Genomic DNA, 57,671 nt, shown 5'->3' on the forward strand with positions numbered 1-57,671 from the left:
AGCGGGCTGACCGCGCCGAAGGGCACCTTCGACACGCTGCCGCCGGACTCCGCCCGCTTCCTCGCCGTCCGCGACACGCTGACCGCGCCGCTGCGGCGGGCCGGCTACGGCTACGTCGAGACGCCGGTGTTCGAGGAGACCGCCGTCTTCTCCCGCGGCGTCGGTGAGTCCACCGACGTCGTGACGAAGGAGATGTACACCTTCACCGACCGCGGCGGTCGCTCGCTGACCCTGCGCCCCGAGCTCACCGCCGGGCTGATGCGCGCCTTCATCGAGCACCGCCTGCACGGCGGCGCGCTGCCGGTGAAGCTCTGGACGGTCGGCACGGCGTTCCGCTACGAGCGGCCGCAGGCCGGCCGGTACCGCCACTTCACCCAGGTGGACATGGAGGCGCTCGGCGTCGACGACCCGGCGCTGGACGCCGAGGTGGTGGCGCTGGGCGTGCAGGGGTTCCGCGATCTCGGCCTCACCGACTTCGAGCTGCTGCTCACCTCGCTGGGCGACGCCACCTGCCGCCCGCAGTACCGCGACCTGCTGGTGGCCTTCTTGGACAAGCTGGACCTCGACGAGGAGACCCGGCGCCGGGCCGCGATCAACCCGCTGCGGGTGCTCGACGACAAGCGGCCCGAGGTGCAGGCGCAGCTCGACGACGCCCCGCTGATGGTCGACCACCTCTCGGATTCCACGAAGGCCCACTACGACGCCGTCCGCCAGCACCTCACCGACCTCGGCGTTCCGTGGACCGAGGCGCCGAAGCTGGTCCGCGGGCTGGACTACTACACGAAGACGACGTTCGAGTTCGTGCACCACGGCCTGGGCGCGCAGTCGGCCATCGGCGGCGGCGGGCGCTACGACGGGCTGTCGGCGGCCCTGGGCGGGCCCGACGTCTCCGGGATCGGCTACGCCGTCGGGGTCGACCGCACGCTGCTGGCCGTCCAGGCCGAGGGGCTCGACGTCGGCGTGGCCGCCGGGGTGCAGGCGTTCGTCGTCCCGCTGGGAGCCGAGGCCAAGCGGCTGGCCGTCCGGCTGGTCGGGCAGCTCCGGGAGGCCGGGATCCCCGCCGACACCGTCTACGGCGACCGCGGGCTCAAGGGCGCGATGAAGGCCGCGGACCGCTCCGGCGCCACGCACGTCGTCGTCGTGGGGGAGCGGGACCTGGCCGAGGGCGTCGGCCAGCTCAAGGACATGCGCACCGGCGAGCAGCGGCCCGTGCCCGTGGGCGAGCTGTTCGAGACCGTGCGTGCGAGTGTGGAGGAGTGAGTACTTCGATGGAGCAGCGACCGCTCGGGAGGACCGGGGCCGAGGTCGGCGTGATCGGGCTGGGCACGTGGCAGCTCGGCGGTGACTGGGGCGACGTCGACGAGGACACCGCCGCCGAGGTGCTCGACGCCGCGCTCGACGCCGGGGTGACCCTGCTGGACACCGCCGACGTCTACGGCGGCGGCCGCTCCGAGGAGCGGATCCGCAAGGCGCTCGCGCCCCGGGCCGACCGGCCGTTCGTGGCCACCAAGGCCGGCCGGCGCGCCGACCCGTTCGAGGCCGCGCAGTACACGCAGGAGAACCTGCGCGCCTGGGTGGACCGGTCGCGCCGCAACCTCGGCGTCGACACCCTCGACCTGGTGCAGCTGCACTGCCCGCCGACCGCCGTCTACTCCGACCAGCGCGTGTACGACACCCTCGACGGGTTCGTCGCCGACGGCTCGATCGCCGCCTACGGCGTCTCGGTGGAGACCGTCGAGGAGGGCCTGACGGCGCTGCAGCACCCGGGCGTGGCCACCATCCAGGTCATCCTCAACATCTTCCGGCGCAAGCCGCTGGAGGAGCTGCTCCCCGCCGCTGCCGCCGCCGGCGTGGGCGTGCTCGCCCGCGTCCCGCTGGCCAGCGGGCTGCTCACCGGCAAGTACGACGAGTCGACGACCTTCCCGGCCGACGACCACCGGAACTTCAACCGCAACGGCGAGGCCTTCGACGTCGGCGAGACCTTCGCCGGTGTGCCGTTCGACGTCGGCGTCGCCGCGGCCCGCGAGGTGGCCGAGATCGCCGGCGACGCGGTGCCCACCGCTGCGTTCGCGCTGCGCTGGGTCATCGACCAGCCCGGCGTCACCACCGTCATCCCGGGGGCGCGCAACGTCACCCAGGTGCGCGGCAACGTCGCGGCCGCCACCATGGCGCCGCTCTCGGACAGCCAGCTCGCCGACCTCGAGCGCGTGTACGACGAGCGCATCCGCGCCCACGTGCACGACCGCTGGTAACCCCCTCCCTGTCTCTCTCGAAAGGCACCTCCGTGCTCCGCACCCACGACGCCGGAACGCTGCGCGCGTCCGACGCCGGCACCACCGTCACCCTCGCCGGCTGGGTGGCCCGCCGCCGCGACCACGGCGGGGTGGTCTTCCTCGACCTGCGCGACGCCTCCGGGTACGTGCAGGTCGTCGTCCGCGAGGAGGAGGCCCACCACCTGCGCAACGAGTACTGCGTGCTCGTCACCGGTGAGGTGCGGCGCCGGCCGGAAGGCAACGAGAACCCCGAGCTGCCCACCGGCGACATCGAGGTGGCCACCTCGGAGCTGCGCGTGCTGTCGGCCTCGGCGCCGCTGCCGTTCCCGATCGAGACCGACCAGGCGGCCTCCGACGACGTCCGCTACAAGTACCGCTACCTCGACCTGCGCCGGCAGGGCCCGGCGAGGGCCATGCGGCTGCGCTCGGAGATCAGCCGCATCGCCCGCGGGGTGATGGCCGGTCACGGGTTCACCGAGGTGGAGACGCCGAACCTGACGCGCTCCACCCCCGAGGGCGCGCGGGACTTCCTCGTGCCGGTGCGCCTGCAGCAGGGCAAGTGGTACGCGCTGCCGCAGTCTCCGCAGCTGTTCAAGCAGCTGCTGATGATCGGCGGCCTGGAGCGCTACTACCAGATCGCCCGCTGCTTCCGGGACGAGGACTTCCGCGCCGACCGGCAGCCGGAGTTCACCCAGCTGGACTTCGAGATGAGCTTCGTCGAGCGCGACGACGTGCTGGCGATCGCCGAGGACGTCGTCGGCGCGTTGTGGCGGGAGCTGGCGTCCTACGAGATCCCCGAGATCCCGCGGATGACCTACCGCGAGGCCATGGACCGGTTCGGCTCGGACAAGCCCGACCTGCGCTTCGGCATCGAGCTCACCGAGCTGACCTCGTACTTCGCCGACACCCCGTTCCGGGTCTTCCAGGCGCCCTACGTCGGCGCCGTCGTCATGCCCGGCGGCGGCTCGCAGCCGCGGCGGGCGTTCGACGCCTGGCAGGACTGGGCCAGGTCCCGGGGCGCGCGCGGACTGGCCTACGTCACGATCGCCGAGGACGGCACGCTCGGCGGGCCGGTCGCCAAGAACATCTCCGACGCCGAGCGCGACGGGCTGGTGGAGGCCGTGGGTGCTGCGCCGGGCGACTGCGTCTTCTTCGCCGCCGGCGCCCGCCGCACCTCGCAGGAACTGCTCGGCGCGGCCCGCAACGAGATCGCCAAGCGTCTCGACCTCATCGAGCCCGGGTCCTGGTCGTTCCTGTTCGTCGTCGACTTCCCGATGTTCGAGGAGACCGAGGACGGCGACTGGACCTTCATGCACCACCCGTTCACCTCGCCCACCCCCGAGTGGCGCGACCGGTTCGCCGAGGACAAGGGCGCGGCGCTGTCCGACGCCTACGACATGGTGATCAACGGCAACGAGGTGATGAGCGGCTCGGTGCGCATCCACGACGCCGAGCTGCAGGAGCGGGTGTTCGAGACCCTCGGCATGTCCCGGGAGGAGGCCCGCGAGCGGTTCGGTTTCTTCCTCGAGGCGTTCGCCTACGGCCCGCCGCCGCACGCGGGGGCCGCGCTGGGCTGGGACCGGCTCTCGGCCCTGCTGTCGGGGGTGGAGTCGATCCGTGAGGTCATCGCGTTCCCGAAGACCGGTGCCGGGTTCGACCCGCTGACCGGTGCGCCGACGCCGATCACCGAGGCGCAGCGCAAGGAGGCCGGCATCGACGCGAGGCCCGAGGAGCCGGCCCTGCCGGGTCAGCCCGGCGCGCCGGGCCCGAGCGACCCCAGCCGGTCGTAGACCGGGTGGACCTGCCGCGGGGGGCCGGAGGCCCTCCCGGCGGGGACACGGGCAGCGGCTCAGCGAAGGCCGGGACGGCACCTGGCCGCGGTGTCGGCCGGAGGCCGACGATGTCCTAGCCGGCGACCTCGGGGGGCCACACGACGCGGAAGCGCTCGAAGACCACCTCGACATCGTCGGCCCAGGTCCGGCCACGCGGGGGCAGGGTGCGCCGGAAGTAGCGCTCGTGCTCGCGCAGCCAGCTGTCCCGCGTCCGGTCGTCCTCTCCCTCGTCCCAGGCGAAGGCGTCGTCGACGCTGTGCAGCGGGCCGAGCCGCAGCTCCGTCGTCCGGAGGACGCAGCGGGGCGCGCCGCTGCCGTCGCAGGCGATCCAGTGCCCGCCGATGCGCGGCAGCGGCTGGTTGTCGTCGAGGAAGTCGACGACCAGTGCGGCCGTCGCACGTTTGGTCCCGGCCAGCACCAGGCCGATGAGCTCGTCGGCCAGCGGCGCGCTGTCGCCGAACCTCTCGACCGCGGGCTCCTCGAGCGGCGGAGCGGGCAGCGTGGCGGCGTACTCCCGGTACATCGCGATCGCGGCCGTGCGATCGAGGTCGTCCGGCTGGTCGGTGGCCACGCCGGTAGTTTGCTGGACATGCCGCTGCGCGCCCGCACCCTGCTCGGTCCCGGTCCGTCCAACCCCTACCCGGAGGCGACCGCCGCGCTCGGCCTGCCGCTGCTGGGGCACCTCGACCCGCTGTTCCTGCAGGTGCTGGACGAGACCTCCGACCGGCTGCGCCAGGTGTTCGGGACGGAGAACCGGCGCACGCTCCCGCTGTCGGCCACCGGGTCGGCGGGCATGGAGGCGGCGTTCGTCAACACGGTGGGGCCGGGCGACGTCGTCGTCGTCGCGGTGAACGGCCTGTTCGGGCAGCGGATGACCGACGTCGCCGCCCGGTGCGGCGCCGAGGTCGTCGCCGTCGAGCACGAGTGGGGGCAGCCGGTCGACGCCGAGCGGGTGCTGGCCGCGCACCCGTCGCCGAAGCTGATCGCCGCCGTGCACGCCGAGACCTCCACCGGCGTGCGCTCGGACCTCGAGCCGCTCGCCGCCGGCAAGGGCGACGCCCTGCTGCTCGCCGACTGCGTCACCTCGCTCGGCGGGATCCCGGTGCGGCTGGACGAGTGGGGCGTGGACCTGGCGTACTCCGGCTCGCAGAAGTGCCTGGGCGTACCGCCGGGGCTCGCGCCGTTCACCATCTCCGACCGCGCCTGGGAGCGGCGGATCGAGAAGCCGCAGAGCTGGTACCTCGACCTCGGCATGCTCGGCGGGTACGCGGGCGAGGCCGCCGGCTCGGGAGGCCGCACCTACCACCACACCGCCCCGACCGGGATGGTCGTGTCGCTGCACGCCGGGCTGGGGCGGATCCTCGACGAGGGGCTGGATGCCGTGCACGCCCGGCACGCCGAGGCGGGCCGGCTGCTGCACGAGGGGCTGGCCGAGCTGGGGCTGGAGCTCTTCGCCGCGGAGGGCCACCGGCTGCCGGAGCTGACGACGGTGAAGGTGCCCGACGGCGTGGACTCCGCCGCGGTGCGGAAGGAGCTGTTGGAGCGGTACGACCTGGAGATCGGCGCGGGGGCCGGCGCCTACGCCTCGACCGTCTGGCGGATCGGGCTGATGGGTCCGAACGCGTCGCCCGCCAGGGTCGGCCTCGTGCTGGCCGCGCTGGAGGACGTCCTGGGCCACTAGTGCCGGGATGGCGCACCGGCCGGCGCGGAGTGGCCGGACCGGACATCCCGCGGGATCGCGGGACTCGGGCAGGCTCCGTCCGGAACCTGAGGAGGAGCCATGACGACGACCCCGTACTGGATCGCGGGCCGGCCGGCGACCGGAACCGATGTGCTGGAGGTGCGGTCGCCGTTCGACGGCGCGCTCGCCGGCCGCACGACGAACGCGACCGCGGAGGACGTCGAGGCCGCGGTCTCCGCCGCCCACGACGCCCGGGCCGCCTGCGCGGCGACCCCGGCGCACGTGCGGGCGGCTGCGCTGGACCACGTGTCCCACCGGCTCGCCGAGCGGGCCGAGGAGATCGCCGCGCTGATCACCGCGGAGTCGGGCAAGCCCCTGAAGTGGGCCCGCTCGGAGGCCGCCCGTGCGGTCTCCACCTTCCGGTGGGGAGCCGAGGAGGCCCGCCGGTGGTCGGGCACGCTGCAGCGGCTGGACACCGACCCGGCCGCCAGCGGCCGGATGGCGCTGGTGCGCCGCGCCCCGCGTGGCCCGGTGCTGGGGATCGCGCCGTTCAACTTCCCCCTGAACCTGGTGGCCCACAAGGTGGCCCCGGCGATCGCGGTCGGCGCCCCGATCGTGCTGAAGCCTGCCCCGGCGACGCCGCTGAGCGCCCTGCTGCTCGGCGAGATCCTGGCCGAGACCGACCTGCCGGCCGGTTCGTGGTCGGTGCTCCCGGTGCCGAACGAGGTGGCCGCGCAGCTGGTGCGCGACCCGCGCCTGCCGGTCGTCTCGTTCACGGGGTCGGTGCCCGTGGGGTGGTCGATCCGCGAGTCCGCGCCGCGCAAGCACGTCACCCTGGAGCTCGGCGGCAACGCGGCGGCGGTGGTCGCCCCCGACCAGGACGACGCTGCGCTGGACTGGGCGGCCACCCGCATCGCCACCTTCGCGATGTACCAGGCCGGGCAGTCCTGCGTGTCGGTGCAGCGGGTGTTCGCCCACCGCGACATCGCCGCCGGGCTCACCGACCGGGTGGTCGAGGCGGTGGGGAAGCTGGTCACCGGAGACCCGACCGACAGCGCGACCGACGTCGGCCCGCTGATCGACGAGCAGGCCGCCCGCCGGGTGGAGAGCTGGGTCGACGAGGCCGTGGCCGCAGGCGGCCGCCTCCTCGCCGGTGGGACCCGGGACGGGGCGTCGTACGCCCCGACCGTGCTCGCCGACGTCCCGGCGGACGTGAAGGTGTCCTGCGAGGAGGTCTTCGGCCCGGTCGTCGTCCTCGACACCGTCGACTCCCTGGACGAGGCCTTCACGCGGGTGAACGACAGCCGCTTCGGCCTGCAGGCCGGCGTCTTCACCCGGGACCTGCAGGTGGCCTTCCGCGCGGCCCAGGTGCTCGATGTCGGGGGAGTGGTGATCGGCGACGTGCCCAGCTTCCGCGCCGACCAGATGCCCTACGGCGGCGTGAAGGACTCCGGTACCGGCCGCGAGGGTGTGCACGCCGCGATGGAGGACCTCACGGAGGAGCGCGTCCTCGTGCTCACCGGCATCGCTGTGTGATCTGTCGGCCTACCGGCCCGCGACACGGCGAGGCCCCGGTCCGATCGGACCGGGGCCTCGTCGTGTGCTGCCTCAGCTGTCGATGTTGGCCATGACGTGCTTGACCCGGGTGTAGTCCTCGAGCCCGTAGAGGGAGAGGTCCTTGCCGTAGCCGGAGTGCTTGAACCCGCCGTGCGGCATCTCGGCGACCAGCGGGATGTGCGCGTTGATCCACACGCAGCCGAAGTCCAGCCGCTTGCTCATCCGCATGGCGCGGCCGAAGTCCCTGGTCCACACGCTGGAGGCCAGGCCGAGTTCCACACCGTTCGCCCAGCGCACCGCCTCGTCCTCGTCGGTGAACCGCTGCACGGTGATGACCGGCCCGAAGATCTCCCGCTGCACCATCTCGTCGTCCTGCCGCAGCCCGGCGACGACGGTCGGCTCGACGAAGAACCCGCGGTCGCCCTGCCGGCGCCCGCCCGCGGTGACCTGCGCGTGGTCGGGCGCCCGGTCCAGGAACCCGGTGACGTGCGCCAGCTGGTTGGCGTTGTTCACCGGCGGCACCATGGCGTCCTCGTCCCCGGCACCGTTCGCGTAGGTGGTGGCGGTGCTCCGGGCCTGCTCGGTCAGCGCCGCCACGAAGTCGTCGTGGATGCCGGGGCCGGCCAGCACCCGGGACGCGGCGGTGCAGTCCTGCCCGGCGTTGAAGTAGCCGGCCACGGCGATCGCCTCGGCGGCCGCCTCGAGGTCGGCGTCGTCGAACACCACGACCGGCGCCTTGCCGCCGAGCTCCAGGTGGACCCGCTTGACGTCCCGCGCCGCGGCTCCGGCCACCTCCATGCCCGCGCGGACCGAGCCGGTGATCGCCACCAGCTGGGGCGTCGGGTGCTCGACCAGCGCCCGGCCGGTGTCCCGGTCCCCGCAGACGACGTTGAGGACACCCGGCGGGAGGATGTCGGCGGCGAGCTCGGCCAGCCGGAGCGTGGTCACCGGCGTGGTGTCCGACGGCTTGAGGACGACGGTGTTGCCCGCCGCGAGCGCCGGGGCGATCTTCCAGACCGCCATCATCATCGGGTAGTTCCACGGCGTCACCTGACCGACGACGCCGATCGGCTCGCGGCGGATCCAGCTGGTGTGCCCGGCCATGTACTCGGCTGCGGCCTTCCCCTCCAGGGTCCGGGCGGCACCGGCGAAGAACCGGATCTGGTCGACCATCGGGGGGATCTCCTCCGACGTGGTCAGCCCGATCGGCTTGCCGGTGTTGCGGCTCTCCAGCGCGATGAGCTCCTCGGCGTGCTCCTCCACCGCGTCGGCCAGCCGCAGCAACGCCCGCTGCCGCTCCGAGGGCGTGGTGTCGCGCCAGGTCTCGAACGCATCGGCGGCGGTGCGGTAGGCCCGGTCGACGTCCTCGGGCCCGGAGACCGGGGCGGACGCGAAGACCTCGCCGGTGCTCGGGTCGACCAGGTCCATCCGTCGGCCGTCGGTGGTGTCGGTCTGCTGCCCGCCGACGAAGTTCTTCAGTTCCAGCTTCTCGGTCACGACTGATTCCTATCGGTCGAGGGCGTCCCACCGCTAGTCCTCGCGGCGTGCGGCCCGGATGAAAACGAGATCCGTAGCCGACCGCCCGGCCGGGAGTGCGCTGCGGGTCCCGGCCGGGGGTCGGCGCCGTCCTACAGGGGTGGCGGCGTCGGTGCGCTCTCGCGCTCGACCTCGGCCAGGAGCTCCGAGCCGGTCACCACCTTCTCGGCGAAGTGGTGGTGCATCCACTCGAGGTGGTCGTGCCGGCTGCGCATGATGCGCAACGTGTCCCAGTTGGGGAACACCTGCTGGAGGACGTGCACCTCCATCAGCCGGGGGTCGACCTCGTAGACGTGCTCGAACGTCGTCTGGGCGACCTCGCTGACCCGCTGCGCCACGGGCGGCGTGTGCTGGTCGGCGAAGCGGTACGGCGCGGTCGCGGCCGGGCCCGGGTCCTGCTCCTGGTCAACGTCCCTCATCGGTCGTGTCCCTCCCGTACGCGCGGTCCAGCAGGTACTTGCCGGGGTTCATGACGTTGTTCGGGTCGAGCGCGCGCTTGACGTCGAGCATCACGTCGAACCCCTTGCCGAGCTCCTCCGGCAGCAGGTCGACCTCGCCCTCCCGGCAGGACCCGTGGCAGGCGCTCATCGAGCCGCCGTGCGCGAGCGCCACCGCCGCGATGTCCCGCTTGGCCTGCACCCAGGCTGCCCAGGCCGCGTCGTCGAGGCGCTGCTCCCAGATGCCGACGTCGATCTCGGTGAGGTAGTCCACCCCGGTGGCCGCCGAGGTGTAGGCGAACATGCCCCAGTCGTCGAAGACGTCGGTCCTGCGCCGCAGGTCGGCCAGGATCCCGTGCCAGGCACGGCTGACCGCGGGCACGTTCGAGAAGTTGACCGCGGCGTCCTCGCAGTGCCAGGACATGGGGATGACCTGGCCGTCCTTGGTGCGGCCGTGCAGGGGGGTGGCGTACCGGTCGTGCCGGGCCGCCCAGTCGCCCTCGGAGATCTCGTCGCCGAGGTAGCGGGCCCCGTGCTCCTTCGCGATGCGGAACAGCCGCTTCCCCCCGGCGCGGACCTCGTCCTCGTAGCCGTACATCACCGAGCAGACCAGCGCCCGGACGTCCGCCGGCTGCGGGATGTACGCCTCGTCGTCGCGCCGCAGGTAGGCGACCTTGTGCTCGTCGAACAGGACGGCGCCGGCGAAGGTCGCCACCCCGGCGCGGGCCAGGGCACCCGTGCAGGCGTGCGCGTCCTCGTAGTTGTCGAACGCCCAGAACGGGGAGAGCTCGGCCTCCGGCTTGGGGAACAGCTTGAGCGTGGCCTTGGTCGCGATGCCCAGCGTGCCCTGGTGGCCCATGAACAGGTGCTTGAGCTGGTAGCCGCTCGAGCTCTTGCTGATCTTCCCCCCGATGCCGTCACCGACGTGCAGGACCTCGCCGGTGGGGAGCACGTGGTCGAAGCTGAGCACCAGGTCCCGGGTGTGGCCGTAGCGCGAGCCGATCAGCGACCAGCCGCTGGTGCCGATCCGCCCGCCGACCAGCGAGCACGGGTAGGACGCCGGGTCGTCGGGGTAGAACAGCCCGTGCTGCGCGAGCCGCTCGTTCAGCTTGAGCATGCTGATCCCGGTGCCCACCGTCACCGTGCGGTTGACCAGGTCCAGCTCGTGGATCTGGTTCATCTTCTTGACGTCGACGACGATGCCGCGCCGCATGGGCACCGCGCCGTCGGTCAGCCCGGTGCCGCCGTCCCGGGGGACGACCGGGATGCGGAGGTCGTTGGCGATCCGCACGACGGCGGCGACCTGCTCCGTGGTCCGCGGCATCACCACGACGTCGGGCACCCGCTCCGACCAGCGGTGCACCGGGAACGGCGCGGGGACGCGGGCGCGGTTGTAGCGGTCGGTCTTCGCCAGCAGGATCTGGTCGTCGTCCAGGGCCGGCCGCAGGGCGGAGACCAGCTGGTGCAGCCGGTCGTCGCTGAGCGGCTCGGTGGTGAACGGCGCCGGTTCGGTGATCGTCATGGTCAGTGCCCTCCGCACCCGCAGCCGCCGGAACCGTTCCCGCAGCCGCCGCCGCAGCCACCCCCACCGCAGCCACCGGAGCTGCCGCGGGTCCGCCGCGCCCGCCCGGGCACGCCGGTGCGCTCCTGCGCCAGCCGCCGGTCACCGACGTCCCCGCGGGAGCCACCGACCGTGATCCCGAGCGACTGGGCGAACAACTCGTGCAGGTCGACGACGTCGATGTCCTCGGCGTCGCCGGCCTCCGACAGCGGCCGCTCCGACCACGGGCAGGCGCTGACCAGGGTGTCGACGTCGAGCTCCGCGGCCCGCTCCAGGCGCAGCGCGCTGATCTTCCGCGTGAGCTCCGGCTTCTCGATCGGCAGGCCGCCGCCGCCGCCGGAGCAGTAGGACCACTGCGTCACCCGGTCGACGTCCTCGAACCGCAGCCCGGGGATCGCCCGCAGCAGCTCCCGCGGCTCGGCCCAGATGCCCTTGCGCTTGTTGAGTCGGCACGGGTCGTGGTAGGTGATCGCCCGGTCGACCGGGACCGACGGGGTCAGCTTCCCTTCGCGCAGGAGCTGGGCCAGCACCTCGATGACGAGCACGACCTCGATGTCGAACTCCTCGCCGAAGTACTTCGGGTAGTCCTCGGTGAAGCTGATGTAGTCGTGCGGGTCGAGCACGAGCACGCGCTTGGTGCCGGTGGCCCGCCAGTTGTCCAGGTTGTGCCGCGCGAAGCGCTGCGCCTGCTCGGCGTAGCCCATCTCGGCGGCCGGCCCGCCGCAGCACCACTGCTCGCCCATGAGGCCGAACTCGTAGCCCGCCAGCTGCAGCATCTGTGCCACCGCGCGCGGCACCGAGGTGCGGTAGAAGGCCGCCTCGCAGTCGACGAACAGGACGGTCTCGCCGCCGATCGGGATGTCGAGCCCCTCGGCCCAGTCCCGGACCTTCTCCTGGCTGACCGGCGTCTCGCCCAGCACCGGCTCGTGGGTGCGCAGATCGGTGCGCTCGTTCCAGCTCTGCCAGCCCGGCTGGTGCACACCGCTCTCGACGGCGAGCGAGCGCACCGCCTTCACCACGTCCACCGTCCGCGTGCGGAAGCGGTAGAAGTCGCCGGTGAACAGCGTGTTGGGGCACCGCAGCTCGCAGGCGCCGCACTGGGTGCAGTTGACGTAGTCGGCGGCGATGTCCTCGATGGAGAGCTCGCCGCGCTCCATCGCCACGACGTTGGCGTGGAAGGCCGTGGGGGTCCACGACTCGTTGCGCTCGATCTGGGTGACCGGGCAGACCTCGCGGCAGAACTTGTGGCCCGAGGAGAAGCAGTTGTACGAGGTGTTGCGCCACTGCTCGACGAACGCGGCCGTCCTCGGGTCCTGCACCGGCGGTGGGACCGGTCCGGCGAGCGTCTCGGGGAACTCCGCCAGTTCGGGCGAATTGGAGGGGGCCCCGGGGGTGAACGGTTCGGAGAGGGCGTCGACCCGGGGGGCCTGCCCGGGTGCCCGTTCGGGCTGGACCTGTGTCACTGCGGTGCTCCTCGTCACAGGAAGGCTGGGGCGTGCGTCACGGTAGCCACCAAAACCTATGGAATCAACGGTTAAGCCCGCGGGCGGTGGGTGGGAGACTTCCGGTCATCCCGGACCGAGGAGGCGGACGTGCAGTTGCTCAGCGGTGACGCGCGGCGCGCGGTCTTCGCCCCGCTCGACGACGGCGCCCTGCGCAGCGAGGCCGTGGTGCGGCGCGTCGGGAGTGCGATCGCGCTCGGGCTCCTGGGTGACGGCGAGCAGCTCCCGACCGAGACCGACCTGGCGACGATGCTCAACGTCTCCACGGTGACCCTGCGGGAGGCGCTGGCCGAGCTGCGGAAGCTCGGGCTGGTCGAGACCCGCCGCGGCCGCGGCGGTGGCAGCTTCGTGCGGGCGCGCGAGGACGTGCTGGCGGGGCTGGCCGAGGCCCGGCTGGCCGAGCTCGGCACCGCGGACCTGCGGGAGCTCGGTGACGTCCACGGGGCCGTCGCGGCGACCGCCGCCCGGCTGGCCGCCGCGCGCGCTTCCCGCACCGAGATCGCCCGCCTCCGGGACATCGTCGACCGGCTGGCCGAGGCCGACTCCGTCACCGGGCAGCGGCGGGCGGAGGGGCGCTTCTACGTCGAGCTGGCCGCCTGCGCCCAGTCGGTGCGGCTGACGATGCAGGAGATGGACCTGCACCTCGAGCTCGGCCAGCTGCCGTGGCCCCCGGCGCACGTCCCGGAGCTGCTGGGGGTCATCGTCGCCGGGCACCGGGCCGTCGTGGACGCCGTCGAGGCGCGCGACCCGGCCGGCGCACGGGCGCGGGCGGAGCAGCACATCGAGACGCGGACGCTCTGGTCGATCGAGCTGCGCCTGCGGCTGCCCGGTGCGGAAGCAGCGGCCGACCGCCCGCGGGAGGTCTCGTGACCCCCGCGCCCGGGACGGAGGCCGCGCGGGTGGCCGCGGCCGTCGCGGAGGTGGTGGAGCGGGTCTTCGGCACCGTCGGCACCGTGCGCGCCGAGGCGCTGCGGCCCGGCGCGCGGGAGGGCTTCCTGACCCGGGGGCCGGTGCTCGCCGACGACGTCCGCGAGCTCCTCCGGGAGCCGGACCAGCTCGCCGTCGGTCTCGGCCTGGTCGTCGCACCCCGCCCCGAGCGCGGGCTCCCGCTGCGTCTGGAGTGGTGGCAGGTCGACCCCGAAGGCGGTCGGTTGCGCTCGCTCGAGCCGGACCTGAAACCGACCAGCCTGGGGTACTACGACTACACCGCGGCCGAGTGGTTCGACGTGCCGCGCCGGACCGGGCGCCGGCACGTGGTCGGCCCCTACGTCGACGTGCACGGCACCGGCCGCTACCTCCTGACCCTGACCGAGCCGGTGGTGGTCGACGGCGAGTTCGCCGGCGTGGCCGGCGCCGACGTCCCCGTGCGCAGCTTCGAGGCGCACCTGCTGCGCGTCCTCGGCCGGCTCCCGGCACCGTTCGTCCTGGTCGACGAGGAGGGTCGCATCGTCCTCTCGACGGCCGCCCGCTGGCTGGTGGGCGGGCTGCTGCCGGCCGGTGCCGCAGCGGCCGGCCCGGTGGTCGAGGTCCCCGGCACGCCGTGGCGCGTGGTCCCGGCGGACGGCGGCAGCGTCCTCACCGCCTGAGCGGCGTGGCGGGACGAGCTCGCGCTCGCGTGCTCTTGTCCTCTGAACTCTGGCTCTATAGGTTTCCTCGGCATCGTGACCTCGGACACAGCCGTGTCCGTGGACGGCCCGTCGCCCGCACCCGAGGAGAACCCCGTGACCCGACCCGGTGCACCCACCGGTACCAGCGACGACGACGCGCAGCTCGCCGCGCTCGGCTACACCGGCGAGTTCCATCGCAGCATGGGCCTGTGGGCCAACATGGCGCTCGGGTTCACGTACCTGTCGCCGCTGGTCGGCGTGTACTCGCTGTTCGCCTACAGCCTCTCCATCGGCGGGCCGCCCGCCATCTGGTGGATCGTCATCGTCGGCGCCGGCCAGCTGATGGTGTCCCTGGTGTTCGGCGAGGTCGTGAGCCAGTACCCGCTCGCCGGCGGCATCTACCCGTGGACCCGGCGGCTGTGGGGCCGGCGCTACGCGTGGATCGTCTCGTGGATCTACATCTGGGCGATCATCGTGACCGTCACGGCGGTGGCCGAGTTCGGCGGCGGCTTCGTCGCCGCGCTGTTGGACCTGGAGGCGACCGCGGGCGTCGTGCTGCTCACCGCGGTCGCCCTGCTCGTGGTGGCCTTCGCCGTCAACTACAGCGGCACCCGCACGCTGGCGCGGATCGCGCAGATCGGCCTGGCCGCGGAGCTCATCGGCGTCATCGCCCTCGGCCTGTTCCTGCTGCTGTTCCGCCGCGAGCAGCCGTTCTCGGTCTTCTTCGACACGCTCGGTGCCGGCGGGGGCGACGGGTACCTCGGGGTGTTCCTCGCCGCGTCGCTGTCCGGGCTCTTCCTGTTCTACGGCTTCGAGGCCTGCGGCGACGTCGCCGAGGAGGTCGCCGACCCGACCCGGCAGATCCCGCGCGCGATGATCCTGACCATCCTGGTCGGCGGGGTCTCCGGCCTGCTGTCCTACGCCGGCTACGTGCTCGCCGCGCCGGATCTGCAGGCGATCGTGAACGGCGAGGACGCCGACCCGATCCCGTCGATCCTCGAGAGCTCCCTGGGGACGGCCGGGTCGAAGGTCTTCCTGGTCGTCATCGTGATCGCGTTCCTGTCCTGCGTGCTGTCCCTGCAGGCCGCCGGCAGCCGGCTGCTCTACGCCTTCGCCCGCGACCGCATGCTGCCGGCGAGCGGGTGGCTGGCCCGCGTCTCACCGACGCACGCCGTCCCCATCAACGCGCTGCTGGTCGTCTGCGTCGTGCCGGTGCTGATCGCGGTGTTCGTCTACTTCCAGGAGGACATCCTGGCCCGTGTCACCGCCTTCGCCGTCCTCGGCATCTACGTCTCCTTCCAGGCCGTGGTGCTGGCCGCGCTGCGGCAGCGGCTCAAGGGCTGGCGGCCGGCCGGTCTCTGGAACCTGGGCACTGCCGGACTCGTGGTCAACGTCCTCGCGCTGGCCTACGGGATCTTCGCCATCGTCCTGCTGATCAAGCCCGCACCCGGCACGGAGACCTTCCTCGACCGCTGGATCGTCGCCATCGGGCTGGCCGTCGTCGCGGGCAGCGGGCTGCTCTACCTGTTCCTGGCCCGGCCGGACCGGCATTCTTCGCACGTCCCGGAGGGCGATGCCCGAGAGGTGGCTGCGCAGCTCCAGCAGATCCGGCGCGAGAGCCGCGCCCAGGTGACCGAGGAGATCCGATGAAGTTCAGTTACGCGATGCTGCCCGACTACCCCCTCGAGGAGTCGCTCCGGGCGATCAGGCTGGCCGACGAACTCGGCTTCCACGCCGTCTACGCGGCAGACGAGACCTGGCACAAGGACCTCTGGCTGCTCTTCGCCGCCGCGGCTGCCCAGACCTCGCGGGTGCGGATGGGGCCCAGCGTCTCGGCGGTGACCCTGCGCGAGCCGACGCTGATCGCCCAGGCCGCCGCCACCCTCGACGAGCTGACCGGCGGCCGCGCCGAGGTGGTGCTGTCCAGCGGGAACTTCGGGCTGCTCGCCCAGTACAAGACCGACTGGACGAAGACCAAGCCGCTGTCGCGGGTCATCGAGGGCGTCAAGGTGATGCGCACGTTCCTCGACGACGGCGCGATCACCTTCGACGGGGAGTTCTTCTCCTACGAGGGCCTGTTCACCTTCGCCCGGCCCGTCCAGGACCGGCTGCCGGTGAAGATGGGGGCGATGCGGGGTCCGAAGTCCTTCGAGGCCGCGGCCGAGCACTCCGACGGCTGCCACCACGCGCTGAGCTACACCCGGGAGGCCTACGAGTACGCCGCCGAGCACCTGCGCATCGGTGCCGAGCGGGCCGGCAAGGACTGGACGACGCTGGACTTCGGCGCCTGGGTGGTGGTCGCCGTCGGGCGGGACTCGGCGGCGGCCAAGGACGCGGCCCGCAGCATGGTCGGCATCTACGCCTCCTCGATGCCGGCCGAGCAGCTCCGGCGCAACGGCGTGGACCCGGACAGCCTCACGCCGATCATCGACGCGATCGCCGGCGGCGACCTGGCCCGGGGCATCGAGCTGACCAGCCCGGAGCTCGCCGACAAGCTGTCCTTCGCCGGCACGCCGGAGGAGGTGACGGCGAAGATCAAGGAGATCGAGCCCGCCGGCGTCAACCACGTCGTCGCCGCTCTCACCGACGCATCCCTGGTCAAGGCGTTCACCGGCCGCGAGCTGCCCGGGGTCGCCACCGTGGAGGAGCAGTTGCAGCTGCTGCACGACGAGGTCATGCCCGCGTTCGCGTAGCCTCTGCCGCGGCGTCCGGGGCCCGGCCCACCCAGCACGGGGTGGGCCGGGCCCCTGCACGTCCGCGCTGCGCCCAGCACCCCGTCCCGGCCGGAGGACCCCCGTCATGACGTCCGCGATCCCCGTCAACGCCTACGAGCCGGGCCAGGAGCGGCCGGCGCGGTCGCTGACCATGTTCGGGCCGGACTTCCCGTTCGCCTACGACGACTGGCTGGCGCATCCGGCGGGCCTGGGCCGGCTGCCGGAGGCCGCACTGGGCACCGAGGTGGCGGTCATCGGCGGCGGGCTCTCGGGGATCGTGACCGCGTACGAGCTGATGCGACTGGGCCTGCGCCCGGTCGTCTACGAGGCGCACGAGATCGGTGGCCGGCTGCGCTCGGTGGGCTTCGACGGCCACCCAGGCGTCGTCGCCGAGATGGGCGCCATGCGTTTCCCGCCGACGTCGACCGCCCTGTTCCACTACGTGCGCGCCCTGGGCCTGGTGACCGAGCGGTTTCCCAACCCGCTCGACGTCGCGACGCCGAGCACGGTCGTCGACCTGAAGGGGGAGACCCACTACGCCCGCACCCTGGACGACCTGCCGCCGGTCTACCGCGAGGTCGCCGACGCCTGGCACCAGACCCTCGTCGAGGGGGCGCGGCTGGCGGAGATGCAGGACGCGATCCGCACGCGGGACGTCGTCACGATCAAGAAGCTGTGGGACGACCTGGTCGAGCGGCTCGACGACACCACCTTCTACGGGTTCCTGGCCGCCTCACCGGCGTTCCGCTCGTTCCGGCACCGCGAGATCTTCGGCCAGGTCGGCTTCGGCACCGGCGGCTGGGACACCGACTACCCCAACTCGATCCTCGAGATCCTGCGCGTGGTCTACACCGCCGCCGACGACGACCACCTGAGCATCGTGGGCGGCAGCCAGCAGCTGCCCGTGGGCCTGTGGCAGGTGGCCCCCGCCGATCCCGCGCACTGGCCGGCCGGCACGACCCTGGCCTCCCTCCACCCCGGCGGGCGACCGCTGCCGCGGGTGACCCGGCTGCACCGCACCGCGCCGCACCACCTCACGGTCACCGCCGGCGACGGCTCGATCCGGACCTACCCGGCCGCGGTCTTCACGGCGCAGAGCTGGATGCTGCTCTCCCGGATCTCCTGCGACGAGGACCTGTTCCCGATCGACCACTGGACGGCGATCGAACGGACCCACTACATGGGGTCCACCAAGCTGTTCTGCCTCGTGGACCGCCCGTTCTGGCAGGATGTCGACCCGGCCACCGGCCGCGACCGCATGAGCATGACGCTCACCGATCGCATGACCCGCGGCACCTACCTGCTCGACCAGGGGGAGGGCCGCCCCGGGCTGATCTGCCTGTCGTACACGTGGGCCGACGACTCGCTCAAGTGGCTGCCCCTGTCCGCGCAGGACCGGATGGAGGTCATGCTGGCCTCGCTGCGCCAGATCTACCCCGACGTGGACCTGCGCCGGCACGTCATCGCCTCACCGGTCACCGTCTCGTGGGAGTCCGAGCCCGATTTCATGGGCGCGTTCAAGGCCAACCTGCCCGGCCACTACCGCTACCAGCGGCGGCTGTTCACGCACTTCATGCAGGACGAGCTGCCGGAGCGCTTCCGGGGGCTGTTCCTCGCCGGCGACGACATCTCCTGGACGGCGGGCTGGGCGGAGGGAGCGGTGCAGACGGCGCTCAACGCGGTGTGGGGCGTGCTCCACCACCTCGGCGGCCGGACGCACCCGGGCAACCCGGGGCCCGGGGACCTGTTCCAGGACCTGGCACCGGTGCGCCTGCCCGAGGACTGACCGGGCCGGCCCGCGCCCGGCCGTCCCGTGCGGTCAGCGTCCGGGCGGGTGCAGGGCCAGCCAGAGCTCGGCGCGGACGGCGGGGTCGTCCAGGTCGCGGCCGAGCAGCTCCGCCGCCCGCCGGATGCGCTTGCGCATGGTGTGGCGGTGCACGCCGAGCCGGGCGGCCGCGGGCTCCCACTGGCCGTGGCAGGACAGCCAGATCCGCAGCGAGTCGACCAGGTCCCCGGGGCCGGCCCGGTCCGCGGCCAGGAGCGGCGCCAGCGTCGCCTCGGCGAACGCCGACGTGGCAGCCGGGTCCAGCAGGGCACCCAGCCCGTGACCGGCCAGGTCGGCGAAGGCGGTGACCGCGTGCCCGCCCGCCCGGCCGTGCTCGGCGGCCTGGCGCGCCTGCCGCACGCCGTCGGCCAGCCGCGGCCACGGCACCGGCTCGGCGGTGCCCAGGACGGCGCCGGTGACGCCGCCGGGCAGGCCCGTCGACCGATCTGCGAGCTTCCCGCCGCCGGCCACCAGGATCACCAGGGCGCCGTCGAGGTCCGCGGCGAAGAGCGTCTCCCCGGCATGGGCGGCGGCGTCCCCGGCGACGTCCACGGCGGCGGCGCGCTGGTCCGCACCGCCCAGCACCACCAGCGGTCGGACCGGCGCGTCGGGCAGCCGTTCGCCCAGCTCACCGAGGACCGAGCCGACCAGGGCCTCCTGACCCTCGAGCAGCAGCCGCAGCAGCGCGGCGCGCAGGAGCGCCGTGGCGCCGTCGAGCGCGCGGGACTGCTCCAGCCGCAGGGTCAGCAGCAGGGCGGCGGCGTTGACCACCGAGCGGTCCGCCGCGGGGAAGGGGCCCCGCCGGCCGACGGCCAGGAAGCCGCGGGCGCGTGCGCCGGTGCCCAGCGACTGGAGGAGGACCACGTCCTCGGGCCGGGTGAGCGCGGCGCCGGCGGGCGGCCGCGCGGCGCGCAGCCGGTCGATCGCCGGGACCAGGTCGCCCGCCCGCTGCAGGGCGGACCGGGGCGCGGCCTGCAGCGGCGTCCCGGCGGCGTCCACGAGCAGCGCCCAGCCCCCCAGGTGGCGCGCCAGCCGCTCCACCACCGCCGCCGGCGCCCCCGAGCCCAGCGTCGCGCGGGTCAGCTCCTGCTGGACCGCCGATGCCTTCGCCACCGCGGCGTACTCGTCGGCGGCCAGGGCTGCCGAGACGGTTCGGGACAGTGCGATGAACGGCGTCCGGCGGGGGACCTCGAGCACGGCGAGGCCGCGCTCGTCGGCGGCGCGGACCAGTTCCCCGGGCACGTGCGGGTGGCTGAGCCCGGTGCCCAGACCGAGGGCGGCCACCCCGGCTCCGGCCAGCCGGTCGACGTACTCGAGGCAGCGGTCGCCATCGGGGGTCAGCGGGAGGCCGGTGGTCAGCAGGAGCTCACCGCCCTCGAGGAACGGGGCCGGGTCGGCGAGCTCGCTGACGTGCACCCAGGAGAGCCGCCGGTCCACCGGGGCCGAGCGGGTGTGCAGGGTGAGACCGAGGGCTGCGTGGCCCAGCAGGGTGGCGACGGTGACCGGCACGGGCAGACCTTCGACGAAGCGGACACTCCGACGCCACCCGGGCGCCGGAGTGGACAGTACCGCCACGAGCCCGGGCGGCGGACCCTGGACACCGCTCGTCCCCCTCCCGGGGAGCGCGCGACCCACTCCCGAGGAGGACCGATGACCGACGTGCTGGCCGGACCCCGGAGCGTTCCGCAGGAGCGACGGCTGGTCACCGAGCTACCCGGCCCCCGCTCGCGGGAACTGGCCGCTCGCCGCGCGGCCGCGGTGTCCGCCGCCGTGGGCGGCACCGTGCCCTGCTACGTCGAGCGCGCCGAGGGGGCCGTGGTCGTCGACGTCGACGGCAACGCGCTGATCGACCTCGGCGCGGGCATCGCCGTGGTCAACGTCGGCCACGCCGCGCCCGAGGTCGTGGCCGCGGTGTCCGACCAGGTCGCCGCCTTCTCCCACACCTGCTTCATGGTGAACCCCTACGAGGGCTACGTCGCCGTGTGCGAGGAGCTGGCGCGGATCACCCCGGGCGACCACGCCAAGAAGTCGGCGCTGTTCAACTCCGGCGCCGAGGCGGTCGAGAACGCGGTCAAGATCGCCCGGCACGCCACCGGGCGCTCGGCGGTCGTCGTGTTCGACCACGCCTACCACGGCCGCACCAACCTCACGATGGCGCTGACGGCCAAGAACATGCCGTACAAGCACGGCTTCGGGCCGTTCGCCTCCGACATCTACCGGGTGCCGATGTCCTACCCGTACCGGGACGAGCCGGGGATCAGCGGCGCGCAGGCCGCGGCCCGCGCGATCGCGGTCATCGAGGCCCAGGTCGGCGCGGACGAGGTCGCGGCCGTGCTGATCGAGCCGATCCAGGGCGAGGGTGGCTTCGTCGTGCCCGCCGACGGGTTCCTGCCCGCGATCGCCGACTGGTGCCGGCAGTCGGGCGCGCTGTTCGTGGCCGACGAGATCCAGACCGGCTTCTGCCGGACCGGCAGCTGGTTCGCCTGCGAGGCCGAGGGCGTCGTCCCGGATCTGATCACCACGGCGAAGGGCATCGCCGCCGGCCTGCCGCTGTCGGCGGTGACCGGGCGCGCGGAGATCATGGACGCCGTCCACACGGGCGGTCTCGGCGGCACCTACGGCGGCAACCCGGTCGCCTGCGCCGCCGCGCTGGCGACCATCCGCACCATGCGCGAGCAGGACCTCGCCGGCGCCGCGCGCGCCATCGAGGCGACCATGGTGCCGCGGCTGCGGGCGCTGGCCGACCGCACCGGGGTCATCGGCGACGTCCGCGGCCGAGGGGCCATGCTCGCCGTCGAGCTGGTCCGTCCCGGTACCACCGAGCCGGACGCCGAGCTGGCCGGCCGGATCGCGAAGGCCTGCCACGCCCAGGGCGTGATCGTCCTGACCGCCGGCACGTTCGGCAACGTGCTGCGCTTCCTGCCCCCGCTGGTCATCGGGCAGGAGCTGCTCGCCGACGCGCTCGACGTCCTCGACGCCGCCTTCGCCGAGCAGGTCGCGGCCCGGTGATGCCATCCCGTGCGGCGCCCCTCCGGACGCCGCACGGGAGGCGACCCTCAGGCCGGGCGGCCCCGCCGGTTGAGCGCCAGCACCGACAGCAGCTCGTAGCCCACGTGCGCGGCCGCGATGCCGGTGAGCTCGGCGTGGTCGTAGGGCGGGGAGACCTCGACGATGTCGGCGCCGACGACGTCGAGCCCGACCAGGCCGCGCAGGGTCTGCAGCAGCTCCCGGCTGGTGAGCCCGCCGGCCTCCGGGGTTCCCGTGCCCGGCGCGTGGGCCGGGTCGAGCACGTCGATGTCCACCGAGACGTACACCGGGCCGTCGCCCAGCCGGCGGCGCATCCGGTCCACCGCGCCGCGCACCCCGTCGACCTCGTAGTCGTCGGACCGGACCACCTGGAAGCCCAGGACGGCGTCGTCCTCGAGGTCCTGCTTGCTGTAGAGCGGGCCGCGGATGCCCATGTGCATCGACCGCTCGAGGTCGATCAGGCCCTCTTCGCTGGCCCGCCGGAAGGGGGTCCCGTGGGTGTAGGGCGCGCCGAAGTAGGTGTCCCAGGTGTCCAGGTGGGCGTCGAAGTGCAGCACCGCCACGGGGCCGTGGTCGCGCGCCAGGGACCGCAGGATCGGCAGCGCGATGGTGTGGTCGCCGCCGAGGGTGAGCAGCTGGGCGCCATCGGCCCGCAGGTCGGTGACCGAGCGCTCGATCGTGGCGATCGCCTCGTCGAGGTCGAAGGGGTTGACGCCGATGTCGCCGGCGTCGGCCACCTGCTGGCTGCCGAAGGGCGCCGCGTCCAGGGCCGGGTTGTAGGGGCGCAGCAGCTTGGAGGCGGCCCGCACGTGGCCTGGGCCGAACCGGGCGCCCGGTCGGTAGCTGACGCCCGAGTCGAACGGGACGCCGAGGATCGCGACGTCCGCGCGGGAGACCTCGTCGAGGCGGGGCAGGCGGGCGAAGGTGGCCGGACCGGCGTAGCGGGGGATCCGGGTGGCATCCACCGGGCCGATGGGGGTCTGCTCGGACACGAAGAGGACTCCAGTCGTGGGGGAGGGGCACGGTACCTGCCCTGCCATGCTGGGTGACGCACGTCCGGGATCGAGGAGGAGACCCATGCGCGTCGCGCTGTTCCAGGGGCCGGTGGAGACGCCGGATGCCGAGGCGGGGCTGGCCGCGATCGCCGACGCCGCCCGGCGCGCGGCCGAGGCCGGCGCCCGGCTGCTGGTTGCGCCGGAGATGTCGGTGACCGGCTACGCGATCGGTGCCGAGCGGGTGACCGCGCTGGCCGAGCCCGTGCCCGGCGCCTACACCGAGCGGATGGCCGCCGTCGCCGTGGAGACGGGCGTGGCGATCGCGTTCGGACAGCCCGAGCGGACGGCCTCCGGCATCGCCAACTCGGTGCAGGTCGTCGACCGGGACGGCACGCTGCTCGCCGGCTACCGGAAGGCGCACCTCTTCGGCGACCTCGATCGCGAATGCTTCGTCGCCGGCGACGTGGGGGTCGTCCAGTTCTCCCTCGACGGCGTCGTCGTCGGCCTGCTCATCTGCTACGACGTGGAGTTCCCCGAGGCGGTCCGGGCGCACGCGGTGGCGGGTACCGAGCTGCTGGTGGTCCCGACCGGCCTGATGGATCCCTACGGCGCCGTGAGCTCGCTGCTCGTGCCGGCGCGGGCGCTGGAGAGCCAGCTCTTCGTCGCCTACGTCAACCGGATCGGCCGCGAGGGCGGCTACACCTACTGCGGCTCCAGCTGCGTGATCGGCCCGGACGGCACCGAGCTGGCCCGGGCCGGGCTGGGGGAGGAGCTGCTGGTCGCCGACGTCGACCCGGCTGCCCTTGCGCCGTCCCGCGCGCTGAACCCCTACCTCCGCGACCGCCGTCCCGAGCTCTACGCCGCGCCGCCGGCCTGAGCGCCGGGGACGGGAGGGCGTTCAGCCGCCCTCGCGCATCCCCCAGGGGGAGCCGTAGGCGGTGAGCAGGTCGAGGAAGGGGACGGCGTCGAAGGCCTCCGGTCCCAGGACGCCGGCGCCCTGCCACCGGCCGGTGGCGAGGAGCTCGAGGGCCACCACCGGATTGACCGCGGTCTGCCAGACGACGGCCTGGGTCCCGTACTCCGTCATGGACCAGGCGTTGTCCACGACGTGGTACAGGTAGACCTCGCGCGGGTTGCCGTCACGGCCGGTGCCGCGCACCCACAGGCCCGCGCACGTCTTGCCGGTCATCAGCTCGCCGAGTCCGGCGGGGTCCGGCAGGGCGGCGGCGACGACGTCACGTGGCGCGACCTCCACATCACCGACCCGCACCGGGTTGGTCGAGTCCAGGCCCGTCTTGTGCAGCGCCTTGAGGACGTCGATGAACTCCGTCCCGAGCCCGTACTTGAACGTCACCCGCCGCGCGTCGACCCACCGCGGCATGAGGACGACCTCCTCGTGCTCCACGTTGACGCACTCGACCGGGCCGATCCGCTCGGGGAAGTCGAAGACCTCCGGCTCGCTGAACGGTTCGGTGGTGAACCAGCCGCGATCCCGCTCCCAGATCACCGGCGGGTTGAGGCACTCCTCGATCGTGGTCCAGATGGAGAAGGACGGCGCGAAGTCGTGGCCGCGCACCGCCAGGTTCGCTCCGTCGCGGACGCCGAGCTCGTCGATCTCCGCGAAGAGGTGGTCGGCGGCGTAGCGGGCGAACACGTCCGACAGCCCCGGCTCCACGCCCATCCCGACCAGGGCGAGCCGCCCGGCCGCCTCCCAGTGCCCGGCGAGCGCGAACTGCTCGTCGCCGAGCTTGACCCCGGTCCGGCGGTGGGGCTCCTCCGGGTGCGGGCGGGACAGCGACATCGCCATGTCGAGGTAGTCGACGCCCGCGGACAGGGCGGCCCGGAACAGCGGCATGACGAAGCGCGGATCCGTCGCGTTGAGCAGCACGGTGCACCCGTGCTCGCCCAGCAGCGCCCCGACGGCCGCCTCGTCGGACGCGTCCACCCGGGCGGCGACGAACCGGGGGTCGCCGGTCGCGGCCACGGCCTTCTCGGCCCGGGCGAGCTGGACGTCCGCGACGACGAGACGCTCGACGAACCGCCGGCGTGCGGCGATCGCGGTCACCGCCGCGCCCACACCTCCGGCGCCGATCAGCAGGATGCGCATGCCCACCTCCGGGGGACAGGGCCCGGGGGCGGCCGGCGCGGAGCGCACCGCCGCCCCGGGCTCAGAGCTGCTGCCAGGCCTCGGTGAGGACCGAGCGGAGGATCTGCTCGATCTCGTCGAAGTGGCCCTGGTCGCAGATCAGCGGCGGCGCCAGCTGCACCACCGGGTCGCCCCGGTCGTCGGCGCGGCAGTAGAGGCCGTTGTCGAACAGGGCCTTGGACAGGAACCCGCGGAGGAGCCGCTCGGCCTCGTCGTCGTCGAAGGTCGCCTTTGTGGCCTTGTCCTTGACCAGCTCGATCCCGTAGAAGTACCCGTCCCCGCGGACGTCGCCGACGATCGGCAGGTCCAGCAGCCCCTCCAGGGTCCGGCGGAAGGCGCCCTCGTTGCGGCGCACGTTGCCGTTGAGGTCCTCCCGCTCGAAGAGGTCGAGGTTGGCCATGGCCACGGCGGCCGAGACGGGGTGCCCGCCGAAGGTGTAGCCGTGGGCGAAGGAGTTGTCGCCCCGGCGGAACGGCTCGAACAGCCGGTCGCTGGCGATCATGGCGCCGATGGGGGAGTAGCCCGAGGTGAGCCCCTTGGCGCAGGTGATCATGTCGGGCACGTAGCCGTACCGGTCGCAGGCGAAGGTCTCCCCGAGCCGGCCGAAGGCGCAGATCACCTCGTCGGAGACGAGCAGGACGTCGTGCCGGTCGCAGATCTCGCGGACCCGGGCGAAGTACCCGGGAGGCGGCGGGAAGCAGCCGCCGGAGTTCTGCACCGGCTCCAGGAAGACGGCCGCGACGGAGTCGGCCCCTTCCATCTCGATGGCGATCTCGATCTGGTCGGCCGCCCACCGGCCGAAGGCCTCGGGGTCGTCCCCGTGCTCGGGAGCCCGGTAGAAGTTGGTGTTGGGAGCCTTGTGCGCCCCGGGGACCAGTGGCTCGAAGGGCATCTTCGCCGCCGGGATGCCGGTGATGGACAGGGCGCCCTGGGGAGTCCCGTGGTAGGCGACGGCCCGGCTGATGACCTTGTGCTTCATGGGTTTGCCCACGAGCTTGAAGTACTGCTTGGCCAGCTTCCACGCCGTCTCGACCGCCTCGCCGCCGCCGGTGGTGAAGAAGACCCGGTCGAGGTCCCCGGGCGCCGCGGCGGCCAGCCGCTCGGCCAGGGTGACCGCGGTCGGGTGCGCGTAGCTCCACAGCGGGAAGAAGGCGAGCTCGGTGGCCTGCCGGGCGGCGGCCTCGGCGAGCTCGGCGCGCCCGTGGCCGGCCTGGACGACGAACAGCCCGGAGAGCCCGTCGAGGTAGCGGCGGCCCTGGGCGTCCCAGATGTAGGGGCCCTCGCCGCGCACGATCACCGGCACCTCGCCGCCGTCGTCGTAGGTCGAGTGCCGGGTGAAGTGCATCCACAGGTGGTCGCGGGCCGCGGCGGAGAGCCGGTCCGCCGCCGCCGTGGTGCCGGGCGTCGTCACGAACTGCGAGGTGGCGGTCATCGGGTTCCCCAGGTGTAGGTCTGCTTGGCGAGCTTGAGGTAGACGAAGGTCTCGGTGGTGCGGACTCCGGGCAGCGCGCGGATGCCGTTGGTGACGACGGACAGGAGGTGGGCCTCGTCCTCGCAGACGATCTCGACGAGGATGTCGAACGAGCCGGCCGTGATGATCACGTAGTCGACCTCGGGGAGCTTCCCGATCTTGTCGGCGATCTCGGTGAGGTCCCCGTCGGCGCGGATGCCGATCATGGCCTGCAGTGCGAAGCCCAGCTGGACCGGATCGGTCACGGCCACGATCTGCATGACCCCCGCGTCGAGGAGGCGCTGGACCCGCTGCCGCACGGCGGCCTCGGACAGCCCGACCTCGCGGCCGATGGTCGCGTAGGCGCGCCGGCCGTTCTGCTGGAGCTGCTCGATGATCGCCTTCGAGGTGTCGTCGAGCTGGTGGCCCCGGTCCTGCCGGGGGCGTGTGGTCACCCCGGCATGGTGTCGTCCGGCGGCGCCCCGTGGCAAGAGATTCCGTCGTCCGTTCTCGTCCATCCCACTCATTCCTGTGTTCCACCGCACGGATACGGCGATATCCGCTGTCCGACCGGCTGTTCAACCGCCGGTCAGCCGGGCCAGGAGCTGCCCGGTGCGGCGCGCCGGCCGTCCGGTCCGGGCGGCGATCGCGTCGGTCAGCCCGGCCAGCTGCAGCCCGCCGTTGATGCCGAGCCACCGCAGCGGCTCCGGCTCCCAGTGCGGGGAGCGGTGCCCGACCCACGGCAGGTGCACGAGGTCGCTGTCGCGCTGCAGCACCAGGTCGGCCAAGGTCCGGCCGGCGAGGTTCGACGTCGCCACGCCGTCACCGACGTAGCCACCCGCCCAGGCCAGACCGGTCCGCCGGTCCAGCCCCACCGAGCTCATCCAGTCGCGGGGCACCCCCAGCGGCCCGCCCCAGCGGTGGGTGGTCCGGGCGTCGGCGGCAGCGGGGAACAGGTCGACCAGCGTCCGCCGCAGCGCGGCGAAGACGCGTTCGGAGCCGTCGTGGCCGGGGAGGACCGACGACGCGTAGTGGTAGGGCGCGCCGCGGCCGCCGAGCGCGATGCGGTCGTCGGCGGTGCGCTGCGCGTAGATGATCAGGTTGCGGCCGTCGGTCACCGTCTCGCGGCCGGCCCAGCCGACCTCGTCCCAGAAGCCGGGCGGGAGCGGTTCGGTGGCGATCATCAGCGAGTAGACGGGTGCGAGGGCCCGGCGGTGGCCGGCGAGCGTGGCCGTGTACCCCTCCGTCGCCCGGATGACGACGTCGGCGCGGACGCGGCCGTGCGCGGTCTCCGCCACGCGGGGGCCGATGCGGGTGACCCGGGTCCGCTCGTGCACGGTGACGCCGGCGCGTTCGACGACGTCGGCGAGCCCGCGCACGAGGCGGGCGGGGTGGACCCGGGCGCAGTGCGGGGTGAAGACCCCGCCCAGGCAGGTCGAGGTCCGGACCCGCCCGGCCGTCTCGGCCGCGTCCAGCCAGGCGACGTCCTCGGCGCCGGCCCCCCATGCGTGCTCGTGCTCGACCTCCGCCTGCAGCGCGGCGACGTGCTCGGGCCGCGTGGCGATCGCCAGGGTGCCGCCCTTCACGTACTGGGCGTCGATGCCCTCCACCGCGGCGACCCGGCCGACCTCGTCGACGGTCCGCCGGAGCTCCCGGTGCAGGTCGACGGCGGCCTGCCGCCCGGCGGTCCGGGCGATGCGTTCGCGGCTGGCCGCGAACAGCGCCGAGCACCACCCCCCGTTGCGGCCGCTGGCCCCGAACCCGGCGACCTCGGCCTCGAGCACGACGATCCGCAGCGTCGGGTCGGCCCGGGCGAGGTAGTACGCCGTCCACAGGCCGGTGAACCCGGCGCCGACGACGGCGACGTCGGCATCGATGTCGCGGCTCAGGGACGGGCGGGGGACGACCGCCCCCGGGAGCGTGTCGAACCAGAGCCCGGGTGGACCGGGCACGGTCGGATCGGTGGTCATGGCGGCTCCCGTCGGCGAAGGAATCCGTAGCGGTATCGATCCGTGACGACCGAACCCTTGTCCGGCGGGGATGTTGTCTGCCAATCTGCGCACTGCGCAAGCACTGATGTGAAATTTCTCGCACCTCGTCACTCGCTGACCCCACCCGGCGGCCCGGCAGGGTCGCCGTCGCGGAAGGACACGCCGTTGAGCGATCTACGACCGGAGCTGATGCGGATCACGTCTGCAGCGCTCGACCGCCGTGGTTTCCTGCGGGTCATCGGCCTGGGCGGAGCCGCCCTGGCCGCCGGCCCCCTGCTGTCCGCGTGCGGCACGGAGGGCACCGACAACGCTGCCGGCGCCCCCGGTGCGGGGAGCGCCCAGGACGCCACCACGGTCAACTGGTCGAACTGGCCGCTGTACCTCGACACCGCCGAGGACGACGCGAGCGTGCACCCGACGCTGCAGGCGTTCGAGCAGCAGACGGGCCTGTCGGTGGCCTACACCGAGGACATCAACTCCAACGACGAGTTCTTCGGCAAGATCGCCCCGCAGCTCGAGGCGGGGCGCAGCACCGGCCGGGACCTGATCGTGCTGACCGACTGGATGGCCGGCCGGATGATCCAGCTGGGGTACGTCCAGGAGCTCGACAAGTCCAACATCCCGAACGCGAGCAACCTGCAGCCCGCCTACCAGGACGTCCCCTTCGACCCCGGCCGCCGGTACAGCCTGCCCTGGCAGAGCGGCATGACCGGGATCGCGTACAACCCCGAGGAGCTGGGACGGGAGATCACGCGGGTCGACGACCTGTTCCAGCCCGACCTCCGTGGCCGCATCACGATGCTGAGCGAGATGCGCGACACCATGGGGCTGATCCTGCTGTCGATGGGCAAGACGCCCGAGGACCACAGCCAGTCCGACTACGAGGCGGCGATCGCCAAGCTGCAGGAGATCGTCGACGAGGGCTACGTGCGGCAGTTCACCGGCAACGAGTACGCGGCCGACCTGGCCGCGGGCAACATCGGGGCGGCGTTCGCCTGGTCCGGCGACGTGGTGCAGCTCCAGGCCGACGACCCCGCGCTCCAGCTCGTGCTGCCCGCCGAGGGGGCGATCCTCTGGTCGGACAACCTGATGGTGCCGGCCGGGGCCGCCAACAAGGAGGGCGCCGAGCAGCTGATCAACCACTACTACGACCCCGAGGTGGCGGCCCAGGTCGCGGCCTGGGTCAACTACGTCACCCCGGTCGCCGGCGCCCGGGAGGCCGCGCTGGAGACCGCACCCGACGTCGCGACCAACCCGTTGATCTTCCCGACGCCGGAGATCCTGGCGAACCTGCACGGCTTCAAGGCCCTCACCGAGGAGGAGGAGCGGGAGTACCAGGACCTCTTCCAGGCGGTGATCGGTGCCTGACCGGCGCAGCCCGGCGGAGGGGGACCGCACCAGCAGCGACGTGCGCATCGAGGGGGTCACCAAGCGCTTCGGCGGGTTCACCGCCGTGGACGACCTCACGCTGACCATCCCGGCCGGATCCTTCTTCGCGTTGCTGGGGCCCTCGGGGTGCGGCAAGACCACCACCCTGCGGATGGTGGCCGGCCTCGAGCAGCCGACCGGGGGCCGGATCCTGCTGGGCGAGGACGACGTCACCGACCTCCGGCCCTACAAGCGCCCCGTCAACACCGTGTTCCAGAGCTACGCACTCTTCCCGCACCTCTCGATCGCCGAGAACGTCGCGTTCGGGCTGCGCCGTCGCGGGGTCAAGGACGTGGGCCGGCAGGTGGACGAGATGCTGGAGCTGGTCGAGCTCGGCGGCTTCGGCCGGCGCAGGCCGGGGCAGCTGTCCGGCGGCCAGCAGCAGCGCGTCGCCCTGGCCCGCGCGCTGATCAACCGGCCGCGGGTCCTGCTGCTCGACGAGCCCCTGGGTGCCCTCGACCTCAAGCTGCGCCGGCAGATGCAGCTGGAGCTCAAGCGGATCCAGACCGAGGTCGGCATCACCTTCGTGCACGTCACGCACGACCAGGAAGAAGCCATGACCATGGCCGACACGATCGCCGTCATGAACGCCGGCCGGGTGGAGCAGCTCGGCGGCCCCGAGCAGCTCTACGAGCGTCCGGCCAGCCGCTACGTGGCCAACTTCCTCGGCCAGTCCAACTGCCTCGACGGCGTCGTCGACGAGGTCGGCGGGGACGGCACACTGGTCACCGTCCAGGGCTGCCGGCTGCGCATCCCCGGCCGCTACGGCTCCCCGGGGGCCCGGCTGTCGCTCGGCGTGCGGCCGGAGAAGACGGTCGCGGTGCCGGCCGGGGAGGCCCCCGGGGCGGCGCTGGGCAACCAGGTCCCGGGCACGGTCACCGACGTGTCGTTCACGGGCCTGTCCACCCAGTACCTCGTGCGGACCCCGTGGGGGCAGGAGATCAGCGTGTTCGCCCAGAACGCGGGCGGCGAACGACGGGTCGCCGCGGGGGAGCAGATCACCGTGGTCTGGCGGCCGGAGCACACCTTCCCGCTCGATGCCGCGCCGACCGAGGTGGCCGAGCAGTCCGGGGCGTCGGTGCTCGCGGAGGCCCGGTCGTGACCGGGCCTGTCCCTGCCCGCGTCTCCGGGCGACGAGCGGCGGGCGCCGGGGAGCGCCGGTGACGGCGGCCCTCACCGGCCACGCCGGGCCGGCCACCGACGCGACCGACGAGGAGCCGCCGCGTCCGCGGCGGTGGTACACCCCCTACCTGCTGCTCCTGCCGGGCCTGGCCTGGCTGGCGGTGTTCTTCCTCGTCCCGATGGTCGCCCTGGCTTCCATGTCCCTGCAGACCGGATCCCTGGGCCAGGGGTACCGGCTGACCTGGGAGTGGTCGAACTACAGCGAGGCCTTGTCGACCTTCGGCGCGCAGTTCGGGCGCTCTTTCCTGTACGCCGGGGCGGCGACGCTGCTGTGCCTCCTGATCGGCTACCCGCTGGCCTATGCGATCGCCTTCAAGGCCGGCCGCTGGCGCAACCTGCTGCTGATCCTCGTGATCGCCCCGTTCTTCACCAGCTTCCTGATCCGCACCCTGGCCTGGAAGATCATCCTCAGCGACGACGGCTGGGTCGTGGACACCCTCCGGGCGGTGGCCCTGCTGGACGACGGCGGCCGCCTCCTGGCCACGCCGGCCGCGGTGGTCCTCGGTCTCACCTACAACTTCCTGCCGTTCATGGTCCTGCCGCTCTACGCCAGCCTGGAGAAGATGGACGAGCGGCTGCTCGAGGCGGCCGCCGACCTCTACGCCAACGCCTTCACGGCCTTCCGCAAGGTGACCTGGCGGTTGTCGCTGCCCGGCGTGGTGGCCGGCACCCTGCTGACGTTCATCCCGGCAGCGGGCGACTACGTCAACGTGCAGTTCCTCGGCACGCCGAACTCCGCGATGGTCGGCACGGTGATCCAGAGCCGGTTCCTCACCGTGCTCGACTACCCGACCGCCGCCGCGCTGTCCTTCGCGCTGATGGTCTCGGTGCTGGTCATCGTCCTCGTCTACGTGCGCCGCGTCGGTGCGCGGGACCTGTTGTGAGCCGGAGGACGACGTGACCACCACCCTCGACCGCCCCACCCGCTCCGGCGCCGCCCCGGCCCCGGGTGGGCCCCGGCGCACCTCGGCCCTCGCCCGCCTGTCCGGGTGGGTCCGCAGGCACCTGGTGATGGCCTTCGCCGTCCTGGTGCTGGTCTACCTGTTCGTGCCGATCGCCGTCGTGCTGCTCTTCTCCTTCAACGACCCGGCGGGACGGTTCAACTTCACCTGGCAGGGATTCTCCACCGAGGCCTGGCTGAACCCGTGCGCCCCGGCGGGCATGTGCGACGCGGTCGTGCGCAGCCTGGAGATCGGTGCCCTGGCCACGCTGGTCTCGACCGTGCTCGGCACCCTGCTGGCGTTCGGCCTGGTGCGGCACCGGTTCCGCGGCCGGACGGGCACCAGCCTGCTGGTGTTCCTGCCGATGGCCACCCCCGAGGTCGTCATGGGGGCCTCGCTGCTGACCCTGTTCGTCAACCTGGGGGTCGGGACCGGCTTCGCGACGATCGTGCTGGCGCACATCATGTTCAACGTCAGCTTCGTCGTCGTCACGGTGAAGGCCCGGCTCGCGGGCCTGGACAGCCGCCTGGAGGAGGCGGCGATGGACCTCTACGCCAACGAGTGGCAGACCTTCCGCCGGATCACCCTCCCGCTGGCCGCGCCCGGCATCCTGGCGGCCGCGCTGCTGGCCTTCGCCCTCTCCTTCGACGACTTCATCATCACGAACTTCAACTCCGGGAACACGATCACCTTCCCCATGTACGTCTGGGGCGCCGCGCAGCGTGGCGTGCCGCCGCAGGTGAACGTCATCGGGACCGCGATGCTGCTCGCCGCGCTGCTCGCGGTCGGCATCGGGGAGCTCGTCAAGCGCGCCCGCCGTGGCTGACCCGGCGCTGTCGGCCCTGGCGGACGCGGAGCCGGCGGTGTTCTGGCTCGACGACCCCGCCGCACCGCCGCCGGCGCCGGCGCTGGTGGCGGACGTCGACTGCGAGCTCGCGGTCGTCGGCGGGGGGTACACGGGGCTCTGGACGGCGCTGCGCGCCCGCGAGCGGGCCGCGGTCGGGGACGGAGGAGCCGACGACGTCGTCGTGCTCGAGGCCGGCCGCACCGGCACCCAGGCCAGCGGGCGCAACGGCGGGTTCTGCGCGGCGAGCCTCACCCACGGTGCGGCGAACGGGTACGCCCGGTGGCCGGGGGAGATGGCCGTCCTCGACCGGTTGGGGGAGGCCAACCTCGACGGGATCGAGGAGACGGTGCACCGCTACGGCATCGACTGCGACTTCCGCCGCACCGGCGCGCTGGACGTGGCCACCGAGCCGTGGCAGGCCGAGGAGCTGGCCGAGCGGGCGCGGCTGCCGGTGACCACGGACGCACCGCCCCCGCTGCTGCTCGACGCCGACGCCGTCCGCGCCGAGCTGGACAGCCCCACCTACCTCGCCGGGCTCTGGGAGCGGCACACGACCGCGCTGGTGGAGCCCGCCCGGCTGGCGTGGGGCCTGCGCGCCGCCGCGGAGTCGCACGGCGTCCGGCTGCACGAGCACACGCCGGTGACCGCGCTGGGCACCGAGGGGGGCCGGGTGGTGCTGCGGACGCCGTTCGCCACGGTGCGGGCCGCTCGCGTGGTGCTGGCCACCAACGCCTTTCCGTCGTTGCTGCGGCGGCTGCGCCCGTACACCGTGCCGGTGTACGACTACGTGCTCGTGACCGAGCCCCTGTCGGCCGCCCAGCTGGCGTCGGTGGGGTGGGGGAACCGGCAGGGGGTCGGCGACTCCGCGAACCGGTTCCACTACTACCGGCTGACCCGCGACGACCGGGTCCTCTGGGGCGGGTACGACGCCGTCTACCACTACGGCAGCCGCATCGAGGCGCGGCTCGACCAGCGTCCGGAGACGTTCGCCCGGCTGGCCCGGCACTTCGCCGAGACCTTCCCCCAGCTGGCCGACGTGCGCTTCACCCACCGGTGGGGCGGGGTGATCGACACGAGCACCCGCTTCTGCGCGTTCTACGGGCGCGCCCGCGGCGGCCGGGTGGGCTACGCGCTGGGCTTCACCGGGCTGGGGGTGGGGGCGACCCGCTTCGCGGCCGACGTCGTCCTGGACCTGCTGTCCGGCGCCGACACCGAGCGCACCCGGCTGTCCATGGTGCGACGCCGGCCGGCGCCGTTCCCGCCCGAACCCCTGCGGTCGGCCGGCATCGCGCTGACCCAGTGGTCGCTGGCCCGGGCCGACCGGTACGAGGGACGCCGCAACCTGTGGCTGCGCGGGCTGGACCGGGCCGGGCTCGGCTTCGACTCCTGAGGCCTCCGGCCCACCGGCCCGGCGGACCCGTCAGACCGGCTGCTGGGCACTGCGGGCCAGCAGCGCCACGTGCAGCGACAGCCGCGACTCCGGCGCGTCCAGGTCCAGCCCCAGCAGCCGCTCGGCCCGGGCCAGCCGCGCGTAGAACGCCGGCCGCGACAGGTGCGCCGCCGCCGCGGCGGCGGTCTTGTTGCCCCCGCGGGCCAGCAGCGCCTGCAGCGCCGCCAGCAGGGCATCGGCGTCGTGGGCGGTCAGCAGCGGGGCGAGCTCGCGTTCGACGAACGCCTGCAGCCGGGGGTCCTCGCGCAGCAGGTGCAGCAGACCCCGCAGCCGGACGTCGACCAGCCGGTAGAAGGGCAGGCCCCGCGGGTCGCCGACCGCCGCCTGCGCGGCCTGCGACGCCTCCTGGAACGACCGCCGCGCCTCCGCCAGGCCGGGGACGACGCTGCCCACGCCGATCAGGGGGCGGGCGCCGGCCAGCGGCTGGGCGCGGAGCGCGTCGGCCAGGCGGTGCAGCGTCTGCTCCAGGTTCGCCCCCGTGACGCCGTCGAGCGCCGCCAGGATCCCGACCTCCCCGTGCCCGACGCTGCCGACCAGCGCGGGGAGGCGGCACAGCCGGGCGGCCAGCCCGACGCCTTCGGCCCGGTCGCGCTCCAGCGCCCGCGCCGCCGGGCTCTCGCCGGCGACGGTGCCGCGGGCGGGGGCGTCCGGCCAGTGGACGACGGCGGCCACCAGGGACCGGCCGGCGACGGGCAGCCCGGCGGCGGTCACGCGCGAGGCGATCTCGGCGGGGAAGGCCCAGCGCTGCTCGACGATGTCGGAGAGCAGCGAGCGGTGGGCGTGCCGCTCCAGCGTCTCCCGGTCGCGTTCGAGGAGGCGGCCGACCGCCAGGGCGGTGGCGCCGCGTTCGAGGACCACCGTCCGGTACGCCATGTCGGTGCCGTCGGTGACCGCGACCAGTCGGCCCCAGGTCTCGCCCCGGGCCATGACCGGGGTGACGAGCCAGCCCTCGGGCCCGGTGCCGGTCGTCCCGGTCCAGGCGGCCCGGCGGGACCGGGTCTCCCAGCCGTCGAGCAGGACGGTCCGGGGCACCCCGGCGGGCTCGTCCAGGATCACCTGGTGGGCCCGGTTCTCCAGCACGACCGGGCACCCGGCCAGCTCGGCCACGCGGGCGAGCACGTCCGCCGGGGAGGCGCCGGCCACGGTGAGCGCGGTGAACGCGGCGTGCACGGTGTCCGATCGCTGCAGCTGCGCGAACTGCGCCTCGACGATGTGGGAGTGCACGGCCTGGGTGACGTCGACGAAGCGGACCGGCCGCTGCAGCGCGACCAGGGGGAGGTCCCGGCGGCGCGCGGCCCGGAGCAGCGCGGCCGGCAGCGCGGTGTAGCGACGGCCGAGCTCGACGACGAGCGCGGAGGCGCCGACGTCGGCGAGCTCGTCGACGTACCGGGCGAGCACCGCCGGGTCGTCGGGCAGCGCGATGCCGGTCGTGAGCAGCAGCTCCCCGCCGCTGAGCAGGCTGCCGATGTCCGGGACCTCGCTGACGTGGACCCAGCGCACCGGCCGGGCGAGAGCCGCGGGGGATGCGGTGGTCAGGGGACGCCCGGCCGCCACGGACGGCAGGTCGAGCACCTCGGCGACGGTCGGCAGCATCGGGTTTCCGGATCGTCAGGTCGGGCCGGGATGCCCTGACGATCCGTATCTTGCCGTCGCGCCACCGCGCTGACCAGGCTGAAGGTGACTGGCGTCTCATCCGGGGGACACCGCGCGGGCTGGAGGAGATCGGTGGAGACGAGCATCGGCCTGGTGGCCGAGACCAAGGACGGCGAGCGGCGGGTGGCCCTGGACCCCAGCGCCGTGGCCCAGCTGACCCGCGGGGGCGCCCGCGTCCTGGTGCAGGCCGGCGCCGGCCTGGGGGCCGGGTTCGACGACGCGGACTACAAGGAGTCCGGGGCGCACGTCGTCCCGGATGCGGCCGACGCCTGGGCCGCGGACGTGGTGGTCAAGGTGAAGGAGCCGCAGCCGCCGGAGTGGACCCACTTCCGCCCCGGGCTCCGGTTGTTCTGCTACCTGCACCTGGCCGCCGAGCCCGCCCTGACCCGCGCCCTGCAGGACGCGGGCGTGGAGGCGCACGCCTTCGAGACCGTCAGCGACCGCCACGGCCTGCCCCTGCTGGCCCCGATGAGCGAGATCGCCGGTCGCGCGGCCGCGATCATGGGGGCCGCGGCACTGGCGAAGGGCAACGGCACCCTGCTGGGCGGGGCCGCGGGTGTCCCACCCGCGCGAGTCGTCGTGCTGGGGCTCGGCGTCGCGGGCACCATGGCCGCCCGCGGGGCCCGCGGCATGGACGCCGAGGTCCTGGGGGTCGACGTCGACCTGCACCGGCTGTGGACCGCGCACCAGGCCGGCACCGTCACCGGCACCCTCGCCTCCTCCCCGCAGTCGGTCGCGGAGGCCGTGGCCGGCGCCGACCTCGTGGTGGGTGCGGCCCTGGTGCCCGGCGCCCGTGCCCCGATCGTGGTCACCGAGGAGATGGTCGCCGCCATGCGCCCGGGGTCGGTCGTCGTCGACCTGGCCATCGACCAGGGCGGGTGCATCGAGACGGCGCGGCCGACCAGCCACAGCGACCCCACCTACCTGGCGCACGGGGTGCTGCACTACTGCGTCACCAACGTGCCCGGCCAGTACCCGCGCACGGCGAGCCGGGCGCTCTCGGCCGCCGTCACCCCCTACCTGCGGCTGCTGGTCGCCGACCCGGCCGACCAGCGGCTGGCCGGGTCGCTGAACGTCGCCGGCGGCGACGTGGTGCACCCGGCGGTGGCCGAGGCACTGGCGTCCGGCGGGGGTGCGGCGTGAGCGGCGGGGGCGGCGCCGCCGACCTGCTCGCCCGGCACCGCGCCGTCCTGCCGTCCTGGCTCACCCTGAACTACGAGCAGCCGATCGAGATCGCCGCCGGCAAGGGCTGCCGCGTCATCGACGGCGAGGGCAACGAGTACCTCGACTTCTTCGCCGGGATCCTCACCAACATGCTCGGCTACGGCGTCCCCGAGGTCACCGAGGCGATCGCGGCCCAGGCAGACACCGGCGTGCTGCACACCTCGACGCTCTACCTGATCCGGTCGCAGGTCGAGCTCGCCGAGCGGATCGCCGAGCTCTCGGGGATCCCCGACGCCAAGGTCTTCTTCACCAGCAGCGGCACGGAGGCCAACGAGGCCGCCCTGCTGCTCACCACCTCCGCGCGGCGGTCCAACCAGGTGCTGGCGCTGCGCAACAGCTACCACGGCCGCTCCTACGCGGCGATGGGCGTGACCGGCAACCGGGGCTGGTCGCCGTCGTCGTTCTCGCCGGTCGACGTCAGCTACGTGATGAACGGCTACCGCTACCGCAGCCCGTTCGGGCACCTCTCCGACGCCGACTACTGCCGGGCGGCGGCCGACGACCTGCGCGACGTGCTGCTGACGACCACCTCCGGCGACGTGGCCTGCATGATCGCCGAGCCGGTGCAGGGGGTCGGCGGCTTCGTCGTGCCGCCCACCGGCTTCTTCCGCGCGCTCAAGGACGTCCTCGACGAGCACGGCATCCCGTTCGTCTCCGACGAGGTGCAGACCGGCTGGGGCCGCACCGGCGACACCTTCTGGGGGATCTCCGCCCACGGTGTGGTCCCCGACGCCATGACCTTCGCCAAGGGGCTGGGCAACGGGCTGTCGATCGGTGGCGTCGTGGCCCGCGCCGACCTCATGGACGGGCTGACGGCGAACTCGATCTCCACCTTCGGCGGCAATCCGCTGTCCACCCGCGGCGCGCTGGCGACCCTCGACTACCTACTGCACCATGACCTGCAGGCCAACGCCCGGGCCGTCGGGCGGCGGCTGCTCGACGGCCTCCGGGAGATCGCCCGGACGGTCCCGCTGGTCGGGGAGGTCCGCGGCGCGGGGTTGATGATCGGCATCGAACTCGTGGAGCCCGGTACCCGCGTGCCCGACCCCGCGGCCGCCGCCCGGGCGATGGAGGAGACCCGGCGCCGCGGTCTGCTGATCGGCAAGGGCGGGCTGCACGGGAACGTGCTGCGCGTCGCCCCGCCGCTGACCCTCGGCGCCGACGAGGCCGACGAGGGGCTGGACATCCTGCGGGCCGCCCTCCTGGCGGCCACCGACCCGACGGCCGAGGGGAGCACGCCGGCATGAACCGCCTGGCGCACTGGATCGACGGCAAGCCGTGGGACGGCGAGGCCACCCGGTACGGCGACCTGCACGACCCGGCCACCGGCGAGGTGACCGGGCAGGTCCCGCTGGCCGACGCCGCGGAGGTCGACGCCGCGGTGGCGGCCGCCCGGGACGCGTTCGCCACCTGGAGCCGGACCTCCCTGACCGGCCGCACGCAGGTGCTCTTCGCCTTCCGCGAGCTGCTGGCCGCCCGCCGGCGGGAGCTGGCGGCGATCATCACCGCCGAGCACGGCAAGGTCCTCTCCGACGCCCTCGGCGAGGTGAACCGGGGGCTGGAGGTCGTGGAGTTCGCCTGCGGCGTGCCGCACCTGTCCAAGGGCGACCACTCCGCCGGTGTCTCGACCGACGTCGACACGTACTCGCTGCGCCAGCCCCTCGGGCCGGTCGCGGTGATCTCGCCGTTCAACTTCCCCGCGATGGTCCCGCTGTGGTTCCTGCCCGTGGCCATCGCCACCGGGAACACCGTGCTGCTCAAGCCCAGCGAGAAGGACCCCTCGGCCGCCGGGTGGCTGGCGGAGCTGTGGGCGGAGGCGGGGCTGCCGGCCGGCGTGCTCAACGTCGTCCACGGGGACCGCCGGGCCGCCGACCGGCTGCTCGAGCACCCCGACGTGGCCGCGGTGAGCTTCGTGGGCTCCACCCCGGTCGCCCGGCACGTGTACGAGACCGCCGCCCGCACCGGCAAGCGGGTGCAGGCCCTCGGGGGCGCGAAGAACCACATGGTGGTGCTGCCCGACGCCGACCTGGACCTCGCCGCCGACGCGGCCGTGTCGGCCGGCTTCGGCTCCGCCGGCGAGCGGTGCATGGCCATCTCGGTGGTGGTCGCCGTCGACCCGGTGGGGGACGACCTGGTGCAGCGGATCGCCGAGCGCACCCGCGGGCTGCGCGTGGGCGACGGGCGGCGCGGGGCCGACATGGGCCCGCTGATCACCGCCGAGCACCGGGACCGGGTCGCCGGCTACCTCGACGCCGGCGAGCGCGAGGGCGCCACCGTGGTCGTGGACGGCCGGACGGTCGCACCCGACGGCGCGGCGGGCGGCTTCTGGCTCGGCCCCACCGTCCTGGACCACGTCCGGCCCGGCATGTCGGTCTACACCGACGAGATCTTCGGCCCGGTGCTCTCGGTCGTACGGGCGGGGACCTACGACGAGGCCCTGGCCCTGGTGAACGCCAACCCCTACGGCAACGGGACGGCGGTGTTCACCACCGACGGGCGGGCCGCGCGGCACTACCAGCAGGAGGTCCAGGTGGGCATGGTCGGGGTCAACGTCCCCATCCCGGTGCCGATGGCCTACTACTCCTTCGGCGGCTGGAAGGCATCCCTGTTCGGGGACGCGCACGCCTACGGCGCGGACGGGATCGCGTTCTACACCCGCGGGAAGGTCGTCACCAGCCGGTGGCCGGCCCCCCGGGACCGTGGGGTCGACCTCGGCTTCCCGCAGAACGCATGAGCCGCTACGGCAGCCAGTTCGGCCCCGACATCACCTTCCTCGGTGTGCCGCGCTGCGACCTCGACGACCCCGCCTCCTTCGCCGGCGCCGACGTCGTCATAGTCGGCGCCCCGTTCGACGGCGGGACCTCCCACCGGCCCGGCACCCGGTTCGGCCCGTCGGCGATCCGGCAGGCCTGCTACCTCGCCCACGACGGCTCCCGGCCGTCGCTGGCGCTGCGCGTGGACGGCCTGACCGACCTGCGGGTCCTCGACGCGGGGGACGTCGAGATGCCGCCGGGGGAGATCGAGCGCGCGCTCGCCGCCGTCGAGCGGGCGGTGACCGCGGTCGCCGCCGCCGGGGCGATCCCGGTGGTCCTCGGCGGGGACCACTCGATCGCGCTGCCGGACGTCACCGGGGTGGCCAACCACCACGGCCACGGGCGGGTGTCGGTGCTGCACTTCGACGCCCACGCCGACACCGGGGACATCGAGTTCGGCTCCCTCTACGGGCACGGCCAGCCGATGCGCCGGCTGATCGAGTCGGGTGCGGCGCGGGGCGACCGGTTCCTGCAGATCGGGCTGCGCGGCTACTGGCCGGGGCCGGAGACGCTGGACTGGATGGCCGCCCGGGGCCTGCGTTCCTACGAGATGACCGAGATCGTCACCCGGGGCCTGGACGCCTGCCTCGACGAGGCGATGGCCCTGGCGGTCGACGACTGCGACGGCGTGTTCCTGTCCGTCGACGTCGACGTGGTGGACCCGGGCATGGCGCCGGGCACGGGCACCCCCGAGCCGGGTGGCCTCACCTCCCGGCAGCTGCTCGACGCGGTGCGGCGGATCTGCCTGGAACTGCCCGTGGTGGGCGTCGACGTCGTGGAGGTGTCCCCGCCGTACGACGTCGCGGAGGTGACCGCCTACCTGGGCAACCGGGTGGTGCTCGAGGCGCTGTCGGCGCTGGCCCGCCGGCGGGCCGACGCCCGGGACGGCACGACCTGGGACCCCGCGCGGCCGCTGCTGGACGGGCGGGGCTGACAGCCGGCGGCCGGGACCCCGCCCGGCTGCCGGGCCGTCAGGCCTCGATGTTCGCCATCACGTGCTTGATCCGGGTGTAGTCCTCCAGGCTGTACATCGACAGGTCCTTGCCGTAGCCGGAGTGCTTGAAGCCGCCGTGGGGCATCTCGGCCACCACGGGGATGTGGCAGTTGACCCACACGCAGCCGAAGTCCAGCCGCCGGGTCATCCGCATGGCCCGACCGAAGTCCGTCGTCCACACGCTCGACGCCAGCCCGTACCGCACGCCGTTGGCCCAGCGCACCGCCTGGTCCTCGTCGGAGAACCGCTGCACGGTGATCACCGGGCCGAAGACCTCGTCCTGCACCAGCTCGTCGTCCTGTCGCAGCCCCGCGACGACGGTCGGCTCGACGAAGAACCCGGGGCCCTCCTGCCGTCCCCCGCCGGCGGGGACGGTCGCGTGGTCGGGGACCCGGTCGAGGAACCCCAGCACCCGGTCCAGCTGGGCGGCGTTGTTCAGCGGCGGCACGAGCGCGTCCTCGTCGCCGGGACCGTGCTGCGCCGTGGTCGTGGTGCCCACCGCAGCCTCGGACAGCGCGGCGACGAAGTCGTCGTGGATCCGCGGCCCCGCGAGGACCCGGGTCGCCGCCGTGCAGTCCTGGCCGGCGTTGAAGTAGCCGGCGGCCGCGATCGCCTCGGCGGCCGCCGCGACGTCGGCGTCGTCGAAGACCACGACCGGCGCCTTGCCGCCGAGCTCCAGGTGCGTGCGCTTGAGGTCGGCCGCCGCCGCGCCGGCCACATCCATGCCGGCCCGCACCGATCCGGTGATGCAGACCATCTGGGGGACGGGGTGCTCGACCACGGCCCGCCCGGTGTCCCGGTCGCCGCAGACCACGTTCAGCACCCCGGGCGGCAGGAACTCCGCCGCGATCTCCGCCAGCAGCAGGGTCGTGGCCGGGGTGGTGTCGCTGGGCTTGAGGACCACCGAGTTGCCCGCCGCGAGCGCGGGGGCGATCTTCCAGACCGCCATCATCATCGGGTAGTTCCACGGGGTCACCGCACCGACGACGCCGACCGGCTCCCGCCGGACCCAGGACGTGTGCCCGGCCAGGTACTCGCCGGCCGAGCGCCCCTCCAGCACGCGGGCGGCCCCGGCGAAGAAGCGGATCTGGTCGACCATCGGCGGCAGCTCCTCGCGGGCGGCGACCGCCAGCGGCTTGCCGGTGTTGCGGCTCTCCAGCGCCAGGATCTCCTCGCCGCGGGCCTCGACCGCGTCGGCGAAGTCCAGCAGCGCCCGCTGCCGGGTCGAGGGGGTCGCGTCGCGCCAGCCCTCGAAGGCCCGCGCGGCCGACCGGTAGGCGCGGTCGACGTCGGTCGCGTCGGACACCGGCGCCGTCGCGAAGACCTCTCCGGTCGTGGGGTCGACCAGGTCGGAGCGGCGGTCGCCGGAGGTGTCGACGTACCCGCCGTCGACGAAGTTGCGCAGATCGGTCATCGGTCTCTCCTCGTGGACGGGTCCGGTCGGCCGGGGGCTCAGCGGGGTTGGTGCACCACGCGGCCGGCGGCCACGGTGAACTCGACCCGCGCGTCGGCCACCGGCGAGGCGCCGTCGGCGAACAGGTCGGTGTCGAGGACCGCGAGGTCCGCGCGCATGCCCGGCGCCAGGCGCCCGGACTCGGCGTCGTCGTGGTTGACGTACGCGCTGCCGGCGGTGAAGGCGGTGAGGGCCTCGGTCAGGGAGAGCCGCTGCTCGGGCAGGAACGGCGGTGCGCTGCGGTCGGCGGGGTCGACGCGGGTCACGGCGACCTCGATCTGCTGCAGCGGATCGGGTGTGGTCACCGGCCAGTCGCTGCCCATCGCGAGGCGGGCACCGGCGCGCAGCAGGTCGGCGAACGGGTACTGCCACCCGCTCCGCTCGTCGCCGAGGACGGGCAGGGTCAGGTCGTCCATCTGCGGCTCGTGCTGCGCCCAGTACGCCTGGCAGTTGGCCACCACGCCCAGCTCGGCGAAGCGCGGGACATCGCTGGGGTGGACGAGCTGGACGTGCGCCAGGTGGTGCCGGGAGTCCGCCGGGCCGTTCGCCGCCCGCGCCGCGGCGACGGCGTCCAGCGCGTCGCGCACCGCGCGGTCGCCGATCGTGTGCACGTGCACCTGGAAGCCCTCGGCGTCCAGGGCGGTGACGGCGGCGGCGAGCTCCTCGCGGTCCAGGTAGCTCAGCCCGGTGTCGCCGGTGTCGCCCCCGCAGCCGTCGCAGTAGGGCTCGAGCAGCGCGCCGGTGCCGTTCTCCAGGACGCCGTCGGCCATGATCTTCACGGTGGTCGGGAAGAACCGGCCGTGCCCGGTGGCCCGCCCCCGTTCCCGGCGGGCGAGCAGGTCGGGCACCTGACCGAGGTCGCGGTGCCGATCCCACCACAGGGCGCCGACCACCCGGGCGGTCAACCGCCCTCCGGCGGCCAGCGACTCGTAGGCCCGCTGCGTCTCCGGTGTCACCCACGCGTCCTGCCACCCGGTGATCCCCAGCCGGTGCAGGTGCTCCTGGGCGGACAGGATCGCCGCCTCCAGCTCCGCCGGGCCGGGCGCCGGCACCACCGTGTCGTTCAGCGTGTAGGCAGCCCCCTCGTGCAGGGTTCCCGTCGGCTCGCCGTGCGCGTCGCGCTCGATGCGCCCGTCGGGCGGGTCGGGGGTGTGCCGGGTGATCCCGGCGAGCTCGAGAGCGCGGGAGTTGACCCACGCGCCGTGCACGTCGCGGTTGAAGAGGAAGACCGGCCGGTCGGGGACGACGCGGTCGAGGTCCTCCTTGACGGGTGCGCCACCGGGGAAGTGCTCCATCGACCAGCCGCCGCCGAAGATCCAGGTCCGCTCCGGGTGCTGCGCCGCGTAGCGGGCGACGGCCTCGAGGTAGGCGGCCCGGTCGGGCAGGCCGTCGAGGTCCACGCTGAGCCGGTTGCGGCCGGCCTGCGGGGGGTGGACGTGCGCGTCCTGGAAGCCGGGGACCACCAGCCGGCCGGGCAGGTGCAGGTGCTCGGTGCGGCTGCCGGCGTGCTGCCGCACCTCGTCCTCGGTGCCGACCGCCACGATCCGGTCCCCGCGCACGGCCAGGGCCCCGGCGCGGTGGGACTCCGGACCGCCGCACCACACGGCGGCCCCGGTGAGCACGAGGTCGGCGGCCCCGCCGGGCCCGCGGCCGGTCACGCGACCAGCTCCTCGAGGACGGCGGCGAAGGCCGCGGTGTGCCGGTCGACGTCCTCGGCCGTGGTCGTGGGCGCCAACAACGCCATGTTGTGGAACGGCGTGAGCAGGATCCCGGCGTTGAGCGCCGACAGGTGCAGCAGGGTCTGCAGCGGGAAGTCGTCGGCCGCGGCGGCCTCGCGGCCGGTGCGCGGCGGGACCGGCGCGAACGCGTACTCGGCGCGCGCCCCGAGGCGGGTGACGTGCCACGGGACCTGCTGGTCGGCGAGCACGCCGGCGACGCCCTCGGCCCACCGGGCCCCCAGCGGGAGCATGCCGGCGAACGCGTCGGGGGTCAGGACCTGCTGCAGGGTGGCGCGCATCGCCGCGAGGGAGAGCGCGTTGCCGGCCAGCGTGCCGCCGACGCCGCCGACGTCGACGTCCTCCAGTTCGACCGACCGGCGCACCCGGTCGGCGACCTCGGCGGTCATCCCGAACGCCCCGCACGGGACCCCGCTGCCGAGGGCCTTGCCGAGCGTCACGACGTCCGGTCGCAGCCTGTCGGCCGCGGTCATCCCGCCGGGCCCGGCGCAAAGGGTGTGCGTCTCGTCGAGGACGAGCACGGTGCCGTGCTGCTCGGTCAGCGACCGCAGGGCCTCGTGGTAGCCGGGCTCCGGGAGCACGATGCCGACGTTGGTCATCGCCGGCTCCATGAGCACGCAGGCGATCTCGCCGGTGGACAGCTCCCGCTCCACCGCGGCCACGTCGTTGAACTGCACCACCGAGGTGGTCGCCGAGGGCGGCACCGGCGGGCCGATGTTCCCCCGGCGCGGGACGACCCGCCCCTCCCGGTCGAGCGTCGCGAAGGTCTCGTCGACGCTGCCGTGGTAGCAGGCGTCGGCGACCAGGACGCGGGGCCGGCCGGTGAGGTGCCGGGCGTAGCGGACGACGTGCCGGTTGGCGTCGGTCGCCGACAGCGTGAACTGCCACTGCGGCAGGCCGAACCGGGACGTCAGCTCCTCGGCCACCACGGCCGCGTCCTCGGTGGGGAGCATGAGGGTGATGCCCCGGGCCGCCTGCCGGGCGACGGCGGCGACCGCCGCGGGCGGGGAGTGGCCGGTCATCGCGCCGGTGTCACCGAGGCAGAGGTCGACGAACTCCACGCCGTCGGCGCAGGTGAAGCGGGAGCCCGACGCGGTGGCGACCGACAGCGGGAAGGGACCCGCCCACTTGGCCATCCAGCTCATCGGCACACCGCCGGGCATGCTCGCCCGGGCCCGTTCGTGCAGGGCGCCGCAGCGCTGGTGACGAGCGGCGAAGACCGCCTCCTCCCGCTCGGTCAGCGCCACCACCCGCGCCGGATCGACGCCCGTGCCGGACGCGTCCCCGCCGGCGACCCCGGCGCCCGGTCCCCGCAGCCGTCCCGACATCGATGCCGCCTCCGCCATCAGGTGTTCCCGCTGGTCACGTCTGCGCGGGACTCTGGCACGGACGCCGGAACGGGCAAGAGGCCGATCAGGACACCGGCGTGGCGGCGGGGTGACGGTGTGTCCCGTCAGCCCGTGAGGCGGGCCAGCTGGTCCGCGGAGAGCTCGACGTCGGCGGCGGCCACCGAGTCCTGGATCGAGGCGATGCGCGAGGCACCCGGGATGGGGACGACCGTGTCGCCCTGCGCCAGGTGCCAGGCGAGGGTGACCTGGTACACCGAGACCCCGAGCTCCTCGGCCACCTCGGCGAACGCCGGCGCGGTCGAGCCCAGCGACCCCGCGGAGGTCACCCCGCCGAAAGGGCTCCACGGCAGGAAGGCCAGCCCGTGGCCCGCGCAGTGCGCCAGCTCGTCGGCCGAGTGGCGCCAGCCGGGGGAGAACTGGTTCTGCACGCTCACCAGCGCGTCGCCCACGATCGACCGGGCGACGTCGATCTGGGCGATGTCGGCGTTCGAGATGCCGACCATCCGCACCAGCCCGTCGTCGGCGAGCTGCCGCAGCCCGCCCATCGACTCCTCCCACGGCGTGGCCGGGTCGGGCCGGTGGAACTGGTAGAGCCCGATGGCGTCCCCGCCCAGCCGCCGCAGCGAGTCCTCGCAGGCCCGCCGCAGGTAGGCCGGTGACCCGTCGAGCTCCCAGTCGGTGCCGCGGCGGGTGTGGCCGCCCTTGGTCGCGACCAGCACCGAGGAGGTGTCACCCCCGTAGCCGGCCAGCGCCCGCGCCACCAGGTCCTCGTTGTGCCCGAACTCCGCCTCGTCGCGGGCGTAGGCGTCGGCGGTGTCGATCAGGGTGACGCCCGCGTCCAGCGCGGCGTGCACCACGGCGACGGCGTCCTCCCCCGAGGGGCGCTCGCCCTTGGTGGACAGGGGCATGGCGCCCAGCCCGATGGCGCCCACGGTCACGGTCCCGATGCGTCGCTGCTGCATGGGGGCTGTCGTGCCCCGCGGGTAGCGTTCCCACCCGTGAGTTCGCTGTTCGACCCCGCGCCGGGCGAGGAGGGTGCGCCGGTCGTCGACCCAGGGGCGCCGCTGGCGGTGCGGATGCGCCCGCGCTCGCTGGACGAGGTCGTCGGGCAGCAGCACCTCCTGGGCGACCGCGCACCGCTGCGCCGGCTGGTCGAGTCCGACGAGCCGATGTCGCTGGTGCTCTACGGCCCGCCCGGTACCGGCAAGACCACCCTCGCGCACGTCATCTCGCTGGCCACCAAGCGGCAGTTCGTGCAGCTGTCGGCGCTGGACTCCGGGGTGAAGGAGGTGCGGGCGGTCATCCAGAGCGCCAAGCGCGAGCTCACCTACGCCGGCCGTCGCACCGTGCTGTTCATCGACGAGGTGCACCGCTTCTCCAAGACCCAGCAGGACAGCCTGCTGTCGGCGGTGGAGGACCGGATCGTCAGCCTGATCGCCGCCACCACCGAGAACCCGTTCTTCTCCGTGGTCAGCCCGTTGCTGTCCCGCAGCCTGGTGCTCGCGCTCCAGCCGCTCACCGACGGCGACGTCCGCCGGCTGCTGCACCGGGCCCTCGCCAGCGACCGCGGGCTCGACGGCGCGGTCACGCTGGCCGCGGAGGCGGAGGAGCACCTGGTCCGCATCGCCGGCGGCGACGGGCGCAAGGCGCTCACCGCCCTGGAGTCCGGCGCCGGCGCGGCGCGCGCGGTCGGCGCGACCGAGATCGACCTCGCCACGCTGGAGACGGCGGTCGCGCAGGCGGCGGTCCGCTACGACCGGCAGGGCGACCAGCACTACGACGTCGCGAGCGCGCTGATCAAGAGCATCCGCGGCAGCGACGTCGACGCCGCGCTGCACTACCTGGCCCGCATGGTCGAGGCGGGGGAGGATCCGCGCTTCATCGCCCGGCGGCTGGTGATCAGCGCCAGCGAGGACATCGGCATGGCCGACCCCACCGCGCTGACCACGGCCGTCGCGGCGATGCAGGCGGTGCAGTTCATCGGCATGCCCGAGGGCCACTTCCCGCTCGCCCAGGCCGTCGTCCACCTGGCCACGGCGCCGAAGTCGAACGCGGTCACGGTGGCGATGGGGGAGTCGGTGGCCGACGTCCGCGCGGGGCTGGCCGGCCCGGTGCCACCCGGGCTGCGCGACGCGCACTACGCCGGGGCGAAGAAGCTCGGCCACGGGAAGACCTACTCCTACCCCCACGCCCACCCCGACGGCATCGTGGCCCAGCAGTACCCGCCGGATGCGCTGGTGGGCAGGGACTACTACCGCCCGACCAACCGCGGCGTCGAGGCGCGGCTGGGGGAACGGCTGGCGAAGCTGCGGGCGATCCTCCGCCGGACGCGCTGACCCGGCGGCGGGGCACGGACGGCCCGGCGGGCCCGCGACTACTGTGACGAGGCCGGAACGTCGCCCCTGGGCGCCGAATCCCCTCAGAACAGGAGCACGCGTGTCCGTAGGAGAGATCGCCGGGCTGATCGCAGCCGGGGCCCTGGTGCTGCTGGTGGTGCTCGTGGCCGTCCCGCTGCTCAAGCTCGGCCGGACGCTCGACGAGACGACCCTGACCATCCGCCAGGTCCGCGAGCAGAGCGCGCCGATCCTGAGCCAGGCCGGCACCACGGTCGCGCACGTGAACAGCAACCTGGAGCGGGTCGACGACATCACCGGCAACGCCGCCAACGTCTCCAGCAACGTCGCGGCGCTCACCAGCGTCGTCGCCGCCACCCTGGGCAGCCCGCTGATCAAGGTGGCCGCGTTCAGCTACGGCGTCCGCAGCGCCACGAAGAAGAAGCGGGAGGGCCAGGCGATCGCCGACGCCGCCCGCCGCGACAAGGAGGCGCGTCGCGCGCGCCGGTCCGCCCGGCGGGCCGCCTGATGCGCCGGCTGTTCTGGCTCGCGATGGGGATCACCATCGGGGCGCTGGTCGTCCGCAAGCTCTCGGCCGCCGCCGAGAAGATGACGCCGGCCGGCATCGGGGCCTCGATCGCCGAGGGGCTGCGCGACCTCGCCGACGCGATCGGCGACTTCGGTGCCGACGTCCGCGAGGCCATGAGCGAGCGGGAGCAGGAGCTGCGCGCCGGCACCGGGCTCGACGCACCGCTGCCCGAGACCGGTGACGCCGCGGCGCTGCGCCGTGGAGCGCACGCCGCCGACCTCTGACCCCCGGAGCCGGTCCGAGCACCACCCCGGCCCCCGACACCGAGAAGACCTGATGCAGACCGCCGAGATCCGCCGCCGCTTCCTGGAGCACTTCGCCCAGCGCGGCCACACCGTCGTCCCCAGCGCCTCGCTGGTCTCCCCGGACCCGTCGCTGCTGTTCACCGTCGCCGGCATGGTGCCGTTCATCCCGTACCTGACCGGCCGCGAGCCCGCCCCCTTCCCGCGGGCCACCAGCGTGCAGAAGTGCGTGCGCACCCTCGACATCGAGGAGGTGGGCAAGACCACCCGGCACGGCACGTTCTTCCAGATGAACGGCAACTTCTCCTTCGGCGACTACTTCAAGGAGGGGGCGATCCAGCACGCCTGGGAGCTGATCACCGGTCGGCTGGCGGACGGCGGTCTCGGCTTCGACCCCGACCGGATCTGGGTGACGGTCTACCTCGACGACGACGAGGCCGCCGACGCCTGGCGCCGCATCGCCGGGCTGCCGGTCGAGCGGATCCAGCGGCTGGGCAAGAAGGACAACTACTGGCACACCGGGGCGGCCGGCCCGGGCGGCCCCTGCTCGGAGATCTACTTCGACCGCGGCCCGCAGTTCGGCCCCGACGGCGGCCCGCTGGTGGACACCGCCGGCGACCGGTTCCTGGAGATCTGGAACCTCGTCTTCATGCAGTACGAGCTCGCCGACGTCCGCAGCAAGGAGGAGTTCACGGTCCTCGGCGAGCTGCCGAAGAAGAACATCGACACCGGCATGGGCCTGGAGCGGGTGGCCTTCCTGCTGCAGGGCGTCGACAACATGTACGAGATCGACGAGGTGGCGCCGGTGCTGCGCCGGGCCGCCGACCTGGCCGGGGTGACCTACGGCAAGGACGTCGACGCCGACGTGCGGCTCCGGGTGGTGGCCGACCACGTGCGCAGCGGGCTCATGCTCATCGGCGACGGCGTGACCCCGGGCAACGAGGGGCGCGGCTACATCCTGCGCCGGCTGCTGCGCCGCGCCGTCCGCTCGATGAAGCTGCTCGGGGTCGACGAGGCGACCCTGCCCGAGCTGCTGCCGGTGTCCAGGGACGCCATGAAGGCCAGCTACCCCGAGCTGGAGACCGACTTCGCCCGGATCTCGTCGGTGGCCTACGCCGAGGAGGAGGCGTTCCGGCGCACCCTCGCCTCGGGCACGGCGCTGTTCGACACCGCGGTGCAGCAGGCGAAGAGGGCCGGTGCCCCGGAGCTCTCGGGCGCGCAGGCCTTCTCCCTGCACGACACCTACGGCTTCCCGATCGACGTCACCCTCGAGATGGCCGCCGAGCAGGGCGTCACCGTCGACGAGGCGGGCTTCCGGGCCCTGATGACGGAGCAGCGCGACCGCGCCCGCGCCGACGCGCGGGCCAAGCGCACCGGCTCGGTCGACGTCCTGGCCTACCGACGGCTGCTGGCCGAGCACGGTCCCACGGACTGGCGGGCCTACGAGGCGCTGCGCACCGACTCCCGCGTGCTGGGCGTCGTGGCCGAGGGCGACGACGAGGGCGACCGGCCGGCCGGGCCCGGCGAGATCACCCGCGTGGTGCTGGACCGCACGCCGTTCTACGCCGAGTCCGGCGGGCAGGTGGCCGATGCGGGCCTGCTCACCTGGGACGGCGGCCGGGCCGAGGTGATCGACGTGCAGCGCCCGGTCAAGGGGCTGGTCGCCCACCAGGTGCGGGTGCTCGAGGGCGAGCTGCGCGCCGGCGCCGAGCTCACCGCCGAGGTCGACCGCGAGTGGCGGCTGTCGGCCTGCCAGGCGCACTCGGGCACCCACGTCGTGCACGCCGCGCTGCGCCAGGTGCTCGGCCCGCAGGCGCTGCAGTCGGGCTCCTACAACCGCCCCGGCTACCTGCGGCTGGACTTCGCCTGGCAGGGCGCGCTCACCGCGCAGCAGCGCAGCGACATCGAGGATGTCGCCAACGCCGCCGTCCGCGCCGACCACGCCGTGTCCGCCTCCTGGATGACGCTGCCCGAGGCCCAGGCGTTCGGCGCGCTGGCGCTGTTCGGCGAGACCTACGGCGAGCAGGTGCGGGTCGTGGAGATCGGCGGCCCGTGGTCGCGCGAGCTCTGCGGTGGCACCCATGTCCGGGGCAGCGCGCAGATCGGCACGCTGGCGCTGACCGGTGAATCCTCCGTGGGCTCGGGCTCGCGGCGCGTCGAGGCCGTGGTGGGGCTGGAGGGCTTCCGGTACCTGGCGCGCGAGCGTGACATGGTGCGCCAGCTGGCCGAGATCCTCAAGTCGCCCCAGGACGGCCTGGTCGAGCGGGTCGGCGGCATGGTCTCCCGGCTGCGCGACCTGGACCGCGAGCTGGCCGACCTGCGGGCGCAGCAGACGCTGGCCGCCGCCGGCGAGCTGGCCGCGTCGGCCCGCGACGTGGGCGGCGTCGCCGTCGTCACCGGTTCCCCGGCCGGTCTCGGCGGCGGGGAACTGCGCACGCTGGCGCTCGACGTCCGCGGCCGCCTCGGGGCTGACCGGCCGGCGGTCGTGCTGCTGGCATCGGAGTCCGGTGGCAAGGTGGCGTTGGTGGCGGCGCTGAACCCGGCCGCGGTCACCCGGGGGCTGTCGGCCAACGACGTCCTCAAGGCGGCCTCGGCACCCGTCGGCGGCCGCGGTGGCGGCAAGTCCGACGTCGCCCAGGGGGGCGGAACCGATCCCGCGGGTATCCCCGCGGCACTGCAGGCCGGCGAGCAGGCGGTCGTGACCGCCACGGGAAGGTGACGAACGTGCCCGACACCGAGTACAACCCCGAGGACACCGGCCCGGTCGGTGGCCGCCGGCGCGAGCTGCCGGCGGTCCCGCCGGCGCGTCCGCGCCCGACCACGGGGGAGCAGCCGACGTACCACCCGACCACCGAGATCGACCTGAGCCAGGGGTTCCCACCGGTCAAGCACGAGACGACGGAGATCGACCTCTCCGGCGGCTGGCCACGGCACCTGCAGGTCCCCCCGCGCCGCCCGGGGGCCGGTCGCGCCCGCGGCCGGGTCCTCGGCATCGACGTGGGCACCGTGCGGGTCGGGCTGGCGCTGTCGGACCCGACGGGCACGCTCGCCAGCCCGCTGGAGACCCTCCGCCGGGCCAAGGACGGCTCGGACCTGGACCGGCTCGCCGCCCTGGTGGTGGAACACGAGGTGTCAGAGGTGGTGGTGGGAGAACCGGTGCACCTGTCGGGCGCCGCCGGTGCCTCCGCGCAGGATGCTGCCGATTACGCACAGGAACTGGCCGACCGGATCCCGGACGTGCCGGTGAACCTGATCGACGAGAGGCTCTCGACCGTGACCGCAGCCAGCCACCTCCGGGAGGGCGGCATCGACAGCCGTCGCCAGCGCGCGGTGATCGACCAGGCGGCCGCCGTGGTGATCCTGCAGCAGTACCTGGACAGCCGGCAGGCGCCCTCATGACCGGGCGTGCGCGGGCATGCAGGAGCACAGCAGCGCCGGTCACGAGGACGACGAGCGCCGGCGAGGCGTCCTCGTGAGCGCGCCCGGCGGGCCGCAGCGGCGGGGGAGGCACGCGTTCGACGACGGAACCGGTGGCATGCCGGCACCGTTCCCGACCGGCTTCGGTGCCCCTGCCGGCGGCTTCCCGCCGGGCACCTCGGGCCACCCGCCGGTGTTCCCCCGCCCGGGTGCCGGGCTGGTCGACCGGTCCGGTGACGAGACCGGGCCGATGGGCGCGCCGGGCGGGTGGTCGTCCGCCGACCATCCCCTGACGTCCCGGCACGGCGACCGCGACGACCACGGTTTCGACCGCCAGCACCCCTCGGCCCCGCTGCCGCCGCTGCCGGCCGGCGCGTGGGACCGGCTGCGGCCGCGCGAGGACGCCGCGGACGACGACGCGACCGTCGCCGCGCCCCGGCTCTCCGCCGGGCCCGACGACACCCCCGACGAGCCGCCGGCCGAGCCGGCCGCGGACGACCCGACCGGTGGCCTGGACGTCATCGGCGCGAACGTGGACGACGACCGGCCGCGGCGCCGCGGCCTGCGCCGGCGCCGGGACGAGGGCGACGCGCCGCAGCCCGCCGCCGGCGCCACCCCGGCGGACGACACGGCCGCGCTCCACCCGCAGGACGACCTGGACCTGCACGGGGACCCCGACGACGGCGGCCTGCTGCACGACGACGAGATCCCGATCGCCCCCTACGACCCGCGCACGGACCCGCAGCGCCGGCGGCGGCGCCGTCGCCCGCTGGCGATCGGGCTGGCGCTGCTGGTCCTCGGCGGCATGGTCGTGGGCATCGTGCTCGCCGGGCAGCAACTCCTCGGCATGCTCGACCCGGCCGCCCGTGACTACGCGGGTCCGGGCACCGGCAGCGTCGACGTGCGGGTGCAGCCGGGCGACACGCTCACCGACATCGCCCGCACCCTGGCCGACGCCGACGTCATCGCCTCCACCGGACCGTTCGTGGACGCCGCGCAGGGCGAGCCCGCGGCCACCGGCATCCAGCCCGGCGTCTACTCGCTGCGGCTGCAGATGAGCGGGCAGGGGGCCCTGGACCTGCTGCTGGACCCGGCTTCCCGCCAGGTGACGCGGGTGACCGTGCCCGAGGGCTTCACCGTGGAGCAGATCCTCGCCCGGCTCGCGGAGGAGACCGGCACGCCGCTCGCGGAGCTGGAGGCGGCGGCCGATCCCGCGGCGCTGCCGCTGCCCGCGTACGCGGGCGGGCAGCTGGAGGGCTACCTCTTCCCGGCGACCTACGACTTCGAGCCGGGCACCACGCCGCAGCAGATGCTGCAGCGGATGGTCGAGACCTTCAACGAGGTGGCCGCCCGGCTGCGGCTCGAGGAGCGGGCCGCCGCTCTCGGGCGCACCCCCGGCGAGGTGGTCACGATCGCCTCGATGATCCAGTCGGAGACCCGGCTGGACGAGGAGCGCGCCGACGTCGCCCAGGTGATCTACAACCGCCTCGACGCGGGCATCGCCCTCGGCATCGATGCGACGCTGGCCTACGGCCTGGACAAGAGCGGCAACGAGCTGACGGTCACGGACCTGCAGAGCGACGACCCGTACAACACGCGGAACCGGCGCGGCCTGCCGCCGACCCCCATCAGCTCCCCGGGTGAGCGGAGCCTCGAGGCGGCGCTGGCCCCGACGACCGGGGACCTCCTGTACTACGTCCTCGAGTCGGAGGACGGGGCGCACTTCTTCACCAGCGACTACGCCGAGTTCCAGCAGGCCCGCCAGCGGTGCGCCGACGCCGGCCTCGGGTGCGGTGGCTGACCGGCCGCAGCGGGCAGCGGTCCTCGGGCGGCCGGTGAGCCACTCGCTCTCCCCGCTGCTGCACCGCGCCGCCTACGCGGCGCTGGGGCTCTCCGGCTGGAGCTACGACGCCCTGGACGTCGGGGCCGAGGACGTGCCGACACTCCTGGCCGGGCTCGGCGAGGAGTGGCGCGGCTTCTCGGTGACGATGCCGTGCAAGCAGGCCGCGGTCGCGGTCGCCGACGTGGTGGAGCCGCTCCCACGGCTGCTGGGCGCGGCCAACACCCTCGTCCGCACCGCGGCGGGCTGGCGGGCGGAGAACACCGACGTCGCCGGCGTCGGCACGGCGCTGCAGGTGGCCGGCGTCGACGAGGTGGGGCACGCGGCAGTGCTCGGCGCCGGGGGGACGGCGGCGGCCGCGGCCGTGGCGCTGGCCTCCCTGGGGGCCGAGCGGGTCGACGTCGTCGTGCGCGAACCGGCCCGGGCCGGCGACGTGGTGCGGGTCCTGGAGACCCTCGGCGTGCGGGTGCGGGTGCTGCCCCTGGCCGGTGCGCAGGTCGAGGCCCCCGTCGTCGTCAGCACCGTGCCGGTCGCGGGGCAGCCGGCCGTGGCGGCCCTGGAGTGGCACGGTGGGCAGACCGTGCTCGACGTGCTCTACGCCCCCTGGCCAACGCCGCTGGCCGAGCGGGTCTCCGCCGCCGGCGGCGCGGTGATCAGCGGGCTGGAGGTCCTCTTCTGGCAGGCCACCGTGCAGGTCGAGCTCATGACCGGGGAGCCGGCCCCCATCGGTGCGATGCGCGCCGCGCTCGACGCCCGCTGAACCGCCCGCCGTGGACGTGTCCCACGCCGTCCTCGCCGGCGCCGCCGTCGTCGCCGGGGTGCTCCTCGGGCCGCTCCTGGCGCGCAGCACCGTCCGGCTCGCCGCCCGGGACGATGCCGCCACCCCGTCGCAGGCCCGGGTGGCCCTGACGGCGGTGCTCACCGCCGGTCTGCTGGCCGCGGCGGTGCTGCTCGGCGGGCTGCGCCCCGCCACCGCGGCGCTGGCCTGGGCCGCGGGGGCTGCGGTCGTGCTGGCCGGGGTGGACCTCGCCGTGCACCGGCTGCCCGACCGCGTGCTCCTCCCGGCCGCCGCCGTCTGCGGGGCCGCCCTGCTCGCCGACGCCGCGGTGCTGGGCACCTGGCCGGCCCTGGGCCGGGCCGGCGCGGCGGGCGCCACCGCCCTCCTCCTTTCCGGCGCGGCGCGGCTGGCCGCCCCGGCGGCCCTGGGGTTCGGCGACGTGAAGCTGATCGGGCTGCTGGGGCTGGTGCTCGGCTGGGCCGGCTGGGGCGTGCTGCTGGCCGGCCTGTTCCTCGGTCTGGTCACCGGGGCCCTGGTGTCGCTGGCGCTGGTGGCGACCGGTCGGGCGGGCTGGCGCAGCACCGTGCCCTTCGGCCCGCCGCTGCTGGCCGGCGCCGTCCTGGCGCTGGCCCTCGGCGGCGTCCCACCCGCCTGACGGCCACCCGTCACGGGCCCGCGCGAGCCCGCGAGGGAAGGGGAGAAGGGCGGTCCTTCTAGAATCGCCGCATGTTGCGCTGGCTGACCGCCGGTGAGTCGCACGGCCAGCAGCTCACCGCCATCCTCGAGGGCCTCCCGGCCGGGGTCGAGGTGCAGACGGCCGACCTCGACCTGCAGCTCGCCCGCCGCCGGCTCGGGCACGGGCGGGGTGCCCGGATGTCCTTCGAGCAGGACGTCGTCACCCTCACCGGCGGTGTGCGCCACGGCCGCACCCAGGGCGGGCCGATCGCGGTGCAGGTCGGCAACACCGAGTGGCCGAAGTGGGAGACGGTCATGTCCGCCGACCCGGTCGACGCCGAGATCCTGGCGGGGCAGGCCCGCAACGCGCCGCTGACCCGCCCGCGGCCCGGTCACGCCGATCTGGCCGGCATGCAGAAGTACGGCTTCGACGACGCCCGGCCGGTGCTCGAGCGCGCCAGCGCCCGGGAGACCGCCGCGCGGGTGGCCCTCGGCGCGATCGCGCAGGCCTTCCTGCGCCAGGCGCTCGGGGTCTCGGTGGTCAGCCACGTCGTGGGCATCGGCCCGGTGGTCGCGCCCGACGGCCTCGTACCCGGGCCCGCGGACAACCCGCGGCTCGACGAGGACCCGGTGCGCTGCGCCGACCCCGCCACCAGCGAGCGGATGACCGCCGAGATCGACGACGCCCGCAGATGCGGTGACACGCTCGGCGGCGTCATCGAGGTCGTCGTCCACGGGCTGCCGCCGGGCCTGGGCAGCCACGTGCACTGGGACCGGCGCCTGGACGCCCGGCTGGCCGCCGCCCTCATGGGCGTGCAGTCGGTCAAGGCCGTGGAGGTCGGCGACGGGCTGGAGACCGCCCGCCGCCGCGGCTCGGTGGCCCACGACGAGATCGTGCTCGCCGACGGCGGCACCCGGGTGCAGCGGCTCACCGACCGGGCCGGGGGCATCGAGGGCGGCATGACCAACGGCGAGGTGCTGCGCGTCCGCGCCGCGATGAAGCCGATCAGCACCGTGCCCCGGGCGCTGCAGACCGTCGACGTCGCCACCGGGGAGGCCGCGGTCGCGATCAACCAGCGCAGCGACGCGTGCGCCGTGCCCCGCGGCAGCGTCGTGATGGAGGCGATGGTCGCCCTCGTGCTGGCCGACGCCGCGCTGGAGAAGTTCGGCGGCGACTCGATCGCCGAGACCCGGCGCAACGCGCAGGCCTACCTCGACGCCCTGCCCTACCGGTGAACCGGCCGGCCCTGGTCCTCGTCGGTCCGCCTGCCTCGGGGAAGACGACGGTCGGCACGGCGGTCGCCGCCGCGCGGGGGCTGGCGTTCCGGGACACCGACCGCGACGTCGAGGAGGCCACCGGGTCGACGGTCGCCGACCTGTTCGTCCAGCACGGCGAGCCGCACTTCCGCGCGCTGGAGGAGCAGGCGGTCGCCCGCGCGCTCACCGAGCACACCGGGGTGCTGGCCCTCGGCGGCGGAGCGGTGACCAGCGCCGCCACCCGGGAGCTGCTGGTCGCCCACGGCCGGGCCCGTGGGACGGTGGTCTGGCTCGACGTCGACGTCGCCTCCGCCGCCCGCCGCGTGGGGCTCTCGCGCGACCGGCCGCTGCTGGCCGTGAACCCGCGCGCGATGCTGCGCACCATGCTCGAACAGCGCGCCCCGCTCTACACGGAGGTGGCCACGCACCGCGTCGCCACCGCGGGGCGCCCGCCGGAGGAGGTCGTCGCCGAGGTGCTTGCCGTCCTGACCCCGGAGGGGGCCCGGTGACCCGCCGCGTCCCGGTCGCGGGGGAGCAGCCCTACGAGGTCGTCATCGGCGCCGGCGCCCAGGCGGAGCTGGCCCTCGTGCTGGCCGGCACGCCGAAGGTGGCCGTCGTCCACGCCCCGCCGCTCGCCGCCGCGGCCGGCGCCGCCGTGGAGACCCTGCAGACCACCGGCGTCGCGGCCGAGGCGGTCGTCGTCCCCGACGGCGAGGCGGCCAAGACCGCGCAGGTCGCGGCCGCGATGTGGGACGAGTTCGGCCGGCTGGGGCTGACCCGGTCCGACGCCGTCGTCGGGCTCGGTGGGGGAGCGGTCACCGACCTGGCCGGGTTCCTCGCGGCCACCTGGACCCGCGGCATCCGCGTCGTCCAGGTGCCCACCAGCCTGCTCGGCATGGTCGACGCCGCCGTGGGCGGCAAGACGGGCATCAACACCGCCGCCGGCAAGAACCTGGTCGGCGCGTTCCACCCGCCCGCGGGCGTGCTCGCCGACACCGACCTGCTGGCCGGCCTGCCCGAGGACGAGTTCCGCGCCGGGCTGGCCGAGGTGGTCAAGTGCGGCTTCATCGCCGACGGCCGGATCCTCGAACTGCTGGCCGCCGACCCGACGGGGCGCCGCGACACCGAGGAGCTCATCGAGCGCGCGGTACGGGTGAAGGCCGCCGCGGTGGGGGAGGACCTGCTCGACACCGGGGTCCGCGAGTTCCTCAACTACGGCCACACCCTCGGCCACGCGGTCGAGCGGGTCGAGGACTTCGGCTGGCGGCACGGCGAGGCGGTCGCGGTCGGGCTGGTGTTCGCCGCCGAGCTGGCCGGGCAGGCCGGGCTGCTGACC

48 protein-coding genes (2 of these 48 cut by a window edge) are annotated in these 57,671 nt (G+C 74.2%); 32 read left to right on the top strand and 16 right to left on the bottom strand.

The annotated features are described in order from the left end of the window. The 3 genes in view from hisS to aspS are tightly spaced (at most 32 nt apart) and all read left to right on the top strand, a layout consistent with a single transcriptional unit that may run on beyond the window. Positions 1-1,260: the 3' portion of a histidine--tRNA ligase gene (gene hisS / locus QOZ88_RS09830; protein WP_305999597.1), read on the top strand. Its footprint begins 3 nt before the window's first position; only the last 1,260 of its 1,263 coding nucleotides appear in the window; the start codon falls outside the window, past its left edge; the stop codon is at positions 1,258-1,260. 8 nt (positions 1,261-1,268) lie between these two features. Further along, positions 1,269-2,252: an aldo/keto reductase gene (locus QOZ88_RS09835; protein WP_305999598.1), complete on the top strand. Its 984-nt coding sequence runs from the start codon at positions 1,269-1,271 to the stop codon at positions 2,250-2,252. Positions 2,253-2,284: 32 nt separating this feature from the next. Then, positions 2,285-4,063, top strand: a complete 1,779-nt coding sequence (gene aspS, locus QOZ88_RS09840; RefSeq protein ID WP_305999599.1) for an aspartate--tRNA ligase — start codon at positions 2,285-2,287, stop codon at positions 4,061-4,063. A 115-nt stretch (positions 4,064-4,178) separates the two neighbouring features. Here the strand turns inward: aspS and QOZ88_RS09845 are convergent, their stop codons facing one another. Then, positions 4,179-4,676 (bottom strand): ASCH domain-containing protein, encoded by a 498-nt coding sequence (locus QOZ88_RS09845; RefSeq protein WP_305999600.1) that lies wholly within the window; start codon positions 4,674-4,676, stop codon positions 4,179-4,181. A gap of 18 nt (positions 4,677-4,694) precedes the next feature. Between QOZ88_RS09845 and QOZ88_RS09850 the strand changes: the two genes are divergently transcribed. Next, positions 4,695-5,786 (top strand): pyridoxal-phosphate-dependent aminotransferase family protein, encoded by a 1,092-nt coding sequence (locus QOZ88_RS09850; protein ID WP_305999601.1) that lies wholly within the window; start codon positions 4,695-4,697, stop codon positions 5,784-5,786. Between the two features lie 99 nt (positions 5,787-5,885). Continuing rightward, a complete protein-coding gene (locus QOZ88_RS09855; protein ID WP_305999602.1) occupies positions 5,886-7,322 on the top strand; it encodes an aldehyde dehydrogenase family protein in 1,437 nt (478 codons plus the stop codon). 72 nt (positions 7,323-7,394) lie between these two features. On the opposite strand, the gene QOZ88_RS09860 is transcribed toward QOZ88_RS09855, so the two are convergent. The 4 genes from QOZ88_RS09860 to QOZ88_RS09875 all read right to left on the bottom strand — a co-directional run bounded on the left by QOZ88_RS09860 (position 7,395) and on the right by QOZ88_RS09875 (position 12,340). Continuing rightward, positions 7,395-8,840, bottom strand: coding sequence for a gamma-aminobutyraldehyde dehydrogenase (locus QOZ88_RS09860; RefSeq protein WP_305999603.1), 1,446 nt, complete (start codon positions 8,838-8,840; stop codon positions 7,395-7,397). A 131-nt stretch (positions 8,841-8,971) separates the two neighbouring features. After that, a complete protein-coding gene (locus QOZ88_RS09865) occupies positions 8,972-9,298 on the bottom strand; it encodes a hypothetical protein (protein WP_305999604.1) in 327 nt (108 codons plus the stop codon). After that, a complete protein-coding gene (locus QOZ88_RS09870; protein WP_305999605.1) occupies positions 9,285-10,838 on the bottom strand; it encodes an FAD-binding oxidoreductase in 1,554 nt (517 codons plus the stop codon). Before QOZ88_RS09870 ends, QOZ88_RS09865 begins: the two co-directional genes overlap by 14 nt. Before the next feature lie 2 nt (positions 10,839-10,840). Beyond that, positions 10,841-12,340, bottom strand: a complete 1,500-nt coding sequence (locus QOZ88_RS09875; RefSeq protein WP_305999606.1) for a (Fe-S)-binding protein — start codon at positions 12,338-12,340, stop codon at positions 10,841-10,843. Positions 12,341-12,469: 129 nt separating this feature from the next. Between QOZ88_RS09875 and QOZ88_RS09880 the strand changes: the two genes are divergently transcribed. The 5 genes from QOZ88_RS09880 to QOZ88_RS09900 all read left to right on the top strand — a co-directional run bounded on the left by QOZ88_RS09880 (position 12,470) and on the right by QOZ88_RS09900 (position 18,486). Beyond that, a complete protein-coding gene (locus tag QOZ88_RS09880; protein ID WP_305999607.1) occupies positions 12,470-13,249 on the top strand; it encodes a FadR/GntR family transcriptional regulator in 780 nt (259 codons plus the stop codon). Further along, the gene (locus QOZ88_RS09885; RefSeq protein ID WP_305999608.1) at positions 13,246-13,965 is read left to right on the top strand and encodes a PDC sensor domain-containing protein; all 720 of its coding nucleotides are present in this window, start codon (positions 13,246-13,248) and stop codon (positions 13,963-13,965) included. Before QOZ88_RS09880 ends, QOZ88_RS09885 begins: the two co-directional genes overlap by 4 nt. 135 nt (positions 13,966-14,100) lie before the next feature. Then, positions 14,101-15,636, top strand: a complete 1,536-nt coding sequence (locus QOZ88_RS09890; RefSeq protein ID WP_305999609.1) for an APC family permease — start codon at positions 14,101-14,103, stop codon at positions 15,634-15,636. Continuing rightward, positions 15,633-16,679: an LLM class flavin-dependent oxidoreductase gene (locus tag QOZ88_RS09895; RefSeq protein ID WP_305999610.1), complete on the top strand. Its 1,047-nt coding sequence runs from the start codon at positions 15,633-15,635 to the stop codon at positions 16,677-16,679. Before QOZ88_RS09890 ends, QOZ88_RS09895 begins: the two co-directional genes overlap by 4 nt. 106 nt (positions 16,680-16,785) lie before the next feature. After that, entirely contained in the window at positions 16,786-18,486 is a 1,701-nt protein-coding gene (locus tag QOZ88_RS09900) for a flavin monoamine oxidase family protein (protein WP_305999611.1), read from the top strand. A gap of 33 nt (positions 18,487-18,519) precedes the next feature. On the opposite strand, the gene QOZ88_RS09905 is transcribed toward QOZ88_RS09900, so the two are convergent. Next, positions 18,520-20,034 (bottom strand): PucR family transcriptional regulator, encoded by a 1,515-nt coding sequence (locus tag QOZ88_RS09905; protein ID WP_305999612.1) that lies wholly within the window; start codon positions 20,032-20,034, stop codon positions 18,520-18,522. A gap of 141 nt (positions 20,035-20,175) precedes the next feature. Between QOZ88_RS09905 and gabT the strand changes: the two genes are divergently transcribed. Beyond that, positions 20,176-21,534, top strand: coding sequence for a 4-aminobutyrate--2-oxoglutarate transaminase (gene gabT / locus QOZ88_RS09910; protein ID WP_305999613.1), 1,359 nt, complete (start codon positions 20,176-20,178; stop codon positions 21,532-21,534). A 47-nt stretch (positions 21,535-21,581) separates the two neighbouring features. Here the strand turns inward: gabT and speB (QOZ88_RS09915) are convergent, their stop codons facing one another. After that, on the bottom strand, positions 21,582-22,544 hold the full coding sequence (gene speB, locus QOZ88_RS09915; protein WP_305999614.1) for an agmatinase: 963 nt from the start codon (positions 22,542-22,544) through the stop codon (positions 21,582-21,584). Between the two features lie 85 nt (positions 22,545-22,629). Between speB (QOZ88_RS09915) and QOZ88_RS09920 the strand changes: the two genes are divergently transcribed. Further along, the gene (locus QOZ88_RS09920) at positions 22,630-23,424 is read left to right on the top strand and encodes a carbon-nitrogen hydrolase family protein (RefSeq protein WP_305999615.1); all 795 of its coding nucleotides are present in this window, start codon (positions 22,630-22,632) and stop codon (positions 23,422-23,424) included. A gap of 21 nt (positions 23,425-23,445) precedes the next feature. Here QOZ88_RS09920 and QOZ88_RS09925 read toward each other — a convergent pair whose 3' ends face one another. The 4 genes from QOZ88_RS09925 to QOZ88_RS09940 all read right to left on the bottom strand — a co-directional run bounded on the left by QOZ88_RS09925 (position 23,446) and on the right by QOZ88_RS09940 (position 28,113). Continuing rightward, entirely contained in the window at positions 23,446-24,654 is a 1,209-nt protein-coding gene (locus QOZ88_RS09925; protein WP_305999616.1) for a saccharopine dehydrogenase family protein, read from the bottom strand. A gap of 61 nt (positions 24,655-24,715) precedes the next feature. Beyond that, the gene (locus QOZ88_RS09930; RefSeq protein WP_305999617.1) at positions 24,716-26,125 is read right to left on the bottom strand and encodes an aspartate aminotransferase family protein; all 1,410 of its coding nucleotides are present in this window, start codon (positions 26,123-26,125) and stop codon (positions 24,716-24,718) included. Next, on the bottom strand, positions 26,122-26,598 hold the full coding sequence (locus tag QOZ88_RS09935; RefSeq protein WP_244524001.1) for an Lrp/AsnC family transcriptional regulator: 477 nt from the start codon (positions 26,596-26,598) through the stop codon (positions 26,122-26,124). Before QOZ88_RS09935 ends, QOZ88_RS09930 begins: the two co-directional genes overlap by 4 nt. Before the next feature lie 123 nt (positions 26,599-26,721). After that, positions 26,722-28,113, bottom strand: coding sequence for an NAD(P)/FAD-dependent oxidoreductase (locus tag QOZ88_RS09940; RefSeq protein ID WP_305999618.1), 1,392 nt, complete (start codon positions 28,111-28,113; stop codon positions 26,722-26,724). Between the two features lie 186 nt (positions 28,114-28,299). Here QOZ88_RS09940 and QOZ88_RS09945 point away from each other — a divergent pair, with 186 nt between their 5' ends. Genes QOZ88_RS09945 through QOZ88_RS09965 form a run of 5 tightly spaced genes read left to right on the top strand, consistent with a single transcriptional unit; the run spans position 28,300 to position 33,922 of the window. Then, on the top strand, positions 28,300-29,502 hold the full coding sequence (locus QOZ88_RS09945; RefSeq protein ID WP_305999619.1) for a polyamine ABC transporter substrate-binding protein: 1,203 nt from the start codon (positions 28,300-28,302) through the stop codon (positions 29,500-29,502). Beyond that, a complete protein-coding gene (locus tag QOZ88_RS09950) occupies positions 29,495-30,664 on the top strand; it encodes an ABC transporter ATP-binding protein (protein WP_305999620.1) in 1,170 nt (389 codons plus the stop codon). The genes QOZ88_RS09945 and QOZ88_RS09950 overlap by 8 nt, the downstream gene beginning before the upstream one ends. A 58-nt stretch (positions 30,665-30,722) precedes the next feature. Continuing rightward, positions 30,723-31,628, top strand: a complete 906-nt coding sequence (locus QOZ88_RS09955; RefSeq protein WP_305999621.1) for an ABC transporter permease — start codon at positions 30,723-30,725, stop codon at positions 31,626-31,628. Between the two features lie 13 nt (positions 31,629-31,641). Continuing rightward, on the top strand, positions 31,642-32,511 hold the full coding sequence (locus QOZ88_RS09960) for an ABC transporter permease (protein ID WP_305999622.1): 870 nt from the start codon (positions 31,642-31,644) through the stop codon (positions 32,509-32,511). Continuing rightward, positions 32,504-33,922 carry an NAD(P)/FAD-dependent oxidoreductase gene (locus QOZ88_RS09965; RefSeq protein WP_305999623.1) on the top strand — a complete coding sequence of 473 codons (1,419 nt, stop codon included), beginning with the start codon at positions 32,504-32,506 and terminating at the stop codon, positions 33,920-33,922. Before QOZ88_RS09960 ends, QOZ88_RS09965 begins: the two co-directional genes overlap by 8 nt. 30 nt (positions 33,923-33,952) lie before the next feature. Here QOZ88_RS09965 and QOZ88_RS09970 read toward each other — a convergent pair whose 3' ends face one another. Next, entirely contained in the window at positions 33,953-35,575 is a 1,623-nt protein-coding gene (locus tag QOZ88_RS09970; RefSeq protein ID WP_305999624.1) for a PucR family transcriptional regulator, read from the bottom strand. A 132-nt stretch (positions 35,576-35,707) separates the two neighbouring features. On the opposite strand from QOZ88_RS09970, the gene QOZ88_RS09975 reads away from it, so the two are divergent. From QOZ88_RS09975 to speB (QOZ88_RS09990), 4 genes are read left to right on the top strand one after another with little or no spacing between them, the layout of a single operon-like run. After that, the gene (locus QOZ88_RS09975; protein ID WP_305999625.1) at positions 35,708-36,778 is read left to right on the top strand and encodes an alanine dehydrogenase; all 1,071 of its coding nucleotides are present in this window, start codon (positions 35,708-35,710) and stop codon (positions 36,776-36,778) included. Continuing rightward, positions 36,775-38,106 (top strand): aspartate aminotransferase family protein, encoded by a 1,332-nt coding sequence (locus tag QOZ88_RS09980; RefSeq protein ID WP_305999626.1) that lies wholly within the window; start codon positions 36,775-36,777, stop codon positions 38,104-38,106. The genes QOZ88_RS09975 and QOZ88_RS09980 overlap by 4 nt, the downstream gene beginning before the upstream one ends. Then, positions 38,103-39,593: a CoA-acylating methylmalonate-semialdehyde dehydrogenase gene (locus QOZ88_RS09985; protein WP_305999627.1), complete on the top strand. Its 1,491-nt coding sequence runs from the start codon at positions 38,103-38,105 to the stop codon at positions 39,591-39,593. Before QOZ88_RS09980 ends, QOZ88_RS09985 begins: the two co-directional genes overlap by 4 nt. Further along, positions 39,590-40,606 carry an agmatinase gene (speB, locus tag QOZ88_RS09990; protein WP_091931179.1) on the top strand — a complete coding sequence of 339 codons (1,017 nt, stop codon included), beginning with the start codon at positions 39,590-39,592 and terminating at the stop codon, positions 40,604-40,606. The genes QOZ88_RS09985 and speB (QOZ88_RS09990) overlap by 4 nt, the downstream gene beginning before the upstream one ends. Positions 40,607-40,643: 37 nt before the next feature. On the opposite strand, the gene QOZ88_RS09995 is transcribed toward speB (QOZ88_RS09990), so the two are convergent. The 4 genes from QOZ88_RS09995 to QOZ88_RS10010 form a co-directional block, all read right to left on the bottom strand. Continuing rightward, complete coding sequence (locus QOZ88_RS09995; protein ID WP_305999628.1) at positions 40,644-42,080, bottom strand: gamma-aminobutyraldehyde dehydrogenase; 1,437 nt, start codon at positions 42,078-42,080, stop codon at positions 40,644-40,646. Between the two features lie 38 nt (positions 42,081-42,118). Then, positions 42,119-43,777, bottom strand: coding sequence for an amidohydrolase (locus QOZ88_RS10000; protein WP_305999629.1), 1,659 nt, complete (start codon positions 43,775-43,777; stop codon positions 42,119-42,121). Continuing rightward, positions 43,774-45,201: a transaminase gene (locus QOZ88_RS10005; RefSeq protein WP_305999630.1), complete on the bottom strand. Its 1,428-nt coding sequence runs from the start codon at positions 45,199-45,201 to the stop codon at positions 43,774-43,776. The genes QOZ88_RS10000 and QOZ88_RS10005 overlap by 4 nt, the downstream gene beginning before the upstream one ends. A gap of 107 nt (positions 45,202-45,308) precedes the next feature. Continuing rightward, complete coding sequence (locus QOZ88_RS10010; RefSeq protein ID WP_305999631.1) at positions 45,309-46,166, bottom strand: aldo/keto reductase; 858 nt, start codon at positions 46,164-46,166, stop codon at positions 45,309-45,311. A gap of 36 nt (positions 46,167-46,202) precedes the next feature. Between QOZ88_RS10010 and QOZ88_RS10015 the strand changes: the two genes are divergently transcribed. The 11 genes from QOZ88_RS10015 to aroB form a co-directional block, all read left to right on the top strand. After that, positions 46,203-47,540: a replication-associated recombination protein A gene (locus QOZ88_RS10015; RefSeq protein WP_305999632.1), complete on the top strand. Its 1,338-nt coding sequence runs from the start codon at positions 46,203-46,205 to the stop codon at positions 47,538-47,540. A 100-nt stretch (positions 47,541-47,640) separates the two neighbouring features. After that, complete coding sequence (locus tag QOZ88_RS10020) at positions 47,641-48,066, top strand: DUF948 domain-containing protein (RefSeq protein WP_305999633.1); 426 nt, start codon at positions 47,641-47,643, stop codon at positions 48,064-48,066. Continuing rightward, positions 48,066-48,350 (top strand): hypothetical protein, encoded by a 285-nt coding sequence (locus tag QOZ88_RS10025; RefSeq protein WP_305999634.1) that lies wholly within the window; start codon positions 48,066-48,068, stop codon positions 48,348-48,350. The genes QOZ88_RS10020 and QOZ88_RS10025 overlap by 1 nt, the downstream gene beginning before the upstream one ends. A gap of 52 nt (positions 48,351-48,402) precedes the next feature. Next, a complete protein-coding gene (gene alaS, locus QOZ88_RS10030; RefSeq protein WP_305999635.1) occupies positions 48,403-51,087 on the top strand; it encodes an alanine--tRNA ligase in 2,685 nt (894 codons plus the stop codon). Positions 51,088-51,092: 5 nt separating this feature from the next. Further along, positions 51,093-51,767 carry a Holliday junction resolvase RuvX gene (gene ruvX / locus QOZ88_RS10035; protein ID WP_305999636.1) on the top strand — a complete coding sequence of 225 codons (675 nt, stop codon included), beginning with the start codon at positions 51,093-51,095 and terminating at the stop codon, positions 51,765-51,767. A 16-nt stretch (positions 51,768-51,783) separates the two neighbouring features. After that, positions 51,784-53,586, top strand: a complete 1,803-nt coding sequence (mltG, locus tag QOZ88_RS10040; RefSeq protein ID WP_305999637.1) for an endolytic transglycosylase MltG — start codon at positions 51,784-51,786, stop codon at positions 53,584-53,586. After that, positions 53,579-54,385, top strand: a complete 807-nt coding sequence (locus QOZ88_RS10045) for a shikimate dehydrogenase (RefSeq protein WP_305999638.1) — start codon at positions 53,579-53,581, stop codon at positions 54,383-54,385. The genes mltG and QOZ88_RS10045 overlap by 8 nt, the downstream gene beginning before the upstream one ends. Before the next feature lie 10 nt (positions 54,386-54,395). Further along, positions 54,396-55,058 (top strand): prepilin peptidase, encoded by a 663-nt coding sequence (locus QOZ88_RS10050; RefSeq protein WP_305999639.1) that lies wholly within the window; start codon positions 54,396-54,398, stop codon positions 55,056-55,058. Positions 55,059-55,129: 71 nt separating this feature from the next. Next, complete coding sequence (gene aroC, locus QOZ88_RS10055; protein ID WP_305999640.1) at positions 55,130-56,314, top strand: chorismate synthase; 1,185 nt, start codon at positions 55,130-55,132, stop codon at positions 56,312-56,314. Next, the gene (locus QOZ88_RS10060) at positions 56,311-56,844 is read left to right on the top strand and encodes a shikimate kinase (RefSeq protein ID WP_305999641.1); all 534 of its coding nucleotides are present in this window, start codon (positions 56,311-56,313) and stop codon (positions 56,842-56,844) included. The genes aroC and QOZ88_RS10060 overlap by 4 nt, the downstream gene beginning before the upstream one ends. Further along, a protein-coding gene (gene aroB / locus QOZ88_RS10065) for a 3-dehydroquinate synthase (RefSeq protein ID WP_305999642.1) crosses the window boundary here: on the top strand, positions 56,841-57,671 show its 5' portion. It continues 231 nt past the right edge of the window; the window shows 831 of its 1,062 coding nt (coding positions 1-831); the start codon lies at positions 56,841-56,843; its stop codon lies off the right edge, out of view. The genes QOZ88_RS10060 and aroB overlap by 4 nt, the downstream gene beginning before the upstream one ends.

This window comes from Blastococcus carthaginiensis (genome assembly GCF_030731085.1).
Lineage (GTDB): Bacteria > Actinomycetota > Actinomycetes > Mycobacteriales > Geodermatophilaceae > Blastococcus > Blastococcus carthaginiensis.

Bases quoted from the DNA above. Each gene is read 5' to 3' on its own strand.
- QOZ88_RS09835 (WP_305999598.1), top strand. From the start codon at position 1,269: ATGGAGCAGCGACCGCTCGGGAGGACCGGGGCCGAGGTCGGCGTGATC.
- QOZ88_RS09850 (WP_305999601.1), top strand. From the start codon at position 4,695: ATGCCGCTGCGCGCCCGCACCCTGCTCGGTCCCGGTCCGTCCAACCCC.
- QOZ88_RS09855 (WP_305999602.1), top strand. From the start codon at position 5,886: ATGACGACGACCCCGTACTGGATCGCGGGCCGGCCGGCGACCGGAACC.
- QOZ88_RS09865 (WP_305999604.1), bottom strand. From the start codon at position 9,298: ATGAGGGACGTTGACCAGGAGCAGGACCCGGGCCCGGCCGCGACCGCG.
- QOZ88_RS09870 (WP_305999605.1), bottom strand. From the start codon at position 10,838: ATGACGATCACCGAACCGGCGCCGTTCACCACCGAGCCGCTCAGCGAC.
- QOZ88_RS09895 (WP_305999610.1), top strand. From the start codon at position 15,633: ATGAAGTTCAGTTACGCGATGCTGCCCGACTACCCCCTCGAGGAGTCG.
- QOZ88_RS09900 (WP_305999611.1), top strand. From the start codon at position 16,786: ATGACGTCCGCGATCCCCGTCAACGCCTACGAGCCGGGCCAGGAGCGG.
- gabT (WP_305999613.1), top strand. From the start codon at position 20,176: ATGACCGACGTGCTGGCCGGACCCCGGAGCGTTCCGCAGGAGCGACGG.
- QOZ88_RS09920 (WP_305999615.1), top strand. From the start codon at position 22,630: ATGCGCGTCGCGCTGTTCCAGGGGCCGGTGGAGACGCCGGATGCCGAG.
- QOZ88_RS09925 (WP_305999616.1), bottom strand. From the start codon at position 24,654: ATGCGCATCCTGCTGATCGGCGCCGGAGGTGTGGGCGCGGCGGTGACC.
- QOZ88_RS09930 (WP_305999617.1), bottom strand. From the start codon at position 26,125: ATGACCGCCACCTCGCAGTTCGTGACGACGCCCGGCACCACGGCGGCG.
- QOZ88_RS09940 (WP_305999618.1), bottom strand. From the start codon at position 28,113: ATGACCACCGATCCGACCGTGCCCGGTCCACCCGGGCTCTGGTTCGAC.
- QOZ88_RS09970 (WP_305999624.1), bottom strand. From the start codon at position 35,575: ATGCTGCCGACCGTCGCCGAGGTGCTCGACCTGCCGTCCGTGGCGGCC.
- QOZ88_RS09985 (WP_305999627.1), top strand. From the start codon at position 38,103: ATGAACCGCCTGGCGCACTGGATCGACGGCAAGCCGTGGGACGGCGAG.
- speB (WP_091931179.1), top strand. From the start codon at position 39,590: ATGAGCCGCTACGGCAGCCAGTTCGGCCCCGACATCACCTTCCTCGGT.
- QOZ88_RS09995 (WP_305999628.1), bottom strand. From the start codon at position 42,080: ATGACCGATCTGCGCAACTTCGTCGACGGCGGGTACGTCGACACCTCC.
- QOZ88_RS10005 (WP_305999630.1), bottom strand. From the start codon at position 45,201: ATGGCGGAGGCGGCATCGATGTCGGGACGGCTGCGGGGACCGGGCGCC.
- QOZ88_RS10010 (WP_305999631.1), bottom strand. From the start codon at position 46,166: ATGCAGCAGCGACGCATCGGGACCGTGACCGTGGGCGCCATCGGGCTG.
- QOZ88_RS10025 (WP_305999634.1), top strand. From the start codon at position 48,066: ATGCGCCGGCTGTTCTGGCTCGCGATGGGGATCACCATCGGGGCGCTG.
- alaS (WP_305999635.1), top strand. From the start codon at position 48,403: ATGCAGACCGCCGAGATCCGCCGCCGCTTCCTGGAGCACTTCGCCCAG.
- mltG (WP_305999637.1), top strand. From the start codon at position 51,784: ATGCAGGAGCACAGCAGCGCCGGTCACGAGGACGACGAGCGCCGGCGA.
- aroC (WP_305999640.1), top strand. From the start codon at position 55,130: ATGTTGCGCTGGCTGACCGCCGGTGAGTCGCACGGCCAGCAGCTCACC.